Source organism: Undibacterium hunanense (assembly GCF_014284335.1).
GTDB lineage: Bacteria > Pseudomonadota > Gammaproteobacteria > Burkholderiales > Burkholderiaceae_D > Undibacterium > Undibacterium hunanense.
On record NZ_JACOGF010000002.1, the window covers coordinates 57,440 to 115,110 of the forward strand.

Sequence of the window (57,671 nt, forward strand, 5' to 3'; positions counted from 1 at the left end):
GCCGGCGAAATTTTGCGTAAGTCCTGGATAAATGAGGGAAGCATGACACGCATCATACTGCTGCAACTGGTGGCAGCGCTGGTCGCGGGCTTGCTGGCTGGAATTTTTGGCAATATTTCTTACGGCCTCTCCGCCCTGTTTGGGGGATTGTCCTGTGCGATTCCAAATGCCTTGTTCGCGTTGCGCCTGACCATGAGCGCCCGGAGGCCCGGAGGAGCAAATCCGATGAGTTTTTTTATCGGGGAATTTTTCAAAGTTATATCGACAGTCGCGCTGATGGCAGCGGTTGTCTTCTGGTACCCCGATGTCAACTGGCCGGCCTTTTTGATCGCCTTCATCGTTGTACTGAAAAGCTATTTCATTTTACTCTTTAGGCACTGATCATGAGCTCAGCTGAACAAGTCACTCCGTCAGAATATATTACCCATCACCTTGGGCATCTGACTAACCATGGCCACCATGCGCAAACCTCATTGTGGGATATGTCGTATCTGAATATTGATACGGTTATCTGGTCCGTCGTTTGCGGCTTGCTGGGTTCCATCATTATGTACATGGCAGCACGCAAGGCCACTTCCGGTGTGCCAGGTCGTTTCCAGTGCGCAGTTGAAATGCTCATCGAAATGGTGGACAACAATGCAAAAAGCATAGTCCACGGCAACACCAGCTTCATCGCTCCTATGGCCCTGTCCGTATTTGTCTGGGTATTGCTGATGAACTCCCTGGATTTCCTGCCAGTTGACCTGTTTTCCCAATGGTTGTTCCCTGTTCTGGGTCTGGACCATGAAATGCCACACCGCGTGGTTCCTACTGCTGACTTGAATGGTACTCTGGGTATCTCCATCGGTATCTTCGGCCTGATGATGTACTACAGCTTCAAGATCAAAGGCGTAGGCGGCTTCATCAAAGAATTGTTCAGCGCACCGTTTGGTCCAATGATGTTCCCGTTCAATTTTATGTTGAACGTCGTTGAATACGCAGCCAAGACTTTCTCACTCGGTATGCGGTTGTTCGGTAACATGTTCGCCGGTGAATTGTTGTTCCTGTTGATCGCAGCTTTGCTGGGTGCCTCTGGTTCTCTGTTCGGCGGTATTGGTCATCTGGTACTGGGCTCTGCCTGGTCCATCTTCCACATCCTGATCGTACCTCTGCAAGCGTTTATTTTCATGATGCTGACACTGGTTTACATGGGTCAGGCTCACGAAGCGCATTAATTAAGTTTTGAAGTTTCAGGTTTTTGGTTTTAGTTTTAGTTTTTTGATTTTGGTATTTTAATTTTAACTTTCTAGGAGTTTTCTCATGACTAACGTCGCTTTCGTTGCATTGGCTTGTGGTTTGATCATCGGTTTGGGCGCTTTGGGTGCTTGTATCGGTATCGCTATGATGGGTGGTAAATATCTGGAAGCGTCTGCTCGTCAACCAGAATTGATGGAAAAACTGCAAGGTAAAATGTTGTTGCTGGCTGGTCTGATCGATGCTGCGTTCATTATCGGTGTTGGTATCGCCATGTTCTTCGCAACTGCTAACCCATTCAAAGGCTAATAGCTTTCCTTTTTCTACCGCAGGCCCAGTGCCTGCGGAACGATTAATTTGATAAGGAAACTAAAGTGAATCTGAATCTATCCATGTGGTACCAGGCAGGGGTGTTTATCATCCTGGCCTTGTTTACTGCAAAATTCATCTGGCCACCAGTTATTGGTGCGATCGATGAGCGCATGAAGCGCATTGCAGACGGTTTGGCTGCAGCTGACAAGGGCAAGGCTGAACTGGTCTTGGTCCAAAAGCAAATGCAAGCTGAATTGGCAAAAGCTGGTGAAGAGAGCAAAACACATATCATCAACGCAGAAAAACGCGCTGCTCTGATTGTTGAAGAAGCTCGCAACACTGCTGCTGCTGAAGCTGCCCGCATTATTGCTACAGCAAAAGCTGATGCTGACAATCAAGTAACCAAGGCACGCGAAGAATTGCGCGACCAGGTTGCTGCGCTGGCAGTCAAAGGTGCAGAACAAATTCTGAAACGTGAAGTTAATGCATCTGCTCACGCTGATCTGTTGACCCAACTGAAAACCGAGCTGTAATCATGGCCGAAATCGCAACGATCGCTCGTCCTTACGCAGAAGCGCTGTTTCGTGTTGCCCAAACCGGTAACCTGTCCGCCTGGTCGGAACTGGTTACCGAGATGGCACAGGTAGGTGCGCATTCCGATGTACAAGCTCTTGCACACAACCCCAAAGTCTCGGCTGATCAAAAAGCTGAGATTTTCTTGTCTGCGATCAAATCTCCAGTGACTGCTGAAGCGAAAAACTTCATCAACACACTCGCTGATTATGACCGCCTGACTTTGCTGCCGGAAATCGCTTTCCAGTTTCACGCTCTGAAAAACGCCCTCGAAGGCGCTGCAGATGCTGAAGTAACTAGCGCATTTGAAATCTCGGCAGCTCAGTTGAGCGAGCTCTCAGCGCTGTTGGAAAAGAAATTTGGCCGCAAGTTGCACCCTACAGTCAAAGTGGATTCCTCTTTGATCGGTGGTGTACGCATCGTGGTTGGTGATCAGGTGCTCGACACGTCGGTACGCGCGAAGCTGCAGAAAATGCACGTCGCCCTGACCGCGTAAGAACGTAATAAATATTAGGAGTTAGTATGCAACTCAACCCATCTGAAATCAGCGAGCTGATCAAGAGCCGGATTCAAGGCCTTGGCGACACAGCTGAGATTCGCAATCAAGGTACGGTTATCTCCGTTACCGACGGTATCTGCCGCATTCACGGTCTGTCTGACGCGATGCAAGGCGAGATGCTGGAATTCCCAGGCAATACATTTGGTCTGGCACTGAACCTGGAACGTGATTCCGTTGGCGCCGTTATTTTGGGTGACTACGAGCACATCTCCGAAGGCGATACAGTTAAATGTACCGGCCGTATTCTGGAAGTGCCTATCGGTCCTGAACTGCGTGGTCGTGTAGTTAACGCGCTGGGTCAGCCTATCGACGGCAAAGGTCCTATCAATGCAAAACTGTCCGCGCCGATCGAAAAAATCGCGCCTGGCGTTATTGCACGTCAATCCGTTTCTGAACCTATGCAAACTGGCCTGAAGTCTATCGACTCCATGGTTCCGGTTGGTCGTGGTCAGCGCGAATTGATCATTGGCGATCGTCAAACTGGTAAAACAGCTGTTGCGATCGATGCCGTGATCAATCAAAAAGGTCAAAACGTTACATGTATCTATGTAGCGATTGGTCAAAAAGCATCTTCCGTTAAAAACGTTGTGCGCGCTCTCGAAGCCCACGGCGCCATGGAATACACCATCGTTGTTGCTGCTACTGCTGCTGAATCTGCAGCGATGCAATACGTATCCGCCTACTCCGGTTGCGCGATGGGTGAATATTTCCGTGACCGCGGTCAAGATGCACTGATCATTTATGATGATCTGTCCAAACAAGCTGTTGCTTACCGTCAGGTATCCCTGTTGCTGCGCCGCCCACCAGGCCGCGAAGCTTACCCAGGTGACGTATTCTATTTGCACAGCCGTTTGCTGGAACGTGCAGCTCGCGTGAATCCAGACTACGTTGAAGCTTTCACCAAAGGTGAAGTTAAAGGTAAAACAGGTTCCTTGACAGCATTGCCTATCATTGAAACCCAGGCTGGTGACGTTTCCGCTTTCGTTCCTACCAACGTAATTTCGATTACTGACGGTCAGATCTTCCTGGAAACATCCTTGTTCAATGCAGGTATCCGTCCAGCGATTAACGCTGGTATCTCGGTTTCCCGCGTTGGTGGTGCTGCGCAGACTAAAGTCATCAAAAACTTGTCCGGCGGTATCCGTAATGACTTGGCACAGTACCGTGAACTGGCAGCGTTTGCCCAGTTCGCTTCTGACCTCGATGAAGTAACACGCAAGCAGCTCGATCGTGGTGCCCGCGTTACTGAATTGTTGAAGCAAGCTCAATATGCTCCACTGTCTATCTCCCTGATGGCCGTTACATTGTTCTCCGTGAACAAAGGCTTCCTGGATGATGTACCGGTCAAGCAAGTGCTGGCATTCGAAGCAGGCGTGCACAATTTCATGAAAACGAGCCATGCAGCATTGCTGCAGAAGATCGAAGAAACCAAGCAACTGGACAAAGATGGCGAAGCTGCCATGGCTGCCGCAATTGCTGATTTCAAAAAATCCGGCGCCTATTAATTTACTGTAGCTAGAAGGAGTCAATACTCATGGCTGCAGGCAAAGAGATACGTGGCAAGATCAAAAGCGTAGAAAATACGAAGAAGATCACGAAGGCGATGGAAATGGTCGCTGCATCCAAAATGCGTAAAGCGCAAGACCGGATGCGTGCGGCTCGCCCGTACAGTGAAAAAATTCGTACGATTACGGCTAACTTGTCACAGGCCAACCCAGAGTACACGCATCCTTTTATGGTGCAACAAGATCTGTCCAAGAAAGTTGGCGTGATTGTTGTAACGACAGATAAAGGTTTGTGTGGCGGTCTCAACACTAACGTGTTGCGTCTGGTCACCAGCAAAATGCGTGAACTCGAGGGCAAGGGTTCAAAGATAGAAGCAGTCGCAATTGGTAATAAAGGTCTCGGCTTCCTGAATCGCGTAGGTGCGCAAGTGGTTTCCCATGTCACACAATTGGGCGACACTCCTCACCTCGACAAACTGATAGGTCCAGTCAAAGTTTTGCTGGATGCGTATCAGGAAGGCAAGCTGGACGCGGTTTACCTGAGTTATACCAAGTTCATCAACACCATGAAGCAAGAGCCGGTGATGGAGCAGTTGTTGCCCCTGACAGCGGACAAACTGGCGACAGATAAAAATGCCCATACCTGGGATTATCTGTATGAGCCAGATGCTGCAACGGTCATTGATGAATTGTTGATACGTTATGTAGAAGCACTGATTTTCCAGGCCGTAGCGGAAAACATGGCATCTGAACAATCGGCCCGTATGGTGGCGATGAAATCAGCAACTGATAACGCAGGTAACGTGATTGGCGAACTGAAACTGGTTTATAACAAAACCCGTCAAGCCGCCATTACCAAAGAGCTCTCCGAGATCGTCGCCGGCGCGGCAGCGGTCTAAACTGAATTTAAATATTAAGAAGGAACGAACATGGCTAATGGCAAAATCGTTCAGTGTATCGGCGCTGTTGTGGACGTTGAATTTCCACGCGACGCGATGCCTAAGATTTATGACGCCTTGAAAATGGAAGGCTCCGAGCTGACATTGGAAGTTCAGCAGCAATTGGGTGACGGCATTGTCCGTACCATTGCTCTGGGTACTTCTGATGGTCTGCGTCGCGGCATGACTATTTCCAACACTGGCAACCCTATCATGGTACCAACCGGCAAAGCAACGCTGGGTCGCATCATGGACGTACTGGGTAACCCTATCGATGAATGCGGTCCTGTCAGCCACGAGCAGACAGCATCCATCCACCGTAAAGCCCCTGCATACGACGAACTGTCCCCATCCCAGGAATTGCTGGAAACCGGTATCAAAGTTATTGATCTGGTTTGCCCATTCGCTAAAGGTGGTAAGGTCGGTCTGTTCGGTGGTGCGGGTGTGGGCAAGACCGTGAACATGATGGAACTGATCAACAACATCGCCAAGGCACACAGCGGTTTGTCCGTGTTTGCCGGTGTGGGTGAGCGTACTCGTGAGGGTAATGACTTCTACCACGAAATGGCTGACGCAAAAGTGGTTGATCTGGAAAATCCAGAAAACTCCAAAGTTGCGATGGTGTACGGTCAGATGAATGAACCACCAGGTAACCGTCTGCGCGTTGCTCTGACAGGTTTGACGATTGCTGAAGGTTTCCGTGACGAAGGCAAAGACGTTTTGTTCTTCGTGGATAACATCTACCGTTACACACTGGCCGGTACTGAAGTATCCGCTTTGCTGGGTCGTATGCCTTCCGCCGTGGGTTATCAACCTACACTGGCTGAAGAAATGGGCCGTCTGCAAGAGCGTATTACATCCACTAAAACTGGTTCGATCACATCGATCCAGGCCGTGTATGTTCCAGCGGATGACTTGACCGATCCATCTCCAGCAACCACGTTTGCTCACTTGGATTCCACCGTTGTTCTGTCCCGTGACATCGCTTCCCTGGGTATCTACCCTGCGGTTGACCCACTGGATTCGACATCCCGTCAGCTGGACCCACAAGTGGTTGGTGTAGAGCACTATGAAACAGCCCGCGCTGTTCAGGGTACTCTGCAACGCTACAAAGAATTGCGTGACATTATCGCGATTCTGGGTATGGATGAATTGGCTCCTGAAGACAAACTGCTGGTCGCACGTGCACGTAAGATGCAGCGTTTCCTGTCTCAGCCTTTCCACGTTGCTGAAGTGTTTACCGGTGCTCCAGGTAAATACGTTTCCTTGAAAGAAACGATCCGTGGTTTCAAAATGATCGCTTCCGGCGAACTCGATCACCTGCCAGAACAAGCGTTCTACATGGTAGGTACTATCGACGAAGCAATCGAAAAAGCGAAAAAACTGGCTGCTGCTTAATTAATTAAGCGCACTGGCGGTGCGGCTGAAAGGTCGCACCATAGCTTTTTTGAGCGAATAATAAGGGTCCAACATGGCACACACTATTCACGTTGACGTGGTTTCCGCAGAAGAGCTGATCTTCTCCGGTGAAGCCGAATTCGTCGCGTTGCCGGGTGAGGCTGGTGAATTGGGTATCTATCCGAAACATACACCACTGATTACCCGCATCAAGCCGGGCGCGGTGCGCATCAAGGTTCCAGGCAAGGCCGAAGACGAATTCGTATTCGTTGCCGGTGGCCTGCTTGAAGTGCAACCAGATGCAGTGACAGTTTTGGCTGATACTGCGATTCGCGGTCAAGATCTGGACGAAGCCAAAGCCAGCGAAGCCAAGAAACTGGCAGAACAAGCTTTGGTTAATCGTGATTCCAAAATTGACTATGCGCAAGCACAGGCAGAACTGGCATCAGCGATCGCCCAATTGGCAGCGATACAAAGATTGCGTCAAAAGCGTTAATTTCGCTGCGAAAATTTTTTCGCGTCGAAAGCAGTACAATGAAAGGCAGCCCAGGCTGCCTTTTTTGTTTTTTCATCATTTGAACCGAGCTGCCTATGCACATGGAACAAGACCTGATCACCGAAATGCTGGGCAAGAGCAAGATCATCGCCGTCGTTGGTCTGTCACCCAAGCCGGCACGAGCCAGTTATGGCGTGGCAGCGTACATGCAGGCCCAGGGTTACAGGATCATTCCTGTGAATCCGCGTGAGGCAGGTAAAACCATATTGGGTGAACTTTGTTATGCGGATCTGGTGGCTGCTGCGGCAGATCACCGTATTGACATCGTTAACTGTTTTCGCAATGCTGACGACATCCCGCCTGTTGTCGAAGAGGCGATACGCATCGCTGCACCATATTTATGGATGCAGCAGGGTATAGTGAATGTGCCTGCCGCAGAAAAGGCAGAAGCTGCCGGTATCCGCGTCGTGATGGACAAGTGCATCAAGATAGAACACCACGTGCGTTTTTAATGTAATGAACAGAATACCAATAAAGGGTACAGCATGAGCATTGCCGAACAATTCCGCATTACCAAAGCGTTTCAAATCAAGGAAGCCAATGCCAAAAAGAAATTGCTTGGTGCAGCGGCGGATGACAAGAATGGCGGCAAGGCGGCCGATAAGCAGGCGACGCTAAAGCTGGCAGAAGAAATTTCTGATCTGCAAAACCTGTTATATGCCGAGCATGACCGCAAGCTGCTGATCATATTGCAGGGCATGGATACTGCAGGCAAGGATGGCACGGTCAAGGGTGTGTTCGGACAAATCAATCCGCTGGGCGCACGCACGGTGGCCTTCAAGGCCCCCGGTACGGATGATAAAAACCATGATTACCTGTGGCGTGTGCACAGGGAAGTGCCGGGCAAGGGCGAAATCACCATCTTTAACCGTAGCCATTATGAAGATGTGCTGATTACCCGCGTGCATGACTGGATTGATGTGAATGAATGCAAGCGTCGTTATGCGCAGATATGTGATTTCGAGCGCATGCTGGCCGAAACCGGCACGGTGATACTCAAGTTTTTCCTGCATATTTCCAAGACAGAGCAAAAAGCAAGGCTGGAAGAACGTCTTGCTGATCCTGACAAACACTGGAAGTTTGATCCCCAGGACCTGGCAGAACGCAAATACTGGGATGCGTATCAACAGGCATATGAAAACGCCTTGCTGGCTACCGATGCCGACCATGCACCCTGGTATGCGATTCCGGCAGATTCCAAGACCCAGCGCAATCTGGTGATCGCCAGTATCGTGCAGGAAAAAATGCAGGGCATGAAACTCAAATACCCACCAGGCAATCCCGAATTCGCCAAGCTCAAGGTGGAATGAAGTTCGTTTATTTGCCGGAGCTGCTGGCAGTTGCGCTCTATCCCGTATTGGCCTGGCAGGGCCGGCGTACCCGTGCAATGACACCACGTTTGCCCGAAGCTGCCGGGCAGCCCTTTGGCCTGGTTGGTGATGCGGGCCAGACTGGTAAAGGCTTACGGCCATTGAAGCTGCTGGGCATAGGCGAATCACCGGTTGCCGGTGTAGGTGTTGTCAGTTATGAGCAAGCCATCACGGCACAACTTGCACAAGCATTGGCCGGCAAACTAGATACGGTAGTGGAATGGCATGCCCTTGGCCAGAACGGTGCCAGGCTGAACTGGGCCAGAAACGCCTTGCGTCAGTTTGTACATGCTGGCGGCGAGGTTGATGGCAGTGGTGACAGGACAGTTTGGGATGTGGTGCTGATTGCGTTCGGTGTCAACGACACCACCAGCTTTTGTCCAGCCACAAGCTATCAGCGTGAACTGACAGCATTAATCAATGAACTGCAAAATACACATATCCAGGCACATTGCATCATCCTGGCCGGGGTGCCGCCCATGCATGTTTTTCCTGCCTTGCCCCAAGCTTTGCGACTGGTATTAGGCATGAAAGCGCGTGTGCTGGATCAGGTTCAGGCTCAGATAGCAGCATCAGTCAGCCATGTGCTGCATGTTCCCTTTATCGGGAATTTTGAAGATGAGCACCTGATGGCCGAAGATGGCTACCATCCGTCGGCACTTGGCGTCAGTATTTGGGCTGAAGAAATAGCGAAAATATTTGTTGAAAATCGTCGGGAAAAATAGTACTGGTCTGCTACTTATGCACAATTTGGCTAACAAGCTATTTATCCACAAAAATCGATTATTTGATGAAACCTGCGTTTCAAACCAATAAAATCAATGACTTACGCAATATTCTTGTTAACCGGATTTAAAAATAATCAGTAAACCGGCATTCTGTCATTTCTATCCACAAAGTTATCCACAGTTTATCAAAGGAAAATTTTGCCGAAAATATCTCCTTTGTTGCAGATCAGATGCCTATCCTGCCTGCATAGGCGATAATGTCGCCTGAATAGAAATTGGCTGTGCCGAAAGATGGTTTGCGCGGCATGGTATTACTGAAAGCACTTATGTCCACGAATTTTGCCCCACTCAAGAACGATACCTTCCTCAAAGCCTTGTTGCGTCAGGAAACCGATTACACACCCTTGTGGCTGATGCGCCAGGCGGGCCGTTACTTGCCTGAGTATCGCGCTACCCGTAAAGGTGCGGGGTCTTTCATGAGTCTGGCCAAAAACCCCGGTTTTGCTACTGAAGTGACTTTGCAGCCAATAGATCGCTATGGTCTGGATGCGGCCATCCTGTTTTCGGATATTTTGACGGTTCCGGATGCCATGGGCCTGGGCCTGTATTTTGAAGAAGGCGAAGGCCCGAAGTTTGAGCGCCCGCTGAAAGAAGAAAAAGACATACTCGCACTGAAAGTGCCGGAAGCTGGCAGCCTGCAATATGTATTTGATGCGGTGACGCAAATCCGTACCGCGCTGGATGGCCGTGTGCCGCTGATCGGTTTTTCCGGCAGCCCATGGACCTTGGCCTGTTATATGGTCGAAGGCCAGGGCTCGCGTGAATTCCATACCGTCAAGAGCATGATGTACAAGCGTCCTGATCTGATGCACCACATCCTGCGCACCAATGCCGATGCGGTGGCTGCCTACCTGAATGCGCAAATTGATGCCGGTGCCCAGGCTGTGATGATCTTTGACAGCTGGGGCGGGGCGCTGGCAGATGGGGCGTATCAAGAGTTTTCGCTGTCTTATATGCGTGATATCGTCAGCCAGCTGCAAAAAGAAAAAGATGGCAAGCGCATTCCCGCCATCGTCTTTACCAAAGGCGGTGGCCTGTGGCTGGAACAGCTTGCCGATATCGGTGCCGATGCGCTGGGTCTGGACTGGACCATGAACCTGGGTCAGGCCCGTGCCAAGGTCGGCAACAAAGTTGCCTTGCAAGGCAATCTTGATCCGGCGGTGCTGTTTGCCGAGCCAGAGCAGATCCGCAAACAAGTCATTGCTACGCTGGACAGTTACGGCAAGCCGGCAGCAGGGCATGGCCATGTATTTAACCTGGGCCATGGTATTTCGCAATTTACGCCGGTAGAGTCGGTCAGCGTGCTGGTCGAAACGGTGCATGAATATAGCCGCAAGCAACGGCAGGCAAGCTGAAACCTGAGCGATGTATTTAAAGCCTGCATGTGCAGTCGACACTTGAAGCAGGCTTTAATCCATCAGTTATCCATCAGTTATTCAGGCGCTGGTAAAATATTAAGTCATTGATAAATAGCAACAAGGCCCTGCCGTGCTTGCCAGATCGTCATGTTGCTATGCAAAACATAGAATTGGCGCGGTTCTCCAGCCCAAAAGCTGTGGAAAACGAATGGATTAGCCGCAGTAATTTTTTGCATTTTCATGCACGTTTTCTGTCACTTATGCACAAAATCGGGGCGGTAAAAAATAATTTGAAAAATATTTTTTTGTCGCCGGGCATTTTTTCCAAGTGATTGATTTTAAAGGACTAAATTCTATGCTGTTAGATTGGGCATTTGGCTGAAACCCGCGTAAACGCTAGCGAATACGGTTGTCAATAGACCTTTCTCCACAAAGTTATCCACAGAATCTGTGGATATGTCAAAAAGCCTTATGAAATCAATAGTTAGCGCTAAACTTCAGGCCTTACATTAGATCGTGACACAAATTTATCTACGCGTTGCGCTCGATACGCCACTTGACACCAGCTTCGATTATCGATGGCCAGCACAAGAAGCGGGAGCCGATAAATCAGCCTTGCCCCAAGTTGGGCAACTGGTTGCCTTGCCCTTTGGCCGGCAGGAAGTGGTGGGCCTGATTCTTGAAGTGGTGACCGAAACCGATGTACCCCAGGCCAAGCTGCGCGATGTATTGGCCGTCCGGCATGAATTACCACCGCTGAACAAGGAATGGCTGGCGCTATGCCAGTTCGCCGCCGAATATTACCAGCGTCCGCTGGGTGAAGTGGCCTTGCCAGCCCTGCCGAAAAACCTCAAGGCGATCAAAACCGTTTCCTTGCAGCGTGCCATCAAGAAACTCGACAAGCTGCCGCAGCAGACCGATGTCAGCACTAATAATGAGCCGGTATTAAATGCGGAACAGCAGGCAGCGGTGGATGCCGTGGTCCAGTCCCAGGGCTTTGCCCCGCATCTGCTGTTTGGCGTCACCGGCAGCGGCAAGACCGAAGTCTATTTGCAGACAGCGGCCAGGATACTGGCGCAATCGGCAGATGCCCAGGTTTTGATACTGGTGCCGGAAATCAATCTGACACCCCAGCTTGAAGCCCATATCCGCGCCCGTTTCCCTGGCCTGATGCTGTCGACCTTGCACAGCGGCATGGCAGAAGGTGAGCGCTTGCTTCACTGGCTGGCCGCACATACTGGCCGTGCCCGCATTGTCCTGGGTACACGTCTGGCAATGCTGGCATCGCTGCCCAAGCTGAAATTGCTGATTGTCGATGAAGAGCATGACCCTTCCTACAAGCAGCAGGAGGGCTTGCGCTATTCCGCCCGCGACCTGGCAGTCTGGCGCGCCTGGCAATTGTCCATCCCGGTTTTGCTGGGCTCGGCCACACCCTCGCTGGAAAGCTGGCAGGGGGCGCAAAGCAACCGTTACCGCTTGCTGGAATTGCGTGAACGCGCAGTAAAACTGGCAGTATTGCCGGTGATTAAACTGATCAATCTTGAACGTGAAAAACCCAGCGAAGGCTTGACGCAAAGACTGATTGCCTCCATCAAGCTGCGTCTTGAAAAGGGTGAGCAATCACTACTGTTTTTGAACCGGCGCGGTTATGCCCCGGTGCTGGCCTGTGATGCCTGTGGCTGGATCAGCAATTGCACGCGCTGTACTGCCCATCTGGTATTGCACAAGGGCGACCATCGATTGCGCTGCCATCACTGCGGGCTGGAACAGCGCATACCGCGTTCTTGCCCGACTTGCGGCAATATTGACCTGCAACCCCTGGGCCGTGGCACGCAAAGACTGGAAGAAAGCCTGGCAGCCATTTTCCCCGAGGCAAGAGTGTTTCGTATCGATGCCGATTCCACTCGCCTGAAAGGCAGTGCCGCTGCCGCCTTTGAACGCGTGCATGCAGGCGAAGTGGATATCTTGATCGGCACCCAGATGGTGGCCAAGGGCCATGACTTCAAACATCTGACCCTGGTGGCCGCACTGAATCCGGATGCAGCCCTGTTTTCCCAGGATTACCGTGCCAGCGAACGCCTGTTTGCCCAGCTCATGCAGGTGGCGGGTCGGGCCGGGCGGGCGGCGCAAAAAGAGGGTGGCAACCTGTCCGAAGTACTGGTGCAGACACGTTATCCTGATCATCCGCTCTACCATGCCCTGATGGCACACAATTACCCCGACTTTGCCAAAGACTTGCTGGATGAACGCCAGCAGGCCCATATGCCACCCTTCATGTATCAGGCTTTATTACGGGCAGAAGCCAAAGAACTGGAAACCGCGATTGCCTTTTTGAAAGAGGCGGCAATCTGTACCGAACACCAGGGCATCATGATCAATGACCCCATTCCCATGACCATGACGCGGGTGGCGAATGTAGACAGGGCGCAATTGCTGGTGGAATCAGTATCCCGCCCCGCCCTGCAAGCCTTCGTCAAAGCCTGGATCGCCGATTTGCGCGCCATGAAAAGCCGGGTCAAATGGTCGGTGGAGATTGACCCTGTGGATATCTGAGCGGATATCCACAAGAACTGATGCAGACTTGCATCACACATACAGGTACACAGACATATCAGTGGCATCAGGTAAAATCGGCATTTTCCTGTATCAACGACATCCTGAAATCCATGCCCCTTAGCTCTTACCTGAATACTTCTCCGGATATTGCCGACACGGCTTATATCCACTCCAGCGCCCAGATTATTGGTGATGTGCACATAGGCAAGGACAGTTCCGTCTGGTGCAATGCCGTATTGCGCGGGGATGTCAATCACATACGCATAGGTCATAGCAGCAATGTCCAGGATCTGGCCATGTGCCATGTCTCACATAAAAATGCCGCCAAACCCGACGGCTCGCCGTTGATCATTGGCAATTACGTCACCATCGCCCATGCCGTGATCCTGCATGGCTGCCAGATCGGTGATGAATGCCTGATAGGCATGGGCAGCATCGTCATGGATGACGTTGTCATCTAGCCCCAGGTCATGCTGGGGGCGGGCAGCCTGGTGCCACCGGGCAAGGTACTGGAAAGTGGCTACTTATATTTGGGGCGGCCAGCAGTCGCAGTGCGCCCGCTGACGCCGGAAGAAATCAGCCATCTGCGTTATTCGGCAGAGCATTATGTGCGTATCAAAAATAACTACCAGCAATCAGAGCAGCACTGAAATCTGAACTCGTACTGGCAAGCAATGTCAGACTAAGGTAATACCAAGCAGAAAGCGAAGCGCTCAATCAACACTAAGGGAACAACAGCATGGAAGAGACGCAGGCGAATAAGGACGAATACCGTATCAGTACCGATACCAGCGAAGTGGATGTCGATGTCGTGCATCACTTCCTGTTCACACAGAGCGGCTGGGCCACCGGGATATCCCGCGAGCTGGTAGAAGAATCCCTGCGTCATTCCCTGTGCTTCAGTGTTTTCCAGCAAGACCGCATGGTCGCCTTTTGCCGCCTGGTGACTGACATGGCCACCTTTGGCTACCTGGTTGATGTCTTCGTCGTGACCGATATGCGCGGCAAGGGCCTCTCGCGTTTGCTGATGGAAGCCGTCATGGCACATCCGGCAGTCAAAAAATTCCGCCGCTTCACGCTGGCAACGTCAACAGCCCACGGCCTGTATGAAAAATTCGGTTTTACGCCTTTGAGCAAGCCGGAATCCTTCATGGAAGTCTATAAACCAAAAATTTACCTCGAATAGCATTGTCACACCTGCCCCTGTTTTGAAGGCAGGGGCAGGTAGCTTATTCAGCAGTATTCGGCACGTCGAAATAGATGATCATTTGCTGGTGATCGCCTTTTTTGATGTTGACGATTTTCTTGAATTGCAGATCGCTGTTCCTGGTTTTTTCGTGAAAGATGGCTTCTATCTCATACTGCGCTACAGGCAAGCCCAGGAATAACCACGGGCCATCCATGCTGGTCGTGAATACTGTCTGGCGACTTTTGCTATCGCGTACGGTAATTTTGGTATCCGACAGATACGCCCCCGTCTTTTTTGCCACGGTACTTATCCACAGACTGTATTGTCCAGTTTGTTGACGTAATTCTTCCCGTTCAGGCGTACCTATGCCGCCAGAGAGGCAGTTGATACCGCTGGCAGAACAATTCACCCCGGCCGCAGATGCCAGAGATGGCAGACCCAGCAAGCAGGCACTGCAAAACAGCAAACAGCTCAACAGGTAATTTTTGTTGCTTTGTGCATGTTTCATGTCAAATTCTCCATGTCAGATTGAACTCGTTCAAGTCTTCAATATAATCAGGCCGCTTGCAAAAGGCTTGCTTTGAATCAAAATTGCAACATGTAGCCTGTGCATAAGCCATGGCTCTTGTCGAAATGCCTGAAGTTGCGGCATATTGAAGGCGCATCAGACTTAGACCATCAACTCACATTTTGATTCCATGCGTATGCCTACCCAACTGGCCGGGCAATGTTTTGCCAGCGCTTTTTTGCAGTACCCGCTTTTTATCTTTGCAGCCCTGGTTTTTGCTGTTCCGGCCCAGGCGCTGGAATCGGCAATGAAGCTGAAGGAAATTTATGAAACCACGGTGGAACAGCAACTGGTCCTGCCTTCGGAAGAACTGCAAGCCTATATGGATCAGATGAGTGTTGCGCTGACCAAGGCTGGCACTATTGCCGACAATATCAATTTACCCTCGCAGTTTATCCTCCTGGTAGACCGCAATCCCAAAGTGCAGGCCGCCATGCTGTTCTGGACTGATGAAGAAGGCCAGTACCAGTTCATCGGTGCGTCGCCGGTATCGACAGGACGTGCCATCGGCTTTGAGCATTTTCAAACGCCGACGGGTGTTTTTGCCCACACACTCGCCAATCTCGATTATCGCGCCGAAGGCAGTAAAAACAGCAAGGGCATACGTGGTTATGGTGCCAAGGGGCGGCGGGTGTTTGATTTTGGCTGGCAAAAAGCCAAAAAAGGCTGGGGAGACCGCCAGATTGCCGATATGCGCCTGCAAATGCATGCGACTGATCCTGATTCGCTGGAAAAACGTCTGGGCAGCGTGCAATCCAAGGGCTGTGTCCGTATACCGGCAAGCCTGAACGTGTTGTTCGACCGTTACGGCTTGCTGGATGCTGACTATGATGCAGCACTGGCGACTGGGCGTAAATTCTGGGTGCTGGACAAAAACAGGCAAGACAATGCCTGGGCCGGACGCTATATGGTCGTCATTGACAGTGAGCGGCAAGAAAAACCGGAATGGGCAGGCATCTCCATTCGCAAACAGGTGAAAGTGCAGTAAAGCGGTTTTGACTGTTACATTGAGGCTCAGGCTGCTACACCAAAAATGTAATACCATGCGATGGAAGTACTATGTTTCATCTCTATTTACCCGGAGCCGTATATGTCCATTGATACCTGGTTGTTGTATGTACTTGCCGTGCTGGTGTTGACCATCACGCCTGGCCCGGCGGTGCTGATGTGTGTGACCAACAGCATCAATAGCAGCGCCCGCATGACGCTTTATCCGGCGTTGGGCAACATCACTTCGCTGATCGCCATCATGAGCTGCTCGGCAATCGGCATCGGCGCCGTACTGGCCAGTTCGGCCATGGTATTTACCGTCATTAAATATCTGGGGGTGTTGTATTTGCTGTACCTGGGTATTTCCAGCCTGCGTTCGAAAGCCAGCGATTTTGAGTTGCCGGCAGATACTGATATTAGTGGCGCCCGCAATAATCGCTTGCGCCTGTATGTCAAAGGCATGCTGGTTGGTGCCAGCAATCCCAAGGCGCTGTTGTTCTTTACTGCGTTTTTCCCGCAATTCATCAATCCGGCTGCTGCCAAATTGCCGCAATTTCTGGTGCTGGGCCTTACCTTTGTATTCTTTGAATTCAGCGTGCTGATGTTGTATGCCATATTTGCCGAACGCATGGGGCCGTGGTTGCGTTCCAGAGGCAAGGCCAGGATGTTCAACCAGTTATCAGGCGGCATCTTTGTTGCTGCCGCCATGTTGCTGGCAACAGTCAAACGTGCCAACGCAGAATAATTTGCTGATATTGCAACAGCATCAGAATCAACCAGAGGAACGGTGATGACAGAAACCCACTATAGCGAAAACGGTTTTTGGGACAAGCTCAGGCAGTTTGCCCTGACAGCTGGCAGTAATGTTGTCGAAAAAGCCTTGTGCCTGTATTACGCTGCCCAAAGGCCGGAAACCCCGGCCTGGGCCAAGGCCGTCATTTTCGGCGCACTGGGCTATTTTATTTTCCCACTGGATGCGATTCCAGATGTGGTACCCGTATTGGGTTATAGCGATGACATGGCCACGCTGGCCGCAGCGGTGGCTACCGTCAGCCTGTATATCACCGATGAAGTCAAACAGCTGGCGCAACAGAAAATGCAATCCTGGTTTGGCCACAAGCTGACATAGCTTCATTGTCGGGGCTTGATGGTCAATGGTAAAAATCATAATGTATTACCATCCGCCAGATGCATTATTTCGGTATGATCGGTGCCTTGTTTGATCAGACAGGCACCAACCATGTACACCTCGACTTTCACCTTCCAGAAAAAGCAGTACGACGCCGCGTTTTACGCGCTGGATGAACAAATTGCCAGTCTGGCAAAAGCCATCCCCGGTTATCTGGGCGAAGAAAGCTGGGAAAACGCCGATACCGGCCTGATCTCCAACGTCTATTACTGGGACAGCCTGGAATCCCTGCAGGCTTTGATGGCCAACCCAATACACCAGCAAGCCAAGGCCGCCCAGGCCAACTGGCTGGATGGTTACCAGGTCGTCGTCGCTCAGGTCCTGCGCAGCTACGGTGACGGCAAGCTGGCGCATCCCTGTGCTGAGCTGCATGGTGCCATTACTTAAAAATGGGAATAACAATGAAAACTCTCTGGCTGACAGGCATCATGACTGCACTGCTTGCATGTGTTGCACCGGCATCTGCCAGTACTGCAGATGAACAGGCGCTGATGGCGCGTGTACAGGGTTTTTATGGCTGGGTATTAAAGAATGGCACACAGGTGAGCAAGCTACAGCCTGCGATCAAGGATATCCCGGGCAGCAATAAATTCCAGCTCGATACCAAAAATATCAAGGTTTTCAGCGGCAAGTTCATGGCCTCGGGCTATTTTTCGCCGGAATTTCCGGCGGTAATTGAACGTTACTATGGCAAATACCAGCAACAGTTTGCTGCGTATACACCGGCAGAATTTGCGCAAATGGCCAAGGATGGCCGTGGGCCGCTGATGGATACGGAAGATATGGATATCTTCTTTTGCGCGCAGGAATATGAATACAAGAAATCCTTCATCAGTAAAATGAAGGCCAGGAATATCAAGCTGGATGGTGATAAGGCCAGCATGGTTGTGGTGTCGCCGTATCAATGGGAAACGGAATTCCGCTTTGCCAGGATCAATAGCAATAGCCAGTGGATGATTACCGGCTATTGTGTGTTCCAGTAAGACATCCGGCTAGTGGTTTTTGGCTTGCCACGGCGTGCTATATTACTTCAATTGATACCTTGGTCCCTTATCTCTTCTTCACCTGAGTCTGGCTTATGAGCGGTCCTACTACCGTCCTGATTAACGGCGATGTTTTCCTGATCCTGCTGTCGGCAGCGGCCATCCGTGCTGCCCGGGCGGTGATTGATGCGCGTCAACAGGCCAATGCCTTGCGCCAGTATCAGACTGAACAGCATGCAGCCTTGCTGGATCGCCTGCAGAATGCGCTTGTTGAAGGCAGGCAGGCGTTGCAGGAACAGGTAAGTATTGCAGAACAGGACTTTGCCCAGTTGCTGGTGCTGGCCGACAAGATAGGTTGTACGGCGCAAGTGTCCGCCGTCAGACCCACCGTGCCCGCCAGTAACGACGAACAGGACATCATCGGGTACTGTCGTTCACTGCAATTGCTGATCCATGAAATGCGCCCGGTCCTGTTGCAGGAATCGACCAGGCGTGCCGATGCTCTGTTTGATAACACCGATGCGGACTTGCAGGCTGCCAGTGCTGCAGTCCTGCCACAAGACCGTCTGGCACGTCTGCTGAAGCGTATCGCGCATCTGACCCAACTGCCAGAACATATTGCACAACTGGCGAAAGAACTGGAAAAATCCCTGCCCGGTGAACGCGCTGATCTGCTTGCCGCCGAATTGCGCCTGCAAATTCAAGCCCTGCTGGAAGCAGAGAAAAAACGCCAGGTCGAAGAAGCCCAGGCCCTGATACTCGAACAGACTTTACAAGATCTGGGTTACCAGGTCGAGGAAGTGACTCATACCCTGTTTGTGGATGGTGGTGTCGTGCATTTCCGTCGTGCGGACTGGGATAAATACATGGTGCGCATGCGCATGGATGCCAGGACCGGACAAGCCAATTTCAACGTGGTGCGTGCCGTGAAAGAAGGCGAGAACGAGCGCAGCGTGCTTGATCACCTCGCAGAAGACCGCTGGTGCAGCGAATTTCCGACCTTGCTGGCAGCGCTGGAAGCGCGCGGTATTCATATGCAGGTAACACGCAGGCTGGAAGCGGGTGAATTGCCCGTGCAACTGGTGCTGGAAGACAAGTTACCGCAATTTGTCGAAGAAGAACAAATGGAAAATCAAAGCCGGCTATTGTCGAAAAAATTACCATGAACCTACCCGAAACCCGTTGGCTGCTGGACCTGCAAAGACTGCTACCGATACGATCTCATTTTGTGATTTCTGGCAGCATACGCGACAATTTTCTGGTTACGCTGGATACCACCGTCATCGATGCAAGTGGTGGCAATGCAGGCAACACCGCCACTAGCGGCACCACCATCAGCACCACACTGGTACCCTTGAATCGTGCCCTGTGGGTATCCATGAAGCGCAACGACTACCGCTTCCTGTTGCTCTATGACCCGGTCGATGGTTTGCGTGTTTACCCTGACGAGCCTGCACAACGTGACCTGGCCACGCGTCTGTTTGATTTGAAACTGGCTGACGGTTGCCAGCAAATCAGTCTGGAAAGCCTGAGCAAGCTGATGAAGAAGCTGAGCGCAGAAAGAGAAGCCCGCTGCGCGCTGGTCATCGATTTTGCGTCTCGCATTCCACGCAAGGCAGAACAGTTGAGTGATGCCGAACACCGCTTCTTTGTCGCCGCCGAAAAAATCTCCCTGACGGCCAGCGCCGTCGTGCCGCGCGAAACGGGTGGCGTTCCACAATACAATCCAGTTTTGTGGCTGGTGAACCGGGCCCAGGATTTACCTTCCTGGTTTACGCTTGATAGTGAGCGTGTCGCCAGCCTGGTCATCAGCAAGCCAGACTTTGAAATGCGCCAGGCGGCAGCCTTGCAACTGGCACCATTGTTTCTTGGGTACGACAAGGCCGACGCTGCCGTCCGCACCCAGTTCGTCAAAAGCTTTACCGAAGGAACGGAAGGTATGTCCCTGTCAGCCTTGTCGGATATTACCGAATTGGCAGACCGGCAAAAACTCGCGATTGGCGATATAGAAGATGCAGTGCGCTGTTATAAAGTCGGTGCACTGGATAACCCTTGGCGTAAGGATTACCTGCGCAAAAAAATCCGTGATGCCCATCTTTTCATCGAAGACCGTGTCAAGGGCCAGCACCCTGCGGTGGTCAAGACGCTGGATATCCTGAAGCGTTCTGTCATGAGCCTGACAGGTGCGCAGGCACGTTCAGGTGGCAGCCGCCCGCGTGGTGTACTGTTCTTTGCCGGCCCGACGGGTGTGGGTAAAACCGAACTCGCCAAGACGCTTACGCAACTCGTGTTTGGTGATGAACGCGCCTATCTGCGTTTTGACATGAGTGAATTTGCCGAAGAACATACCAGCGCCAGATTGCTCGGCGCACCGCCAGGTTATGTCGGTTTTGATGCTGGTGGTGAGCTGACCAATGCGGTACGGCAAAAACCGTTTTCCGTGGTCTTGTTCGACGAAATTGAAAAAGCCCACCCACGCATACTCGATAAGTTTTTGCAGATACTCGAAGATGGTCGCCTGACCGATGGGCGTGGTGATACCGCCTATTTTTCTGAAACCATACTGATTTTCACCTCGAATCTGGGTATTTATGTAGAAGATACGCAGGGCCAGCGCAGCCAGAATGTGAAACCCGGCGACAGCTATGAAACCGTGGAATTCAAGGTGCGTGAAGCCATAGGCAATTACTTCAAGTTCAAACTGTCACGGCCAGAATTATTGAATCGTATCGGTGACAATATTGTTGTCTTCAATTTCATTTCTGCCGAAGTTGCCAGCAAAATTTTTGACGGCATGTTGCGCAATGTGGCGCGCCGCCTGCAAGAAGAATTGAACCTGCAACTGGCCATGCCTGCCAGTGTGCGTGATGAACTGTTGCTGCGCTGTACGCGGGATCTGAGCAATGGTGGACGCGGGGTTGGCAATCAGCTGGAATCGAACTTTATCAACCCCTTGTCGCGTGCCCTGTTTGAGCAAGAGCTGGAAGGCAAGCAGCGCGTCACCGTCACCGCCATCAGTGAAGCCGATAAAGTCATCAGCTTGACTCTGCAACTAGCATGAAGATTGCCATCAATAAAGCGCATTACCCGGTCACCGTACTGGGGCCGGGGCGACGCATAGGAATCTGGCTGCAAGGCTGTGGCATAGGCTGCAAGGGCTGTGTGTCGCAAGATACCTGGGCGACGGATTCCAGCAAGGAAATGACAGTTGCCGGCTTGCTGACCTGGTGTCGCGATGTCAGTGCTGGTCACGTTGATGGCATCACCATTTCTGGTGGCGAACCATTTGACCAGCCGCAGGCGCTCAGTGCCCTGCTGGATGGCTTGCAGCAATGGCGTGCCAGTACAGCGCAGGATTTTGACATCCTGTGCTATAGCGGTTATCCACTGGCAACGCTGCAAAAAAAACATGCGAACCTGCTGCAAAAACTCGATGCCCTGATCCCCGAACCCTTTATCGACAACAAACCCCTGACCCAGGCATGGCGCGGTTCGTCCAACCAGCCACTGGTGTTGTTGTCGGACCGGGGCCGGGCGCGTATGCAGGCGTATGTCGATGCACCTGTTGATGAACACGACAAGCGCATACAAACCATGATCGACGGCCAGCGCGTCTGGTATGTGGGCATACCTGCACGTGGCGACATGCAGGCGCTGGAACAGCGCTGCGCCGAGCGTGGCCTGAAACTGGATAGTGTCAGCTGGAGGCCCTGATTGAATCCGGTCTATATACGTCGCTGCCCCGCATGTGAAACTGAAAATGCGCCAGAAGTCATGCGCTGCGCCTGCGGTACTTTGTTGTCCGGCATCGATTTGATGGAGAAAAAATCTGCGCCTGTGGAAATCAGTGTTGTGCAGGCCATTCCAGAAACGACAAAATCAACACAAGTATCTGCCGATCTGATCTGTGGCTATGAAGATTGCGCGCAAAGCAATCCGCCAGGTAGTACGCTATGCCTGTATTGCAACCGGCCATTGATGGCCGCAGCAGGCCAACCGTATGCACAAAGCACTTCAAACCTGGCGAAGACGGTCGACGCCGGGCAAATCCAGAGTCTGGTTGCCCTGCCTGTGGCACTGCGTGATCGCTACCAGATAGTGCGCCCTTTGCCCACGCAGGGGGCAGAGGCAGAACTCTTGCTGGTACAAGAGCAAGCCAGTGCCTTGCTGCATGTGGCAAAAATTTATCGCCACGGCATCTACGCCAAATCGGAAGTCAGAGAAAGACTGAAAGCCATCCCGCCAGAACATTGTGTGATTGTGCTGGAAGCGGGCGTGTCTGAAGGCCATGCGTATGAGCTCATGGAATATTGCGAGCTAGGGTCATTGCGACAACTGGCGCAGCAAGGCAAGCCCACACCTGCCGTGCTGGAAAGCATAGTGCGTGAGCTGGCCACGGCAATTGCCAGTGTGCATGCGGCGGGCCTGATCCATCGTGATCTGAAGCCGGAAAATATCCTGATACGCACGCAAGAACCGCTGGACCTGATACTCACTGACTTTGGTATTTCATCCGTGCTGGATGCCACCCAAAGACTGACCGGCATGGCACGCACCCTGCCTTACGCCTCGCCAGAAAGCCTGTCTGGCATGATTGATGTCAAGGCTGATTACTGGGCGCTGGGCATGATCCTGCTGGAACTGGCGCTGGGCCAGCATCCCTTTGCCAGTTTATCGGAAGCCGTGATTCTGCATCACCTGACTACCCGCGAGATAGAACTGCACGCCGTCAGCGATCCGTATCTGCGCAAGTTGTTGCGTGGTCTGCTGTTGCGCGACCCCAAGGCCCGTTGGGATGAAGCACAGATCCTGCGCTGGCTGGCGCGTGACCGCAGCCTGCCCGATGCGGTGGAAACCATTGCCATGGGCGGCTTTCGCGAGCCTTATCACATAGGCCGCGATATCTGCCATTCCAAGGAACAACTGGCGGTCGGGCTGGCGCGTAACTGGGATGATGGTGTCCGGGACATCTCGAATGCACAATTGCTGGCCTGGTTCCGTGATGTGCAAAAAGACCAGAATGCCGTGCGCATCTTGCTGGCCTTGCGCGAAGACAAAAAGCTTTCGGTTGATGTGCAGTTGCTGCGCCTGATTTTGCATCTGGCCCCTGGCATACCGCCAGTCTGGCGCGGTGAAACCATAGAATTGCCGGGCATCCTGACTTATGCAAACAAGTCGCTGAAGGGGGATGAAGATGCCGGTAAATGGCTGCACCAGATTTATTCCTATGGTGTGCTGGAAGCCTATGCCGATGCCGGTAACAAGGAAGTCGCCAGCATCGTGCAGAAATGGCAGGCCTGTTGCAGGCAGATCCAGCATGCCTGGCAAGATGCCCACAAACTCATGAAAGAGCATGCCGGCAAGCATTTGCCGGGCGAATATTCCAACATAGATAAACTCTTGTATGGTCTGGAAACCAATGACAATGCGCCGATCTACAAGCTGCATGCGCGTGTACTGGCCCTGGCCTATGACGAGCGTTGGCCGGAGCGCCTGCGCAAGCGTCTGGTCGTCGCTTATGCCGGCATGCAGGCATATTGCCCATGGTTATCGGTGCTGGGCGAAATAGAACAGATGCCGGTGGCATCCCTGCTGGTGCTGGAAGCCATGTTGCCGGATGCACAGAAAGCCGTGGAGCGGCAACAAAAGGCCGAAGCCTGGCAGCGTACCGCCGACCAGGAAGAGGCGCAGGCCATACGGCAAGAGGTGCAGGCCAGCATCAGGGCGATACGTTCTGCCGCCACCGATAATCTGTGGGCCGATTCGGCAACTGCTGATTTGCGGGTGGCGATTGATCACTACAATGAATTGCTGGAAAGATTGCGTGCTTCTGCCAGTACAGACCTAGCGTGGCAGGAAGCAAAGAAAGCGGCTGCCAGGGTCGAACGCAACATTGCCAAATTGAGCCTGCTGGTAGATACTTTGACGGTAAGGCGGGTGGAAAATGAGGGCTGGACAGGTACGGAAATGCAAGTATTTATTGCTATCGCAGCGATAGGCGTTCCGCTATTTTTCCGTTTTGCGAATGTGTACTGGATGTTACTGGTATTTGCCGGAATTGCCGCCTGGCGGTTCTTGCCGAATTATCTGCTGACACAAAAGATCCGCACCCTGGGTGAACAACTTTAAATACGAGGGTAAGCACATGTCTGCCATTTTTCAAAAACTCAATTTGAAGACACAAAGCGATATCCTGGTATTGCAGGCACCGGAATCGTTTGAACCAGAAATTGCCGCGCTGACCGGTGTCAGGGTGCACAGGAATCTGTCGTCCATCAAGCAGTGTGAATTTTCACTGGCCTTTGTCAGCAAGCAAAAAGAGCTGGACCAGCTGTCGCTGAAGCTGAGCAAACTCGCCAGGGACGATGCTTTATTATGGTTTGCCTATCCCAAGAAAACATCCAGACGTTATGAATGTGAATTCAACCGCGATACCGGCTGGGATGTCTTGCGTGCTGCCGGTTTTGATTCAGTACGCATGGTCGCCATTGATGAAGACTGGTCTGCCTTGCGCTTTCGCCGTGTGGAGTATATCAAGGCCTGAAGCAGGGATATTTGCAAATCAGAATTGCAGTCGATAGGCTGATGGCGTCATCGCATATGCGGCCCTGAAGCTGCGACACAGGTTGACATGGCTGGCAAAGCCGCAGCTCAGGGCAATTTCCGAAAGCGGCAGTTTGCCTTCCCTGAGCAGGCGTGCTGCCAGTTCCACCCTGGCACGTCGCTGGTAATCGCCTATGGTCAGGCCGTAGTAGCGTTTGAATTCCCGCGCCAGATGCACCGGATGGTGTCTTACTTCCTGCGCCAGCTGTTCCAGCGTGATGCTTTGTTCATAGTGGGTGTTGATATAGTCGCGTGCGGTTTTCAGCCATGTGGGCACGGTGGACGGAGAGCCGCTTTCATGCTTGCGCGCAAATGCGGCAATCAGTTCAAGCGCCAGACCTTCCCTGGCCAGGCTGGTATACGGGTCGTCATTCTGCAATTCATGGATGAGCCTGGCACCGAGTTGCAAAAAATGCTGCGAGCGGTGGCAGGGAGCCTGATCCAGCCGTATTCCGTGTCCGGCCAGATAATCTAGCGCCATCGGGCTAGGTGCAAAAATCAGTTTGCGAGCCCCTTTGCTGCCTATCTGTTGTGCATGGGGCGTGGCATCCGGGCATACCAGAAAGTCACCCTGTCCATGCTCAGAAACACGGGAACGTATCGTTTCCTGATAGCTTCCGCCTATGACCAGACAAAACAGGGTTTCGTCATGCACGTGTTCTTGCAGACAGGCACCAGCCTGGTAATGGGATAGATGGATATTCAGCCCGGTGTGCATATCAGGTTCCGCAAAAAAGATCAGACGCTAAGCCAGGGAAAAACGCTAGTTGCAGGAAAGACAGACAGGTATTTTACCTATAAAGTTCCGTTACCCCATGAGGGGCTTTTGATGGGACGAGCACTATGTGGACGACTACTTTGATGAAGAACAATAAAACCTGCCAGCTTGTTCTGGCTATGGCCTTGATGGCGGCTAACTGTTCCCTTGCGCATGCTGCACCACTGGTGACAGCTTTTGATGCCCGCGCCTGGCAAGATGATTATGTGTTTTTGAAACAGCAATTGCAAAAGCAGTATGCAAATCTGGCATGGTTTGCCAGCCCGCAGGCTAAAGTCAATCTGCCTCAACTGGATGCATATACACGCAAGGCGCTGGCGCTGGCAGAAAACGATGAACAGGCGAAAGCAGTACTGCGTAATTTTATCGATGCTTTTCATGATGGACATTTGCGTCTGATCACGCGCTCCTCAAATACTATACCCACACCAGCTAACGCGACAGCAAGTGAACCGCCCGCCGTCGCAATTGAAAACATGGATGTGGAGAACGCCTGTGCAGCCATCGGTGTCGGCTCTACCAGTCGCGTGCCATTTTCATTGCCGCTGGAAAGCCTGCCAGGCTTTGCCCTGTTATCGGATGGTGCGACACAAGCGTTCCGGGCAGGCATCATCACCACGGAACAGGGCAGCAAACTGGGGGTAGTGCGCATTCCACGTTTTCGCGAGGCTGAATATCCGGGCTTGTGCGCGCAAGCCTGGAAGACACTGAGTGCTGGCAAGCAAAACATCACTGCAAAGCAACTCAGGAATGCAATGGCAGATGCCTGGTTTGAGGTGTTGGCGGCACATCTGGTCCGTATGAAAGCCGCCGGTGTGCAGGCGGTGCTGGTTGATGTGGGCGGGAATGGTGGCGGCAATGATTTTGGCGACTGGAGCGCCAGGTTGTTTACATCCCGTGCCGTATATTCTGCGTCCTTGTTGATGGCCGCAGGCCCGATTGCGCAGGCCTATCTGGAAGAAGAATTACAAGCTATGCGCAAGACATATGAGGACAGCAAATTTGCCCATACCGCACAGCGCAGCACGATGCAGGCTGCAATCGCCCTGTTTGAAAAAGCCCGGGAAGACATGCCTGCCAGTTCCTGCGACCTGTCCTGGGTATGGCAAGAACAAAGACCCTGGCAGGCAGACGGGTGCGCCAACCTGGCGAAAGTTGGCTTTGCCAGTGGCCCGTATGCCTATCTGCCAGCCTCAACTGATACAGAAACCAGCTATGTCAGCCGCATGTACTGGGCTGCCAATGTGGACAAGTACAGAGGCAGCTGGACCGGCCCGGTCTACGTACTGACCGACCGTGGTGTTGGTTCCGCTGCGGAAGCCTTTGTTGCCATTATGAAAGACAATGCGGTGATAAAAACCATAGGTACGGTCACTGGTGGGTCTGGTTGCGGCAATATGCAAGCCATCAGGCCTATTGTGTTGCCGCATTCCGGACTGAGTTTCCAGGCCCCGGACTGTGTACGCCTGCGCGCCGACGGCAGCGATGAAGTCATGGGTATCACACCGGATTTGCCAATCGACGCCATCACTGGCGAAAGTGAGCGCGCCCGTGCCGCCCGTGTCATCAAAACCGTGGAAAGGGACATGTCCGGCATTAATCCTGCACGTTAAACACAGGCACGCTGTGGCTGCTCCAGAATGGGGAAAGTGTATGGGGTACTTATTAAAACATTAAATAAAACGCTAAAAATACTGCTTTTGGATGAAGACCGGCAAACTGCCTATACTTGTAACTGAGTTATAGCTGGCTAGTGGCGGAATGATGGCGGTTGCTTCCGCCTGGCGCTCATATTTTGGGGTGCGGATAGTCAACATCATGTTGTACGTATGGATGTCAGCGCCACGGATGCTAACCTCACCGCATAAGAACCTACTCACGATCTTACTGTGCGAGCGCAATAGGAGTCCACGCGGGGCTCATGTGCTGCTCAAAATGCTCATGTACTACATGTACATTCCGCTTTTTGCGCTGCGCTTAGTTACCCTGACCCCGCTGACGCTCGCTCGCTACAGATCGTAAGCAGGTTCTAGGAATTTCATTCTGGAGCATTCATGTCTGACCCCATCCGTTTCTACTTCCAGGGCCAAATCCAGCAGGTCGGGGATGTGGCACCGACGCGCACACTGTTGCAGCATTTGCGCGAAGACCGTCATTGTACCGGTACCAAGGAAGGTTGTGCCGAAGGGGATTGCGGAGCCTGTACTGTTGTCATCGGTGAAATGAAACAGGGCAAGCTGGAATTACAGTCCGTCAATTCCTGCATACAGTTCTTGCCGACGCTGGATGGCAAGGCCGTGTTTACCGTCGAAGACCTGCAACAGAAAAATGGAGATTTGCATCCCGTGCAGCAAGCCCTGGTCGAATGCCATGGCTCGCAATGCGGCTTTTGCACACCCGGGTTTGCCATGTCACTGTGGAGCCTGTACCTGAAAAAAGAAGGCAACACAGTCCCGCCATGCCGTAAGGAAATCGACGAAACCCTGTCAGGTAACCTTTGTCGTTGCACAGGTTATCGCCCAATTATTGATGCGGCAAAACGCATGGGTGAATTGCCTGTAGCTGAATTTGATCGTGCTGCCATCATCAGCGGCCTGCAAGGCTTGCAGCGTGGCGAGATGTTCACATACAGCGCAGATGGCCAGACTTTTTATGCGCCGCGTACGCTGCAACAATTGGCGCAGGTACGCGCCGAGCAGCCACAGGCGACCATACTTGCCGGGTCCACGGATGTTGGCCTGTGGGTCACCAAGCAAATGCGCGACCTGGGCAATATCATCTATGTGCGCGAAGTCGATGAGCTACAGCACATCAGCGAAGTGAATGGCATGCTGGAGATCGGTGCTGCCGTGTCGCTGAATGATGCCTATGGCGCTGTCTGCCAGCATTATCCGGATGAACTGACCGAGATGTGGCAGCGCTTTGCCTCGCAACCGATACGCAATACCGGCACCCTGGGTGGCAGTGTCGCCAATGGGTCGCCGATTGGCGATTCTGCACCGTGGATGATTGCCCTCGGGTCAGAAATCGTCTTGCGCAGCGTGCATGGCCAGCGCGTACTCTTGCTGCAAGATTTTTATCTCGACTATATGAAAAAGGATATGCAGCCAGGCGAATTTGTCGAAGCCGTGCGTATCCCTCTGCCAAAAACCGGGCAGCAATTCCGCACTTATAAACTGGCGAAACGCCATGATCAGGACATCTCTGCCGTTTGCGCTGCCTTTGCCATCACGCTGGATGGTGACATCGTGCGTAATGCACATATCGCTTTTGGTGGCATGGCCGCGACATCCCGTCGTGCACCGCTGGCAGAAGCGGCATTGAACGGCCAGATCTGGAATGAAGCCACACTGAAGCAGGCCATGACCTTACTGGCACAGGATTACACACCGCTGACCGATATGCGCGCCAGTAATACCTATCGCATGCAGACTGCGCAAAATCTCTTGCGTCGCTTCTGGCTGGAAACCCGGACTACGGCGCCTTTGACGTTGCAGGCCGTGAACGTGTTTGCATCTGTTACAGCATAAGCTCAGGAGAAAACATGAATACCCAAACTGATGCTTTTCTGAAAGATAAAAACCAGACTGCTGCTGACGCAGACTGGGCCGAAGTCGGCAAATCACATCCGCATGAATCGGCAGTTTTACATGTGCTTGGCGAAGCACGGTATACCGATGACATTCCCGAGCTGCAAGGTACGCTGCATGCTGCTCTGGGCCTGTCATCCAAAGCGCATGCACATATTCTGGCCATGAATTTTGATGCAGTAAAAAGTGCACGTGGCGTGGTGGCGGTATACACCGCCAAAGATATACCCGGCACCAATGATTGCGGGCCCATCATCCATGATGACCCTATCTTGTCTGCGGGTCTGGTGGAATATGTAGGCCAACCCATCTTCATCGTCGTCGCCGATACCCATGACAACGCCCGCCGTGCTGTACGCAAGGCCGAGATTGTCTATGAAGAATTGCAAGCCATACTGACACCGCAAGAAGCCAGACAGGCCCAGTCTTTTGTCGTGCCGCCCATGCATTTGCAGCGAGGTGATGCGCAGGCCGCGTTCGAAAGATCGCCACACCGTGTCAAGGGTGAGTTGTATGTGGGCGGGCAAGAGCAGTTTTATCTCGAAGGCCAGATTTCTTACGCGATTCCCAAAGAAGACAGGGGCATGTTGGTCTTGTGTTCTACCCAGCATCCCAGTGAAATGCAGCACGTGGTTGCACATGCGCTGGGTGTACACAGCCATAACATCGTGGTTGAATGTCGTCGCATGGGTGGTGGTTTTGGTGGCAAGGAATCACAGTCTGCATTATGGGCAGCGGCAGCGGCTATTTCTGCCGCCCATCTGAAACGGCCAGTCAAACTGCGCGCTGACCGTGATGACGATATGATGGTCACCGGCAAGCGTCATTGTTTTTACTATGACTATGAAGTCGGTCACGATGATGAAGGCCGCATCATTGCCGCCAGGGTCGAGATGGTGTCACGTGCCGGTTTCTCTGCTGATCTGTCGGCACCGGTGGCCACTCGTGCCGTCTGCCATTTCGATAATACCTACTATCTGGGTGATGTGGATATCCGCGCCATGTGCGGCAAGACCAATACCCAGTCGAACACCGCTTTCCGTGGTTTTGGTGGCCCGCAGGGTGCGATAGCGATTGAATACATCATCGATGAAATCGCCCGCAACCTGAACAAGGATGCGCTCGATATCCGCAAAATCAATTTCTATGGCCGCAACGATGCCGAAGGCCGCAATGTCACCCAGTATGGGCAGACCATAGTCGATAACATCATTCATGAACTGACGGCTGAACTGGAAATCAGCAGCGATTATCAGCAGCGCCGTGCCGACATCAAAGCTTTCAATGCCCATAGCCCGGTATTGAAGAAAGGCCTGGCCTTTACACCGGTGAAGTTTGGTATTGCCTTCAACGTCACCCATCTGAACCAGGCTGGTGCACTGGTGCACATCTATACCGATGGCTCGGTGCTGGTGAACCATGGTGGCTGTGAAATGGGGCAGGGCGTGAATACCAAGGTATGTCAGGTGGTGGCGCATGAACTGGGGCTGAACCTGGACAAGGTGCGTGCTACCGCCACCGATACCAGCAAGGTCGCCAATACTTCGGCCACCGCAGCGTCTACCGGTGCCGATCTGAACGGCAAGGCGGCACAAAATGCCGCGCATACCCTGCGCCAGCGCCTGGCTGAATTTGCAGTGAAAACCTATGGCGGTGAACCGGCGGACGTGCGCTTTGCAGCGGGCCTGGTCAGCGTCAATGGTCTGGATATTCCGTTTGAAGCACTGGTACAAAAAGCCTACCTGGCGCGAGTGCAATTGTGGTCTGACGGTTTTTATGCGACACCCGGCCTGCACTGGGATCCAAAGACCATGAGCGGCAATCCTTTTTCTTATTTTGCCTATGGTGCTTCGGTATCCGAAGTCATCGTCGATACCCTGACCGGCGAATGGAAACTGTTGCGTGCCGATGCGCTGTACGATGCCGGTAATTCACTCAATCCCGCCATCGACATTGGCCAGGTCGAAGGCGCTTTCATCCAGGGCATGGGTTGGCTGACGACAGAAGAATTGTGGTGGAACAAGGGTGGCAAGCTGATGACGCATGCGCCTTCGACGTACAAGATACCGGCGATATCGGATTGTCCTGAAGATTTCCGCGTCAGCCTGTACAAGAACAGGAATGTGCAGGACAGCATACACAGGTCCAAGGCCGTGGGTGAACCACCGTTGTTGTTGCCATTCTCGGTGTTTTTTGCGATACGGGATGCGATTGCCAGCGTTGCCGGATATCGCCATAACCCGCCGCTGAATGCACCGGCAACCAGCGAAGCAATCCTGAATGCCATTAACGCTGTCGAAAGCATGGCTGCGGCCGTGCAGACAGCCTGAACCGTGAAACCGGAGTGAGCCTGCCATGTACCATTGGTTAAACGCTATTGCCAGCCAGCCTGCACCAAAGATTCTGGTGACAGTTGCCAGGGTATTGGGTTCTGGTCCGCGTGAACCGGGGGCCAGGATGCTGGTCACGGCGGACGAACTGTTTGACACCATAGGTGGTGGCCATCTGGAAATGAAGGCGACAGAAATTGCCCGCAGCATGCTGGCCATGCCTGAATCTGAGCTGGCCGCACAACGCCGCCTTGAACGGTTTCCGCTTGGCCCCAGTCTGGGTCAGTGTTGCGGTGGGGTTGTGCATCTGGCATTTGAACGCGTGCAGGCTGACAGCGCGGCGTACATGAACAAGCTGAACCAGCGCTGGCACCTGGGGCAGGATAGCTGGCGTTTACTGGCGCTGGACAGCGACCTGCCACCGATGCTATGTGATGCCGATGGCAAGCATCTGGCTGGCCCGGCCTGGCCTGCTGACCTGCCCTTGCAAATCGATTTACAGACACCCTGCCAGGTCTTGACCGATACTGCAGGGCAACGCTGGTTGCTGGATTCTTGCCTGGCTTACCGCGCCCACCTGATGTTGTTTGGTGCCGGCCATGTCGGTGCGGCCATTGTGCGTGCCCTGGCAGATCTGCCTTGCCGTATCACCTGGGTGGATGAAAGGGAAGATATGTTCCCGACCAGGCTGGCGGCGAATGTCACGGTCGAAGCGACCGATACGCCAGAAGCTTTGATCGCTGCTGCTGCTCCAGGCACATCCTTCCTGGTCATGACGCATAGTCATGGGCTGGATCAAAAACTGTCCGAACATATTTTGCGACGTCATGACGCGAGCTGGTTTGGTCTCATCGGCTCACAAACCAAGCGCGTGCAGTTTGAACGTCGCCTGCTGGAACGCGGCATACCGACCGCATGGCTGGATGACATGGTCTGCCCCATAGGCTTGCCCGGCATCCATGGCAAGCAACCAGCCGTGATTGCGGCATCGGTGGTGGCCCAGCTCTTGCAGGTATGGGAAGAGCATGAAATCCGCCAAAAAAATGAACTTGGCCGTGTACTTGCGCGCGCAGATGGGCAGGCTGGCCAGCATCTCTCTGTAGCAAATACAGAAAAACTGGTACCAGATACGTGCCACTTGCTGGCTAAGCGTTAAACTCTCGCTGTTAGCGCTTAGCACCCAATTACACAACTAACTGCGAATGTGATACCAGACCAGTTTGCCTTATTGCTTGATTACGTGATAAGCAGCAGTCTGGTTTGATTGCGCCTGCAAGACAAGATTTCAGAAAAGACCCCAGTATGAGTAGCATTTTATGAGCACCATTTCACCAGACAGCCTGCACCAGTCCGGCCTGCAAGCCTACCGCGCCAGTGTGCTGCATTTTCAGCAAGACCCGGCTTTTCATGAAAATGCCTGTGCCTGGCATGAAGACGGCCTGCTGATTGTCGCAGATGGCAAAATCCTTGCTGCTGGCGAGTATGCGCAACTGCGTACCAGCCTGCCAGCCGGGGCAGAAATTATTGATTACCGTGGCAAGCTCATCGTGCCGGGTTTTATTGATACCCATATCCACTATCCACAAACCGACATGATTGCCTCGCCGGCACCGGGTTTGCTACCCTGGCTGGAGACGTATACCTTCCCGACTGAACGCCAGTTCGGCGACATCAATCACAGCGCCGATGTGGCACGTTTCTTCCTTGACGAACTGCTGCGCAGCGGTACCACTACCGCCATGGTGTATTGCACCGTGCATCCGGAATCTGTCGAAGCCTTCTTCACCGAAAGTGAAGCCCGCAATCTGCGCATGGTGGCCGGCAAGGTGCTGATGGACAGGCATTGCCCCGAATTTTTACGCGATACAGCAGAAGGCGGCATACGCGACAGCGAGACCCTGCTCAAGAAATGGCATAAACGCGGCCGCCAGTTATATGCGATCACGCCGCGTTTTGCACCAACGTCCAGCGATGTGCAAATGCAACTGGCCGGTGAACTGGCACAAGCCTATCCCGACGCCTTCCTGCAGACCCATGTGGCAGAAAATGCCGACGAAGTGGCCTGGGTCAAAGCCTTGTACCCCAAGGCCCGCAGTTATCTGGATGTGTACGACCAATATGACATGCTGCGTCCACGCGCCATGTACGGACATTGCATCTGGCTGGATGATGCAGACCGCGCGCGCATGGCAGAAACGCAATCGGCAGTGGCAATGTGCCCGACCTCGAATCTCTTTCTCGGCAGTGGCCTGTTCAATTTCGAACGCGCCGATGCCCAGCAGGTCAGCCTGTCACTGGCAACCGATGTGGGCGGCGGCACCTCATTCTCCATGCTGCGCACCATGAATGAAGCCTATAAAATGGCACGCCTTGGTGGTACCTATCTGCCTGCCCTGCGCATGTTTTATCTGGCGACATTAGGCGGTGCCCGCAGCATGCAACTGGAAGGCACGATAGGCAATTTCGTCAAGGATGCCGAAGCCGATTTCATCGTCCTCGACCCGCAAGCCACACCCATGCTGGCACGTCGTACAAATCATACAGAAAGCCTGGAGGAATTGTTGTTTGCACTGGCCTTGCTGGGCGATGACCGCACTGTACTGGCAACCTATGCAGCGGGCAAATGCGTGCATCAACGCCAGGCGTGAAATTCTGTGGCAACTGACTTATGATGCTGGCTGCTGCATCAATTTGAATCGCCCGTATTTTCCTAAGGACACATCATGCCCACCATCAATGTACAAATGTTTGAAGGCCGCACGCTGGAACAAAAGCGTGCCTTTGTCAAAGCAGTGACCGAGGCCAGTTGCCAGACCTTGGGTTGTTCGGCAGAGGCGGTGGATATTGTTATACAGGAAGTGAAGCGGGAGGATTGGGCGTCAGGGGGAATTTTGTGGTCTGACAAGAACTGAGGGGTGGTTTCTTTTTCTTGAGCGAGGGCGCTTTGTTTTTGAGTAACGGCAATCATAAATTCGTCGCTCCAGCGAAGGCTGGAGCCTAGTGTCTGTCGTGGCATATCGTGTTGTGTGTAAAGCGATCGCCCTTCGTGGATGCAAGCCGGGTCTCGGCCCGGCGGCCGAATTCCTTTCTTTGCTTCGCCAAAGAAAGGAATCAAAGAAAGGCGACCGCAGACTCGCCCTTCGGGTGCTTACGCTACGCTTCAGCATAATTTGTGCATCCCAAAAAATGGGAAGATCCGCAACTCGCTTCGCTCAAACATCGGATCTTCTTTTTCCATTTTCTGTGAAGCACAAATTACATCGTCCCAAGCGGGTGAAGGTCAAAAGCAAAAGCAGAGTCAACAGCAACACCAACGGCAATGCAACCGAAACTTAAATTGTGATGAATACCGTTAATTAACTTGGGTTTTTGGGGTTGCCGTTGCTTTTGACGTTGAAGCTGTTTTTGATTTTGCTGTTGTTTTTGACCCTCGCAGTTCCGCTGTGGCGATGCCGTTTGTGCGGTACAGAAAATGGAAAAAGAAGGGCCGATGTTTGAGCGAAGCGAGTTGCGGACCTTCCCATTTTTTGTACTGCACAAACGGGGACCCCGAAGGGGCAGCGACGCCGCGGGCGCATTCTTTTGCTTACTTTTCTTTGCAAGAAAAGAAAAGTGAGTAGCCGCCGGGCTACCCCCGGCCAGCAATCTCAATTCAACGTATGTCGTTGATAAAAACCATATCTCAACGCATACTAAATTCAATAATAAAATGCATTACGCATACAACAAACGCCACTGGAGCGCCAGCCCGGTAGGCTCCAGCCTTCGCTGGAGCGACGACATGGTGATTGCCGCTAAGTGTCTACGGCAATTCAAACTTGCGGCATCACTATGCTCGCTAAAGACCCACTGGCACCCCGCCATGCCACTTGACGGCGGTAATAACACTGTCACACAGACTCGTTAAGCTCTCGGCAGTTTATTTCCACGAATAAATATTTCATTGAAAAAAAATTTCATTGAACAAGCCTCATGGAAATTGTCGCCGATTCTTACCATACCTGAAAAGTACCGATGAACATCAAACGTAGCCAAATTGCCAGCGCCGCAGCGTTTTGCGCCTGCAATGCATTGATCAATGCTCATGCACAGAATACCTCCGCGCAAGCTGCACAAATTGCCAGTGCCACTGATACGCCGCAAGCGGTGGTTGTGACTGGTACGCGGGTCAGTAACCGTACCCAGTTTGATACGCTGGCACCGGTCGACGTCTTCAGCCGTGAAGATATTGCTTCCGTCGAATCATCGGATCTGAATGATGTGCTGGCGCAACTGGTGCCATCCTACGTGGTGCAGCGTTTGCCTATGGCTGATGGCCAGGTATTCGTGCGTCCGGCGACCCTGCGTGGGCTGTCGCCGGACCAGACGCTGGTGCTGGTCAATGGTCGCCGTTTCCACCGCAGTGCGCTGCTTGGTTCACGCGGGGCACAGGCGGCTGATCTGGCGCAGATACCAACCAGTGCGATCAAACGTATTGAGGTATTGCGTGATGGTGCATCGGCACAGTATGGTTCAGATGCCATCGCTGGCGTCATCAATATCATCCTTGACGATACGCCGGGTACAGAAATAACAGCGCAGCATTCACAATATGGCGAAGGTGACGGCAAGTCCAATGAAGTGCGTTTCAAGCATGGCTTTGCATTCGGAGATAACCGCGTGCTGGTGTTTGCCGAAGCCATGCAGTCTGACCCAACCTCGCGTACTCGCCAGCGTGTTGATGCGATTGCATTGCAGGCAGCGCATCCCGAATTGAAGGTGCCAAATCCTGTGCAGCGCTGGGGCCAGCCTGACCTCAAGAGTCAGCGTATAGGTTATAACTCCAGCTTCAATCTGGGTGGTGAAACCGTGTTGTACAGCTATGCTCTGCTGGCACATAGCGATAGCACGTCTGACTTCAACTGGCGTAATCCGGATACCAGCACCACGGTGTACAAAACCAGTACGGTGTTTCCAGGCTGGGATGTACGCAGCATTTATCCAGCCGGCTTTAGTCCGCAGTACAGCAATGAGCAAAATGATGTGCACTGGCTCGCTGGCCTGCGTGGCCGTTTCAGTGATGAGCTGGCGTGGGATGTCAGTGCATCTTATGGCCGCAATGCCATCGACTACAGCATGAGCAATTCCATCAATGCCTCCATGGGACCACTCAGCCCCACGGCGTTTTACCTGGGTCGCCTGACGCAGGAAGAAAAACTGCTCAATGCCAATTTCAATTATGAATGGCGCATGGCAGCACTGGCGCAGCCTGTCAACCTTGCCTTTGGTGCCGAGTTCCGTAATGAAACCTACAAAGTACGCGCCGGTGACGTCGCCTCGTACACCGTAGGTCCGGGTGCTGCGATTGGTCTGGATGCCAACTCCAACGGCGCACCAGGCTTTAGTGATCGTCAGGCTGGCAAATGGGGGCAGGACAGTTATGCGGCTTACCTTGATGTCGAAGCACCCGTGAGCAAAAGCTTTACCCTTGGTGCAGCATTGCGTTATGAAAATTTTTCTGAATTTGGCAATACCACCAATGGCAAACTGTCGGCACGTTATGCAGTGACACCCGACTTCGCCATTCGTGGTTCTTACTCGACTGGTTTCCGTGCTCCTACGCCCGGGCAACTCAACACCAACAGCACTACGCAGGGTCTCGATACCAAGACCTTGCTGGTGTTCACCAGTGGCCGTTTATCAAATACTGATCCGCTGGCCATCGCCCTTGGTGCCAAGCCGCTCAAGCCGGAAGAATCGAAAAACCTGTCACTGGGTGTAACGTGGAAGACGGCACTGGGCCTGTCCGGTTCAGTCGATTTCTATGACATCAAACTGAGTGACCGCTTCAGTACGTCGGCATCGTTTGCAGTACCGGCAGGTGTTGCCAACCCATTGCGTTATACATCCATCAATTACTTCACCAATGATTTCGATACCACCACGCGCGGTATTGATGTGGTTGGCAATTACCTGACCTTGCTCGGCAGAGACAAACTGAACTTCACGCTGGCATACAATTACAACCGTACCACAGTTGATGGTGGCAGATCGAGTGTTGCCACCAACAGCAGCCAGCGCACCATATTCGAAGAACGTCTGCCGCGCCAGAAGGCAACGCTGAGTGCCGCTTATGACACCACTTCATGGGCTGCATTGGCGCGGGTACGCTATTATGGTGCCTGGACTGACAGTACAGGTAATGCCACTGGTGACATCTTCCAGCGTTTTGGTGCGATGCATTTCTTTGACCTGGCGGGCAGCTACAAGATCACGCCCAAACAGTCGCTGCGTTTTGGTATTGACAATGTATTCAACAAGTATCCGGATGAAGCCGTGTTTCAGGCCAGCCGTGGCCTGATTTACTCGCGCAACGCACCTTACGATACAGACGGTCGCAATCTTTACATCGACTATACGGTGAAGTTTTGAAACAGCCTGATCCAAAACGCCGCGCCTGGTTGCGCGCCGCAGCTTTGATGCCACTGGTACCGGCCAGCGTGCAGGCAGCAATGCCATCGCGCCCGGCGCTGTTGCCAACGGCACTGGCAACCGATGCTGCCTATTGGAATGCCGTTGCATCCATGTACGACGTCACCGACGAAGTGGTGATGCTTGACAATGGTTATTGGGGATCGATGGCGCGGCCTGTGCTGGAAACCTACCAGCGCCATACCGCCAGCGTCAATCGCAGCAACGCCTATTATGGCCGGGCACAGTTTCCTGCCGACTTTGAAGCCGCACGCGCCAGAACTGCCGCAGCGCTGGGTGTAGGCACTGATGAAATCGTCTTCACACGCGGCGCCACCGAAGCCTTGCTGGCACTGATAGGTGGTTACAATCGCTTGCGTCCTGGTGATGTGGTGTTATGTGCCGATGTCGATTACGACAACATGATCAAGGGCATGCAATGGCTGAAGGAAAGACGTGGCGTCGAAGTAGTGTCGATTTCCATGCCGGAGCCGGCCACGTATCAGTCGCTGATTGATTGCTATGCCCAGGCGATGGTGCGCTACCCAAAACTGCGCATGATGCTGCTGACGCATGTCAATCATCGCAACGGCATGGTGCTGCCGGTGGCCGAGATCAGCCGCATGGCACGCGAGCGAGGCATTGATACTATTGTCGATACAGCGCATGGTTTCGGCCAGCTGGACATGCGCATCCCTGATCTTCAGGCCGATTTTGTTGGAATAAATCTGCATAAATGGATAGGTGCACCGGTAGGCGTAGGCGCGGTGTATATCAGGCGTGGCCGGGTACGCGATATTGATCCTTACATGGGCGAGACCAATGGCGATGATATCAATACCCGTGTGCATACCGGCACCATCAATTTTGCGGCTTACCTGAGTTTGCCAGCAGCATTTTCCCTGCATGATGAGATCGGTGTCGTCAACAAGCAGGCCAGGCTGCACCATTTGCGTAACCGCTGGGTGGATGCGGTGCGCGGGGTAGCCGGTATTGATGTGCTGGCTTCGTCTGATCCACGCCTGACCAGTGCGATTGCATCGTTTCGCCTGCGTGGGCGTCACTCTGTTGCTGATAATGTCGCCCTGGCGAAGCGATTACTTCAAGAGCATCAGGTGTTCACGGTCATGCGCAATGGGCTGGCGTCTGGTGCCTGTGTGCGTGTGACGCCATCCATCTTTACCTCTGAGGCGCAGATGGATCGTCTGGTGGCTGCATTGAAAGTTGTTGCTGCCTGATTGGTTTTGCTTCGTGTGTTGGACAAAGCCTGGAGAGAACTCGGCCGCAGGGCCGGGTTCCATTACCACCTATCACCCACCACCCATTACCTTAGCCCAGCAAATCCACCAGACTGCGCGCCACCACCTTGGTCGCCTTGCGCAAATCTTCCAGGTTTAATCTTTCATCGGCGCGCTTGGCATGAGACTCCAGCACCGTGCGTGGCCCCGCACCATAGATCACGCCAGGAATTCCCACTTCTGAAAACAGGCGCACGTCGGTATATAAAGGTGTACCCAATGCCGGAATGGCTTCACCAAATACGGTTTCACCATGCTTTTGTATGGCATCTACCAGCGGTGTATTGCCGGGCAGGGGGCGCATGGAATTGGCCAGCAGCAGGCGTTTGATATCGACGCTGATGCCCGGCAGATCGTTGGCGGTATCGGTGATGAGCTGGCGCAGGGTGGCTTCGACTTCTGCCGGGTTTTCTTCCGGAATCATACGGCGGTCCAGCTTGAAAGTGACGCGACCGGGGATGACATTGGTATTGGTACCGCCTTCTATCGTGCCCACATTCAGGTAAGGGTGGGTAATGCCTTCCACTTTCGATGTCACCTGTTTATATAGCGTGTTTTGCGCATACAGGGCATTCAATATCTTGACGGCAGCCTGTAGTGCGTCGACACCAGAATCCGGGATTGCCGCATGTGCCATCTTGCCGTGTACAGTGACTTCCATCTGCAGACAACCATTATGGGCAGTGATGACCTGATAAGAAAAACCGGCGGCAATCATCAGATCAGGCTTGATCAGCTTGTGTTTCAACATCCAGCCGGGGCCGACTTCACCACCGAATTCTTCATCATAGGTAAATAACAGTTCCAGCGTACCTGCAGTGGGTTTGGCAACAGCTTCCAGCGCACGCAGGGCAAAGGTGTAGGTAGAAAAGTCAGATTTACTGACAGCAGTGGCACGGCCATAGATGTTGCCATTTTCTATTTCACCGCCATACGGGGCCTTGGTCCAGCCTTCGCCGGGTGGCACTACATCACCATGGGCATTCAGCAGGATGGTCTTGCCGGGGCCATACACACGGCGTACCAGCAGGTTGGTGATGCTTTGCAGACCAGCGGCTTGCACTTCACTGTCGGGGACGACATGTTTTTCAGCGGCTATACCCATGTCCTGCAACAGATCGGCAGTGCGGTCTGCATGTGGCGCATTGTTGCCGGGTGGGGTATCGGTGGGCACGCGTACCAGTTCTTGCAGGAATTTAACCTGTTCATCAAAGTGGCTGTCGATCCAGGCGTCGAGTTGTTGGTAGTGATTCATTGAGCTTGCTTTCTATTGTGCTGACGTATTGCCGGGCTTATTGCCGGGCTTATTTGGCACCAGCCTGAAACCAGGCACCGATGACGGCGCGTTCGTCTTCAGTCATTTGCGTCAAATTCCCTATGGGCATGGCTTTTAACTGTACTGCCTGCATATTCACCTTGACGGCGTTCTGATGTATCAGCTCAGCAGTGTCGAGCCGGATACCCGCTGGTGCAGTGGCAAAACCGGGCTGGGTAGGTGCTGCCGCGTGGCAGGTGGCACAGCGCTGACTGATGATTGATTGTACTTTGGCAAACTGGCTTGCTGCGGCATCCGGGCCCGTCGCTACGGCTTGCGCTGCCGGTGGTTTGGGGGTGATGGCAATCGCTACTGCCAGCAACAAGACCACGCCAACGGCAGGGTAAGCCCAGTTGGTAATGCCCTTGTGGCGCAGGTTGAAAAAATGACGTATGGACACACCCGCAGCCATAATGACAGCCAGCACCAGCCAGTTATAGGCATGGTTATAGGTCATCGCATAGTGGTTGCTGATCATGATGAACAGCACCGGCAATGTGAAGTAATTATTATGAACGCTGCGTTGCTTGCCCTTCTGGCCGTGTATGGGGTCTGGCGATTTGCCTTGCTTCATGGCTTCGACCAGCTTGCGCTGGCCGGGGATGATCAGCATGAGCACATTGCCAACCATCATCGTGCCCATCATGGCACCGACATGGATGTAGGCAGCACGCCCGCTGAGCAATTTGGACAATACAAAGGCCACGGCAACAATAAATACAAACATGACGATGCCGAGCAGGCCATCGCGCTTGCCCAGGGGGGAACGGCACAACAGGTCATACACGGTCCAGCCCACCAGCAGGGTGCCCAGGCCTATGCCTATGGCTTGCCAATTGGACAGGTCGGCGACAGACTTGTCTATCATCATCGCCGATGCATTGAAGTAATACACGATAAACAACATCGCGAAGCCTGATAGCCAGGTGGAATAGGCTTCCCATTTGAACCAGTGCAGTTCTTCCGGCAATTCCTTGGGGGCGACCAGGTATTTTTGCGGGTTATAGAAACCGCCACCGTGCACGGCCCACAGTTCGCCGGAGACCCCTTTGTTGGCCAGATCAGATCCCGGCTTGGGTGGGCGGATGGTGTTGTCCAGCCAGACGAAGTAGAAGGAGGCGCCGATCCAGGCGATGCCGGTGATCAGGTGCAGCCAGCGCACGATCAGGTTCAGCCACTCTGTGCCATACGCAAGTAAAAAAGCTTCCATGTGTTCTCTCATGTTTGAAGCTCGTCTGCCTCCGCGGGCTCTTCAGACGAGAGGGATAAAAAATCCCAAAGTGGTCGCGAACCATGACAGCTCCGCTGCGACCAGGACAATGACTTCCAGAAACGTCATTTTTGTTTACGAATTTAACACCGAAAAACCACAGTTGCTCTTTAGTTGTTCTTTATTTACAGCAGATTTCACTATGGCCGCCTGCCGACTTTTGATCGGCAAGGGCAATAGGAAAAAACTTGAGGATGTTTGTCAACAATAAACTTTTTCCCAGCAAACTATATAGACAACACAGTATAGTAAAAATACGGATTTCCATATAGGCAAGTGCCTGCGAGGCTAATGCTTCATCACATCATCAATTAACTACCCCGGTAGGTCGAATACGCCCACGGTGATACTACCAATGGCACATGGTAATTCTGGCTCGCATCTGCCACGCCAAATGCCAGGGTCACGCGGTCTATGAACTTGGGGCTGGGCAGCTCTACACCCTGTTTATCGAAGTAATCACCAGCGGCAAAGACCAGTTCGTACTGACCGGGTTTCAGGCTGTCGCCCTCCAGCAGGGGCGCATTGCAGCGGCCATCATGGTTGGTGACCTCGGTTTTCAGCAAGGTCTTATGGCCTGCTTCAACCGCGTACAAGGCCACCTGCACACCTGCACCGGGTTTGCCTATGCTGATATCGAGCACATGTGTACTGAGCTTTCCCATCGTGAACTCCTATATTGATGTCTTGAAATACGCTATCAGCTAAATCTTATACTTCCGGCAGTCTATCAATATACTATCGAAGATATATAGATCATGAAGATGGCATGAAGTCAGAAATGCGTTGCTGTGTCTGAATTGTGCGGAGTTGCGTTCATGCTACATGATCATGCCTGGATAATATCCGTGCCCATTTTCAACATTTAGCCAAGGCTGAGCGATGACGACTACCACCCTGGACCATCTGAACCACTGCGCGGCGGCGGAATTTGTGCAAATTTTGCATGGTATCTATGAACATTCTCCCTGGATACCGGAAAGAGCCGCCGCACACAGATCTTTCACCAGCATCGCCACGCTGAAGCTGGCTTTGCAAACCGTGGTCACCGCAGCGACGCAAGATGAACAACTGGGCCTGATACGCGCCCATCCGGAACTGGCGGGCAAAGCAGCCATAGCGGGTGAATTGACCAAAGAATCTACCGGTGAACAGGCCAAGGCCGGTTTAAACAACTGTAGCCCGGAAGAATTCGCCACCCTGCATCAGTTGAATGCTGATTACAACAGCAAGTTTGGCTTCCCCTTCATCCTGGCCGTCAAAGGGCCGGATGGCAAGGGTTTTACCCGGCAGGCCATCATCGCCACCTTCCAGCGCCGGTTTAAAAACCAGCGCGAAGATGAAATGGCAGAATGCCTGCGCCAGATAGGCCGCATCGCCGAATTGCGCCTGAATGATTTGCTGGGTCATACACTGCAATTCGGCCCTGCCATCATGGAATGGTCAGAAACCCTGGCAAGCTGGAGCGATGACACCGATGGCCTGACCTGCGCCTATATGACGCCCACGCACCAGAAAACCGCAGGGCAACTGGCGGCCTGGATGCGCGAAGCCGGCATGCAGGTGCATATCGATGCCGTAGGTAATGTCGTGGGGCGTTATTTGTCTGACGTGCCGGATGCCAAGACCCTGATGACCGGGTCCCACTATGACACCGTATGCAATGGCGGTAAATATGACGGGCGTGAAGGCATATTGCTGCCCATCGCCATTATCAGACACTTGCATGAAAGAGCGGAGAAACTGCCTTTCCATGTAGAGGTCATTGGTTTTTCCGAAGAAGAGGGTGTGCGCTATAAAAGTACCTTCCTCGGCAGTAATGCCATCATCGGCCAGTTTGACCTGGCCTTGCTGGACAAAACAGATGCTGCCGGTATCAGCATGCGCGATGCCCTGATAGCTGCCGGACATGATGTGGGTCAGATCCCCGCGATAGCGCGCGATCGGGCAGACATACTGGGCTTTGTTGAAGTGCATATAGAACAGGGGCCGGTCTTGCTGGGACGTGACTTGCCTGTGGGCATAGTCACCTCGATTGCCGGTAGCTGCCGTTATCAGGTACAACTGCAGGGCGTAGCCAGCCATGCCGGTACCACACCCATGCATATGCGCAAGGATGCCGCTGCCGCTGCGGCAGAAATCATCCTGTACGTGGAACAGCGTTGTGCAAACGGAACATCCCTGGTGGGCACTGTGGGGCAATTGCAGGTACCGCATGGTTCGGTGAATGTGATACCCGGTGCCTGCAATCTGTCGCTGGATATACGTGCTGCCGATGATGCCCTGCGTGACGCTGCTGTCAATGACATCCTGGCGCATATCGCAGCCGTCTGTCAGCGCCGCAATATAGAAGTCAATGTGGTCAGGGCCGTGGCTGCCCCGGCTGCCCCCTGCGCACCCTGGCTGATGCAGCAACTGGCTGCCGCCACGCAAAGAGCGGGTTTGCCAGCATTTGAACTGCCATCAGGGGCAGGGCATGATGCCATGGCCATCGCCAGGATGACGGATGTGGCCATGCTGTTTACCCGCTGTGGCAATGGTGGCATCAGCCACAATCCGCTGGAAACCATGACTGCCGATGACGCCGACGTATCGGCGCAGATCTTGCTGGATTTCTTGCGGAACTTTACATCCAAAGAATAGATTTACCCTAAGCTGCAATTGCTTTGCGGATCTCGGTTTTTTCCGTGTCGGTAAAGTCCAGTACGGTCAGTTGTTCATCCAGCAGTATGAAGTAATTGGTTTCCGGTACGCCGACCGCCACTGCTACAGCGCTCTGGTCAGACAGAAATAGTGGGCGCTCATTTTTACGCAAGAAGTTGCTGTGTTCTTTCTTGATGCCACCGGTATAGGTTTCAAAAGTAACGTTGCGCTCGTTTTCAATTTTGGTGACGCCCACCAGTATGGGTTTCAGTATCAGTTTGTGTTTGACAATGCTGCGCAGTTTATAGTCTTGCCAGGCAACCAAAAAACTGCTGGTCGAAAGTGCTCCGAATATCAGGCCAAAGCCCAGTATCATGAGAAAGCGATTGGTAATATGGTCAGTCGCCATCGATGTGGTAATCATCGACGGGTCTTTTCTGTATCTGAGTACTTCGGTTTTCATCGAAGGGCTGAAACTGACAAACCAGAAACTGTGTTCGATTTCCTTGATGGTACTGTCTCCCGGTGTGGCCAGGTATCTGATCTTGACATCACAATCAACAAAAATGAATTTTCGTGTTTTGCATGAACCGTGTATTTCCGATTGCGTATCTATTACCGGGTCTTTGGATACCTTGTAGTCATAGATCAGATCCGGCACCATGAAATACGCGATCACTGCGGTTAAGGCAACAAACAACAGGCCCAGGCATATATTGGTCATCAAGTTCGGCTTGCCAGTGGCGAGTACGGACATGCGGCGTTTAGGAAAGGCAGTGGCGATGCTGGCGAGGTGATCAGTCGCAGTTGTGGACATGTTGTGGGTTCCCTGATGTATTTTGAAAAATTCCGCCTGTACCGACGGTAAGCTTAAAGTATCACGAAATACTTGTTTTTAAAAAAACACTATTTCAAATTTTTACAAATAGCCGAGGTATTTTCCTTGATTACGAGTTAAAAGCGCGACAAACAGAATCCTTCGGGAAGTAAAAGCATCACTTCAATGCGAGAGTACTGTAGTGTTGCCCCGGTTTCTAATACTGAAATGCTTGTTCAGTACTTCATGTCTTGTCCCGAAGGCGAAATCATCTTTCCAGCACCTCCATGAAAAAACAGACTTCTTTAGATCCAGATAACATCGCAGCATTGCAAAAACAATTTTTTCATTCCCTGACGCTGGGAACGGGCAGAACGATGTTGCTCATGAAGGCATATCCCGCTGTTGATTTTTCAAAAGAACTTATTGCGGCGGCGACTAAAAATCTGGCAAATGACCCTCAATGCGAAGGCAGTAGGGCAGATTATTTATTTCGCCTGATTAAACGATCCAAACAAAAAGATTTGATTGCAAATGTTGTTCTTCAAAAGCTGAAAGCCAGGAAGCGGGGAGTGAATGATCTATCTCAGCTTTGTGATCTCGCCGTCTTGTTGTACAAAGATGGAATTGTTCGCGCGAAAGAAGTGCTTATACAGAGATTCGAAAAATCCTTCCATGCTGATTTTGATGCTTGCGGAGAATTTCAAGTACTGCAACTCGAAGGTTTACAGGGTTTGTTCAGAATGGCTGAACATATTGGAAAACTTCCTCCTGACGAGCGGGAAAATTGGGAAAATCGCTGGCTGGTCGAGAATTTTCAAGAAGAAAATAAATCTCTGAACGTATTTTCAGAGTTGAGCGAGGCTGCCAAGAATAATCCTTTTATTCAAAATTACCTTGAGCTTATCGGTGATTCCAAACCATTAACGTCTTCGCCCCGAATAAAGATGTCACCATATACTGTGAATGAGGTGGAGGAAATTATTCATAACCAGAGACCACGTGCTTTTTTCAATCATGCCCGGATTCAAAAGATGACCGTTGCAGAAATTGAACAGGTTGCCAGGAATTTTCTGGAAACAAGGGACGATGCAAAGAAATTCAAGTATCTGCGATTTTTCTACGCTACCGAATTCCCATTTTCTTATGCGCCTCTGTTAAAAATAGCGCGCGGAAAGATCGATTTTCAGACGCGCGCTGTGCAGAATGCGGTACTGGCATTGAGTAATCTTAACGGCGCCGATATCCGCGCACTGGCACTGAAGAAATTCACTACAGTAAGGATACCCTGGGTTTATCTGCAACTGCTGGTCAGCAACTATCAACCTGGTGACGTTGATATGTTGCTTGAAATCATGGGCCGCTCAAAAAATGCTGATGAATTGCACCTCTTTGCATCCGAGCTAATTGCTATTTATGAAGCCAATCCAGGGACCGATTGTAAGGCCCCGCTGGAGCTGATGTACCATAATATGAACTGTGCCTTGCATAGGCGGGAGCTGGTTGAATTATTGTTTGAAAATGGCGTGCTGTCTGATGAAATATTGCCTGAGCTTGCTTATGACTCTGAAGATAGAATCAGAAAATTCTACAGATACGTTCAGCGCGACCGCGCCAGACTAAAGGCGACAATCATGTCTGACAACTTGAGATCTTCACCAAAATGAAAAACCGATTAGCCCGCTGTTTCGTGCGCCTGACTTTGCCAATCTTGCTGGGCTGTTTCATGCCGCTGGCGAGTCATGCTGCTGATAATGTGGATGGGCCAGCTAAGCCGGCACAGGCCGAATTCAAACCCAGCCCAGCAGTGTTGGCCCGTGTGGAACAAAGCCAGCGGCTGGTGGAGACCTGGTACCCGTTGATCAATAGTCTGTTGTTTGATGAAGGCCATGCTTTACCTTTTACGGACGTTGAAATTGTGCTGATGCCGGGATTTGGGCCGGAACTGGCAAATGTTGTTGCCTATGCCAGCGACAATAGCATTTACATTTCTGCTGAGCAGGTGGCGGTCATGCCTGACAATTTTCAGGCCATGATGGTGCATGAGATTACGCATATCAACCAGCAATACCCGCCTTCGAAGCAACAGGTGGGCTGGCTGGTGGAAGGTATCGCTGACTATGTACGCCACAAGTATTTTGAAAAAGATATCGGCGCCACTTTGCAGATCAATGCGCAAGACCAGTTGTCAGGCTATCAGCCTGATGCGCCGTATTTTTTTATGCTGGAAAAGCAGGGCATCAGTTTGAAGGAGCAGGGTTATCTGAAGGCTTACACCGTTGCGTCCAGTTTCCTGTACTGGCTGGAAGTCAGCAAGGACAAGGACATCGTCAAAAAGCTGAACGTGGCGCTCAGCAAGGGTGAATATACGCCGGAGCTGTTTATTGTGTATGGCGGTGGCACGCTGGATATCTTGTGGCAGGAATTTGTCGGGGCATCCAGGGCGGCAACGCTGGTGACAGCAGCGACCGCCAAGCCCTGAATACTGTCGAAGGCAGGCAAAGCTTCTACCTTACATCTGCTGGAACAGATGCATATGGTTACGGCTGACTTCCAGTTTCTCGGTGTGACCTTTTAGCACGATGAGCTGGCGGCCTCGAAAATCCCGCGTTACTTCGGCAATGGCAGAAATACGTACCAGGGTGGAACGGTGTATGCGCCAGAATTCTTTGGGGTCGAGTTCGTCTTCCAGTTCCTTCAATGATTTGCGTATCAGGAATTCTGCCTGTTCGGTTTGTACCAGGGTGTATTTTTCGTCGGAACGGAAAAACAGAATTTCTTTGGCGCTGACCATACGCAGGCTACTGCCCACGCTGGCCTGTATCCAGCGCAGGTATTCGCGGTTTTGGCCCTGATGCTGCATCAGTTGGGTCAGCAATTGTTCTACCTGCGCTGCCTGGTTGTGCACGATGGTGGGTGCTTGTTTATCTTGTCGGCGCTGTTCCAACTGTTGTTGTAGACGCTCACAGGTACCAGCCAGGCGTTCGGCCTCTACCGGTTTTAATAAATAATCCATGGCGCCGCGTTCGAAAGCCTGTATCGCATATTCATCGTAGGCGGTGACGAAGACGATCAGCGCCTGTTTGGCCAGGATGCTGGCAGCTTCTATGCCGTTTTTACCTGGCATGCGTATGTCCAGGAAGATGATGTCGGGCCGGTCAATTTCGGCCTGTTCGATGGCGGCAATACCATTCGCTGCTTCGGCAATGATGGACAGTTGTGGCCATGCCTGTTGCAGACGTGAGCGCAATTGCTCGCGCATCGGGGTTTCATCATCAACGATCATTGCGGTTGCTACCGCGCTTGCTATTGCTGACATGCTTTGGCCTTATGTTGAAAATGCTTCCTTAGTGCTTTATTTTAGTGCTGTACTTTATTGCTTTATTTTAGTGTTGCACTTAATTACGTCATCCGGCTTTTAAGTCCAGAGGTATCTGTATGGCTACCATGCTGCCGCCGCTTTGCGGTGCTTCAATGATGAGCTGGGCCTTGCCCGCATACAGCACTTTCAGGCGTTCACGGATATTGCTCAGACCCAGGCCATCGTCTGCATGCAGATTGAAACCCATGCCATTATCAATGACTTCGACCCGCAATTGCTCATCCATTTTTTGGGCAGTGACGCAGATGTGTCCGCCTGTGGTCTTGGGTTCCAGTCCATGCTTGATGGAATTTTCCACCAGGGTTTGTATCATCATGGAAGGGAAGGGCAAGAACTCCAGTTCGGCAGGTAATTCTATCTGATACGTCAGGCGTTCCTGCATGCGTGCCTGCATGATGTTGAGGTAAGCGCGACACATTTCCATCTGCTGCCCCAGCTTGCCATTGCCCTTGTCGCGCATTTGCGGCAGGGCAGAGCGCAGGTATTTGATCAGGTGCTGGTGCACCTTGCTGGCCTCCGCCGGATTGGTTTCTATCAGTTGCCCTATCAGGGCCAGTGTATTGAACAGGAAATGCGGTTCTATCTGGGCTTGCAGCGCAGCCATTTCGGCTTCCAGCAATCTTCTTTCCAGTGCTTCTACATCGGCGCGTGTGGCGGCTGCAGTGGCTGCAATTTCAGCCCGTCGTTTACCGCCAGCCAGGATCTTGACGATGATGGAAACAATAATCAGCAAGAACACCGGTCCGCCCAGGCCTATCATGCCAAATGCGATCAGGGCCAGTGGTGCGATGATCAGCAGGTAAGCCCATGACTTGACTGCCAGCCAGTCAAAGAATTTCCACCACAGCACTTTCACCGTTTCGGTGACATCCGTGATTAAATCCAGCACCTTATTGTTGTCGTGGTGGTTCATGATCATTTCTCGATATCTTGTTCACTGCCAGCCTGTTTGCCTGGTCGGTCATTAAACCTGGGAAGAAGTCTGTTTGTCTTTATTGGCAAACAGTTTCACCAGAATGGCACCAAAGACTGCGGTATTCGCCAGCGATGACAGATGGATCAGGCCGCCGGTGAGAATGGTCAGCAAGGATACCAGCAACAGCTTTTTCCAGGATGCCTGCATGATCCAGTCGAATGCATGTTGACCAACGTAGGCCAGTGTTTCACCCAGATCTTTGATAAAGTTGAGTGTAGAGTTGTTGTTTGCGTTGTTCATGGTGTTTTCCTCTGTGTTGGTGTGTTGGACGGTAATCAGGTCGTTGCCTGGTGTGTGGGCGTTCATTTTTCTCTCCCTTGTGTTTGCTGCGATGTAGTAACTATAGCGACACCCGTTTGCAGGTGACAGCAGCTTGCGACCAAGTGCGTAATGACGAGGTTTAATGGTAATGGGGGAAGATAAGTGGGGCGGGGTATTCACCCCGCTATGGAAAGCAGACGCAAGGATGCCGGCTTTTTTAGTTAGAATGACGGTTTCTGCTTAAAAGAATAATAAGATGGTTATCAAGGAACTCATTAAATTTGCCATGGTCGGCCTGTGTGGCACGGCAACCCAGTACATCACGCTATGGCTGGGGGTTGAGTATTTGCATATTTCCCCTACAATTTGTTCGGCGACGGGCTATCTGTTGGGGTCGCTCTTAAATTATGCATTGAATTATTTCTTCACCTTTGAAAGCGATGGCGAGCATCTGTCATTAGCCCCCAAATATTTTGCCGTGCTGGGTGTGGGCTTTCTGTTTAATGTCGTGGCGATGTGGTTCCTGACTTCACATCTGCAAGTCAATTACTGGATTTCACAGATATTCATCACCGGCATTGTTTTCCTGTGGAATTTTATGGGTAGCAAAATATGGGTTTTCAAGTAATTTTTGCTACGTTCTTGCTACGTGTTAGCCCGTTTATCTCTAAATTGCTTCGTTGATAAGAGAAACTTTGACCGGAGGTACTCATGCATAAAAGTCGATTGGCAGGTCTGGTGATAGATTGCCAGGTGGATGATATCAATCCGGCCGCCACGTTCTGGGCCGGTGCACTGGGATATACGGCGATAGCGTCTGATGAAGAATGGGCATCCAAGTATGTCCACCTGGATGTGCCAGAGGCAGAGGCAAGATTGCTGGTGCAAAAGGTTAGCCACCCCAGCCGCGTACATCTGGATATAGAAACAGACAATATCCAGGCCGAAGTGCGGCGCCTGGAAAAGCTGGGCGCCAAAATCGTGCAGGTCATGGAGCGCTGGACGGTGATGGAAGCACCTACCGGGCACCGCTTTTGTGTCGTCAATCCCCAGCGTTCAGATTTTCATGAAGCCGGGGATGTGAATGTCTGGAAGTGAGCCGTTAGTCTGGAACGCATCTCATCCCTGTTGATGAAATGCGTTCTAGAAGGGAAATCCTGCATTTTCATACGCTTGCCACGCCACGCCTTCTGGCGGTGCGCGATAACCAGGTACGGTGGCTACCGATAATTTCCAGCCGTTCTGGCCGGTAAAGAAATCCAGCGGCGTGGTACGCAAGGCAAAAATTGCTTCCATCAGTTTTTGATTCGGAAAAGGGCCATCGGTTTGCTGTTCGACACCGGCACCGATTTCCGTGCAGGCCCACCACCAATAGATTTTATTCTGTTTGTCATCGCTGACCGTTTTGAACATCAGGGAATAGCGTGGCACATTGCGCATATACGGGTTGAGCGGCGGCTGGTAAGTCTGCACGCCCTGGCACAGTATAATTTTCCATTTGACTGGCATCAGGGACTGATAAAAATTCAGTGCAATTGATGGCCCCAGGTTTTTGATTTCTGTGTAATTGGTGTCTGGCGACCAGTACCAGACCCCACTGGTTATTGCTTCACCGCAGCCGCTGAGCTTGCCCCAGTCGGTCAGTATGGCTTTTTGATAGGTACCGCGTGCCTTTTCACTTTCAAGGTTGATCTCGTTCAGGATGCCTGCCAGTTCCGAGCAGGCAATAATCAGAGGGACCGTACCATCCGCCAGCTTGTGTTTTTTTGCCATCTCGTCGTTGGCAAACTTGTAGCAGGCCATGGCAATGCCCACCGCTTCCGATCCTATGTAGGTTTTCGCTTTGTCGATCAGCGCCCCTTCCAGCTTGTTCGCCAACTGATCCAGTATCACGTTGATGACACCGGATGGTTGCTCGGAGGTTTTTTCTGGCAGGCCCATCAGTTTGACGACCTGATTATAGGTATTGGTATAGATCAGGCCGACGGACTGGTTCAGCAAACCAACATTGATAGACAGAGTGTTGATGGACTGGACATATGCCAGCTCAGTCTTGAGCTGGTCCCTGACCAATTCCCAGTCTGTAACAGTAAATTTTTCGGGGCGGACTATGTCCGTCAATGTGCTAAACCAGGTCGAAATGGGGGAATTGATATTGGTATATTGAGAACGCACTCCCTTTGTATCTACCACGCCCAGATCTTTTGACATGGCGTTATAGATTTGTTTTTGTTCAGGGGTCATGCTGGGCCAGGCCTGATCAGGCTGATCCATGATACCCATTGCCGCCCGCACGAATCCCCCGAGCTCGAAAGAGAAAAAATAACAGGAGCGGACAGTAGCTGCCGCGAATCCCACGGCTCCTTTCGGTATGTTGAAGCTTTTTACAATGGCGTCTTCGCGCATCAGATGCAGTTCGCCACCTTTTTGCATGTCGGCCGTGGTCCACCAATATTCCTTGCCCTCACACGCGCCTATCCAGGTCACACCCTGATGCTGCAAGGTATTGTGTTTCACCCATGTGCCATTTTGCAGGCGCAGCAACTGATCCTGACCATTCTGGCGGTTCAGTGCCAGAATGAAATCCGCAGCGCCGACCGATACCTGTAGCAACCTGGTGCCCGCGGGTGCAGCCAGCTTTTGCCAGCCCTCTGCGCCCTTGTAGAGCCAGGCATTGCCACTGTTTCCCAGTACGCACATGCAGCCATCCGATCCGGCACTGATGGCGCTGGGTACGTCATTGTCTGGTAAGGCGGCAAGAAATTTGACAAAGCCATCTGCTTCAGGAAAGTCCTGCTGATATTCCGTCACCACGGCAGCATTGTTTTTGGACTGGATAAAAAAAGCCCGCTCAAAATTCACCGGTGCCAAATGGTGGGGGAAACCAAAAGGCGTGGGTCGGTAGAGTTTGTTATCACAAACCTTGTTCAGCCTGCCCAGGCTATGGCTGAATTGTCCGACTGAATTCATGGTCAGTGTCCAGATACTACCGTCAGCCGCTACCGCCAGCGCCTGATTTTCCATGGTTTCCGGATAAGCCAGGGCCGGGCTGATACCGGTACGAAATCCTAACGCCGGTCTGGCCGCATGCGTGCGCGAGGAATTGGAACGGAAAAGAGTAGGCATTGGCGCGGCGACAACAGCATTCATGGACATCCTTAGGGGGAGGGATCAAATTAGGGGGCGCGATGACACGGATATTGCAAAAAGAAGTTTCCAGGATTGTATGCCAGGATGGCAAGACCAGGCTTGCCAGGAAGTGATTTATTTGTAACGAAGATGGATCGCCATGCCTGCTGGCGATCCCATTTGCAAATATGGTCTGGGGGAGCAGGCTTTGTGTTTTATAGTATCAATATCGCCCTGAAATCATTGACATTGGTGCGCGTAGGGCCGCTGACGACCAGGTCATCCAGGGCGCTGAAAAAGCCGTAGCCATCGTTGTTGTCCAGCAGGTTGCGGGCGCGCAGCTGTTTTGCTGCTGCACGGGTGATGGAGTCAGGTGCGTACAGGGCACCGGCATTGTCTTCGGAACCATCGATGCCATCGGTATCGCAGGCTATCGCATGGATAGCCGGATGGCTGTCCAGCGCGACTGCCAGGCTCAGCAAGAATTCTGCGTTACGGCCACCACGGCCCTTGCCACGCACGGTGACGGTGGTTTCACCACCGGAAATCAGCACGCAAGGTTTTTGAAATGGCTGACCATGTTTGGCGATCTGCTTTGCGATGGCGGCATGCACCAGCGCCACATCGCGTGCTTCGCCTTCTATGCCATCCGACAAAATATAGGGGGTAATGCCGGCTGCACGTGCCGTGGCAGCAGCAGCCTCAAGTGCTTCCTGAGCGGTGGCGATGATGTGATGGCTATGGCCGTTAAAGCGCGGGTCGTCGGGCTTGGGGGTTTCACCTTTGCCGCTTTCCAGATGCTGCAAAATTTCTGTCGGGATGGCGATGTCGTATTTGCGCAAGATCGCCAGGGCTTCTGCACAGCTTGTTGCATCAGGCAGGGTGGGGCCGCTGGCGATGATGCCGGGTTCGTCACCGGGTACATCGGATATCAGCAGGGTCACTACCCGTGCCGGGGCGCAGGCCAGTGCCAGACGGCCACCCTTGATGGCCGACAAATGCTTGCGCACGCAATTCATTTCAGAAATCGCGGCTCCGCTTTTCAGCAAGGCCTTGTTGATGGCCTGTTTTTGTTCCAGGCTGATACCGTCCGCAGGCAAGGCCAGCAAGGCAGAGCCGCCGCCAGAGATCAGGCACAGCACCAGGTCATCTTTGCTTAAGCCCTGCACCATGTTCAGTATGCGGGCGGCGGCCTGTTTGCCTGCTTCGTCGGGTACTGGGTGGGCGGCTTCTACAACCTCTATCTTGCGGCAGTCTGCACCGTGACCATAGCGTGTCACCACCAGGCCGGACAGTTCACCTTGCCAATGATCTTCTACCACTCTGGCCATCGCTGCTGCACCTTTGCCGGCACCGATGACCAGCGTGCGCCCCTGCGCAGGCGGTGCGGGCAAAAACGCAGGCAGACATTTTTCTGCGCTGACGGCAGCAACGGCGCTGCTGTACAGGTCAAGCAGGAACTGGCGAGGGGCGAGGGTGCTCATAGTATGGCTTTCATTACATTGCAGGTGTTTGATATCAAATGGCATAGCGGCCTTGTCGTAGCCTCTACCGCCTGCTATTCAAACTAAATTTCAAACAAAATAAAGGTTGCCTGACAGGATGCCGCCAAATTGCCTGTCATGGAGTGAAAATTTTTCGTGTATGGCCAGGACATATGACAGGCATCAACGGGTAGACATTTTTGTATCCGGGGGTAGTCACCCGTTTTGTGGTTAAATCTTTCATTCAATTAAACTGAGCGGTGCGTTATGACAGTAGAAAATAACAGACAGCATATATTCGCCAGCCTGCACGAAGCAAAGGTGGCGCTGGATAATTTGCTGGCCAATGAAGAGGCACTTGCCTCGATAGAACAGGCGGCCCGGCTATTGATAGGGGTATTTGAAAATCAGGGACGTGTGTATAGCTGCGGCAATGGCGGTTCCATGTGTGACGCCATGCATTTTGCTGAAGAGCTGACTGGGCGTTATCGCAAGGACAGGCCAGCGCTGGCCGCCATGGCCATCAGCGATGCTGGGCATCTGAGTTGTGTCAGTAATGATATGGGTTATGAACAGGTATTTTCCCGTTTCATAGAAGCTCATGGTCGCGCCGGAGACTGTCTGCTGGCCCTGAGCACCAGCGGCACCAGCAAGAATGTGATTCGTGCGGCAGAAGTGGCGCAGGCGCGTGGCATGCACGTCATCATACTCAGTGGCCGACGCAGTGAAGTGCTGGAAAAATTAAGTAGCACCTACATTTGCACACCCGGCGGACAATTTGCCGACCGCGTGCAGGAGTTGCATATCAAGGTCTTGCATATCCTGATCGAGATGGTGGAACGTCATTTTTTCCCGCAAAATTATGCCTGAGCAGCGGGTAAAGCAGGCGACAATCCGGATACGCCGCGCCGTTCAGCAAGACAACGCCCAGATACGCAAAATCGTTGCTGCATCGCTGGCCGATTTTGGCATCAGTGTTGAATTTTCTGGACTGGATGCCGCCATCGGGGCTGCCGGTTTGCCAGACAGCAGCAATGCCATAGAACTGGTGGCCGAACTCGATGATGAAGTGGTCGGCTGTCTGGCGCTGGAAGCCTTGTCTGACGGGCAAGCCAAGTTGTTCGGTTTTCATGTCAGCCAGGCTTGCCGTGGCCTGGGCGTTGGCCGGGCTTTGCTGACACAAGCGTTGACAGCCGCCAGACAGGCTGGTTTCCGCGTCTTGCACCTGGATACCTGGGATAGCATGGACAGCGCCATTCGTTTGTATGAATCCATGGGCTGGTGCGCGGCAGAAAATCCGCCACCAGAATCCGGGACGAATCGTTCTTATGTGCTGCAACTGGCTTGAAAATTGACGTGATTAGAAGCTAGAAGCGCTGTTCCAGCAAGCCATCTGCCAGAAAATCAAATACGGTGCGGATGCGTTTGCTGGATTTCAATTCACGGTGAGTAGTCAGCCATACCGGCAAGGCTGGCAGAGGCTGGTCCACCAGCACCTGTTCCAGTCCTTCATGGCGTTCTGCCAGCCAGCGCATGGCTATGCCTATGCCCAGTCCCTGCAAGATGGCTTGCCAGTTGACCAGGTGATTATCACACCTGAAGTCAAAGAAATGGCGGTCTATCTGTATGCCTGCATCGCGAAAACCAGCGATGTACTGGTCGGACTGATCCATGCCCAGCCAGCGAAACTGTTTCATCAGCGGCAAGGCAGCAAGCTGATTTTTGTCTGGTAAACTGGCCAGGTAGTCGCGATGCCCATACATGCCTATCGGCCAGTCAGTCAGGTGACGCGCGATCAGGGCGCTCTGCACTGGCCTGACCATGCGGATGGCGATATCGGCTTCGCGTTCCAGCAGGTTGCTGACCTGATTGCTGGCGACCACTTCAATCTGGATTTCCGGGTGCTGCCGGGCAAGCTCACACAATAAAGGCGGCAGCACAAACGCCGATACCATTTCACTGGCTGTAATCCTGACCGTCCCTTGCAGACTGTTGTCTTGCGAGGCGGCTGCCATGCCGAGGGCGCGGGCAGCGGTCATCATGTGGCGTGCGGGTTCTACCAGTCTGTCGCCTGCTGCGGTCAGCTTCAGGCCACGTGCCACGCGTTCAAACAGGGGTGTCCCCAGCGCTTTTTCCAGTTCAGCGATCTGGCGCGACAAGGTTGGCTGGCTGAGTCCCAGCACTTCAGCCGCCCGCGTGAGTGAACCCTGTTCCACCACCGCAATAAAGCCACGGATCAGGTTCCAGTCGGTTTGGCCAGGGTCAAATTGCAGATCAGGCATAGGCATTCCAGACATCTGGGAATTGAAGATGGTATTCAAATATGCATAAAACCTATGCATCCATGTCGATTGTAAATACTTCTTTGCTGTTTGAGAATACATACCACACCAGTTCATCAAATTTACCAGGGAAACGAATATGAATCTGAATACGCCATCCACATTGCCAGAGCGACCATCCGTATTGGTTCTGGGTGCACGTGGCCGTTTTGGTCATGCTGCGGTACAGGCTTTTGCCGCTGCTGGCTGGAGGGTGATTGCGCAGGCACGTTCACCCATGGCGGACCTGGCTGCAAAGGATGTTGAATACCTGCAATGTGACGCTTTGGATACGGCACGCATCCTGGCTGCGGTGCCCAGGGTGGATGTGGTGATCCACGCCATCAATCCTGACTACACGCGCTGGGAGACGCTGTTGCCACCCGTGACGGATGCTGTCATCCGTATCGCTATGGCGAGTGGGGCCTTGCTGATGGTGCCAGGTAATGTGTACAACTTTGGCAAAGAATTACCAGCGGTGCTCAGTGAAAATACACCTTTTGCCGCCAATACCCCCAAGGCGGCACAAAGAATCGCCATGGAACAGAGCCTGGCCGACGCCAGCCGCAAGGGTTTGCGCTGTGTTGTTGTGCGCGCAGGAGATTTTATCGGTGGCAGCGGTACCTGGCTGGACATGGCAATCACCAAATCGCTGGATAAAGGTGTGGTGACCCACATGGGTCCCGACGATCTGCCGCATGCCTGGGCTTACCTGCCGGACCTGGCAAACGTATTTGTACGTCTGGCCGGGCAGCGTGACGCACTGCCTGCATTCGATATCATCCATTACCCCGGCATTACCGCCACTGGCAGGGACGTGCACGCGGCGCTGGAACAACTGAGTGGCCGCAAGCTCAGAGCCAAAGCCATGCCCTGGTGGCTGATGAATTGCATCGCCCTGTTTTCACCCATGTTGAAGGCAGCCATCAAAATGCGCTACCTGTGGCAGCGGCCACATC

54 protein-coding genes and 1 pseudogene (1 of these 55 cut by a window edge) are annotated in these 57,671 nt (G+C 52.6%); 42 read left to right on the forward strand and 13 right to left on the reverse strand.

What is annotated here, in order from left to right; translation table 11 throughout:
- Nucleotides 1-42: 42 nt before the first annotated feature.
- From H8L32_RS03450 to hemE, 13 genes are all read left to right on the forward strand, one after another.
- Nucleotides 43-381: an ATP synthase subunit I gene (locus tag H8L32_RS03450; RefSeq protein WP_186945792.1), complete on the forward strand. Its 339-nt coding sequence runs from the start codon at nt 43-45 to the stop codon at nt 379-381.
- A gap of 2 nt (nt 382-383) precedes the next feature.
- Complete coding sequence (gene atpB, locus H8L32_RS03455; RefSeq protein ID WP_186945793.1) at nt 384-1,214, forward strand: F0F1 ATP synthase subunit A; 831 nt, start codon at nt 384-386, stop codon at nt 1,212-1,214.
- A gap of 85 nt (nt 1,215-1,299) precedes the next feature.
- Complete coding sequence (gene atpE, locus H8L32_RS03460) at nt 1,300-1,542, forward strand: F0F1 ATP synthase subunit C (protein WP_110254369.1); 243 nt, start codon at nt 1,300-1,302, stop codon at nt 1,540-1,542.
- A gap of 65 nt (nt 1,543-1,607) precedes the next feature.
- Nucleotides 1,608-2,078, forward strand: coding sequence for a F0F1 ATP synthase subunit B (locus tag H8L32_RS03465; protein WP_186945794.1), 471 nt, complete (start codon nt 1,608-1,610; stop codon nt 2,076-2,078).
- A gap of 2 nt (nt 2,079-2,080) precedes the next feature.
- Nucleotides 2,081-2,614 carry a F0F1 ATP synthase subunit delta gene (locus H8L32_RS03470; protein WP_186945795.1) on the forward strand — a complete coding sequence of 178 codons (534 nt, stop codon included), beginning with the start codon at nt 2,081-2,083 and terminating at the stop codon, nt 2,612-2,614.
- Between the two features lie 26 nt (nt 2,615-2,640).
- Nucleotides 2,641-4,182, forward strand: a complete 1,542-nt coding sequence (gene atpA / locus H8L32_RS03475) for a F0F1 ATP synthase subunit alpha (RefSeq protein ID WP_162044016.1) — start codon at nt 2,641-2,643, stop codon at nt 4,180-4,182.
- Between the two features lie 29 nt (nt 4,183-4,211).
- Nucleotides 4,212-5,081 carry a F0F1 ATP synthase subunit gamma gene (gene atpG, locus H8L32_RS03480; RefSeq protein WP_186945796.1) on the forward strand — a complete coding sequence of 290 codons (870 nt, stop codon included), beginning with the start codon at nt 4,212-4,214 and terminating at the stop codon, nt 5,079-5,081.
- A 30-nt stretch (nt 5,082-5,111) separates the two neighbouring features.
- Nucleotides 5,112-6,518 (forward strand): F0F1 ATP synthase subunit beta, encoded by a 1,407-nt coding sequence (atpD, locus tag H8L32_RS03485; protein WP_186945797.1) that lies wholly within the window; start codon nt 5,112-5,114, stop codon nt 6,516-6,518.
- 73 nt (nt 6,519-6,591) lie between these two features.
- Nucleotides 6,592-7,014: a F0F1 ATP synthase subunit epsilon gene (locus H8L32_RS03490; RefSeq protein ID WP_186945798.1), complete on the forward strand. Its 423-nt coding sequence runs from the start codon at nt 6,592-6,594 to the stop codon at nt 7,012-7,014.
- A gap of 95 nt (nt 7,015-7,109) precedes the next feature.
- On the forward strand, nt 7,110-7,526 hold the full coding sequence (locus H8L32_RS03495) for a CoA-binding protein (RefSeq protein ID WP_186945799.1): 417 nt from the start codon (nt 7,110-7,112) through the stop codon (nt 7,524-7,526).
- A gap of 33 nt (nt 7,527-7,559) precedes the next feature.
- On the forward strand, nt 7,560-8,384 hold the full coding sequence (locus H8L32_RS03500; RefSeq protein ID WP_186945800.1) for a PPK2 family polyphosphate kinase: 825 nt from the start codon (nt 7,560-7,562) through the stop codon (nt 8,382-8,384).
- Entirely contained in the window at nt 8,381-9,169 is a 789-nt protein-coding gene (locus tag H8L32_RS03505) for an SGNH/GDSL hydrolase family protein (protein WP_186945801.1), read from the forward strand. The genes H8L32_RS03500 and H8L32_RS03505 overlap by 4 nt, the downstream gene beginning before the upstream one ends.
- A gap of 329 nt (nt 9,170-9,498) precedes the next feature.
- Nucleotides 9,499-10,587 carry a uroporphyrinogen decarboxylase gene (hemE, locus tag H8L32_RS03510; protein ID WP_186945802.1) on the forward strand — a complete coding sequence of 363 codons (1,089 nt, stop codon included), beginning with the start codon at nt 9,499-9,501 and terminating at the stop codon, nt 10,585-10,587.
- Between the two features lie 104 nt (nt 10,588-10,691).
- On the opposite strand, the gene H8L32_RS03515 is transcribed toward hemE, so the two are convergent.
- Nucleotides 10,692-10,832 (reverse strand): hypothetical protein, encoded by a 141-nt coding sequence (locus H8L32_RS03515; RefSeq protein ID WP_186945803.1) that lies wholly within the window; start codon nt 10,830-10,832, stop codon nt 10,692-10,694.
- A 274-nt stretch (nt 10,833-11,106) separates the two neighbouring features.
- On the opposite strand from H8L32_RS03515, the gene H8L32_RS03520 reads away from it, so the two are divergent.
- From H8L32_RS03520 to H8L32_RS03530, 3 genes and pseudogenes are all read left to right on the forward strand, one after another.
- Nucleotides 11,107-13,143, forward strand: coding sequence for a primosomal protein N' (locus tag H8L32_RS03520; protein WP_186945804.1), 2,037 nt, complete (start codon nt 11,107-11,109; stop codon nt 13,141-13,143).
- Between the two features lie 113 nt (nt 13,144-13,256).
- A pseudogene (locus H8L32_RS03525) lies at nt 13,257-13,796 on the forward strand (gamma carbonic anhydrase family protein).
- 89 nt (nt 13,797-13,885) lie between these two features.
- A complete protein-coding gene (locus tag H8L32_RS03530) occupies nt 13,886-14,332 on the forward strand; it encodes a GNAT family N-acetyltransferase (protein ID WP_186945805.1) in 447 nt (148 codons plus the stop codon).
- 43 nt (nt 14,333-14,375) lie between these two features.
- Here H8L32_RS03530 and H8L32_RS03535 read toward each other — a convergent pair whose 3' ends face one another.
- The gene (locus H8L32_RS03535; protein ID WP_186945806.1) at nt 14,376-14,843 is read right to left on the reverse strand and encodes a hypothetical protein; all 468 of its coding nucleotides are present in this window, start codon (nt 14,841-14,843) and stop codon (nt 14,376-14,378) included.
- 190 nt (nt 14,844-15,033) lie between these two features.
- Here H8L32_RS03535 and H8L32_RS03540 point away from each other — a divergent pair, with 190 nt between their 5' ends.
- The 10 genes from H8L32_RS03540 (at nt 15,034) to H8L32_RS03585 (ending at nt 24,609) form a co-directional block, all read left to right on the forward strand.
- Nucleotides 15,034-15,891: a L,D-transpeptidase gene (locus H8L32_RS03540; protein WP_230412044.1), complete on the forward strand. Its 858-nt coding sequence runs from the start codon at nt 15,034-15,036 to the stop codon at nt 15,889-15,891.
- A 102-nt stretch (nt 15,892-15,993) separates the two neighbouring features.
- Complete coding sequence (locus H8L32_RS03545) at nt 15,994-16,638, forward strand: LysE family translocator (protein ID WP_186945807.1); 645 nt, start codon at nt 15,994-15,996, stop codon at nt 16,636-16,638.
- Between the two features lie 45 nt (nt 16,639-16,683).
- Nucleotides 16,684-17,022, forward strand: coding sequence for a YkvA family protein (locus H8L32_RS03550; RefSeq protein ID WP_186945808.1), 339 nt, complete (start codon nt 16,684-16,686; stop codon nt 17,020-17,022).
- A 111-nt stretch (nt 17,023-17,133) separates the two neighbouring features.
- Nucleotides 17,134-17,469 carry an antibiotic biosynthesis monooxygenase family protein gene (locus H8L32_RS03555; protein WP_186945809.1) on the forward strand — a complete coding sequence of 112 codons (336 nt, stop codon included), beginning with the start codon at nt 17,134-17,136 and terminating at the stop codon, nt 17,467-17,469.
- A 14-nt stretch (nt 17,470-17,483) separates the two neighbouring features.
- Entirely contained in the window at nt 17,484-18,065 is a 582-nt protein-coding gene (locus H8L32_RS03560; protein ID WP_186945810.1) for a hypothetical protein, read from the forward strand.
- 95 nt (nt 18,066-18,160) lie between these two features.
- Nucleotides 18,161-19,231, forward strand: a complete 1,071-nt coding sequence (locus H8L32_RS03565; RefSeq protein WP_186945811.1) for a hypothetical protein — start codon at nt 18,161-18,163, stop codon at nt 19,229-19,231.
- Complete coding sequence (locus tag H8L32_RS03570; protein WP_222619188.1) at nt 19,228-21,126, forward strand: AAA family ATPase; 1,899 nt, start codon at nt 19,228-19,230, stop codon at nt 21,124-21,126. Before H8L32_RS03565 ends, H8L32_RS03570 begins: the two co-directional genes overlap by 4 nt.
- Nucleotides 21,123-21,779 (forward strand): 4Fe-4S single cluster domain-containing protein, encoded by a 657-nt coding sequence (locus H8L32_RS03575; RefSeq protein WP_186945812.1) that lies wholly within the window; start codon nt 21,123-21,125, stop codon nt 21,777-21,779. Before H8L32_RS03570 ends, H8L32_RS03575 begins: the two co-directional genes overlap by 4 nt.
- Complete coding sequence (locus tag H8L32_RS03580) at nt 21,780-24,194, forward strand: protein kinase domain-containing protein (RefSeq protein WP_186945813.1); 2,415 nt, start codon at nt 21,780-21,782, stop codon at nt 24,192-24,194.
- A 16-nt stretch (nt 24,195-24,210) separates the two neighbouring features.
- A complete protein-coding gene (locus H8L32_RS03585; RefSeq protein WP_186945814.1) occupies nt 24,211-24,609 on the forward strand; it encodes a hypothetical protein in 399 nt (132 codons plus the stop codon).
- Nucleotides 24,610-24,627: 18 nt separating this feature from the next.
- Here the strand turns inward: H8L32_RS03585 and H8L32_RS03590 are convergent, their stop codons facing one another.
- A complete protein-coding gene (locus tag H8L32_RS03590) occupies nt 24,628-25,386 on the reverse strand; it encodes a helix-turn-helix transcriptional regulator (RefSeq protein ID WP_186945815.1) in 759 nt (252 codons plus the stop codon).
- 125 nt (nt 25,387-25,511) lie between these two features.
- On the opposite strand from H8L32_RS03590, the gene H8L32_RS03595 reads away from it, so the two are divergent.
- From H8L32_RS03595 to H8L32_RS03630, 8 genes are all read left to right on the forward strand, one after another.
- Nucleotides 25,512-27,059 (forward strand): S41 family peptidase, encoded by a 1,548-nt coding sequence (locus H8L32_RS03595; protein WP_186945816.1) that lies wholly within the window; start codon nt 25,512-25,514, stop codon nt 27,057-27,059.
- A 441-nt stretch (nt 27,060-27,500) separates the two neighbouring features.
- Nucleotides 27,501-28,976 (forward strand): xanthine dehydrogenase small subunit, encoded by a 1,476-nt coding sequence (gene xdhA / locus H8L32_RS03600; protein WP_186945817.1) that lies wholly within the window; start codon nt 27,501-27,503, stop codon nt 28,974-28,976.
- A 14-nt stretch (nt 28,977-28,990) separates the two neighbouring features.
- Complete coding sequence (gene xdhB, locus H8L32_RS03605; protein ID WP_186945818.1) at nt 28,991-31,366, forward strand: xanthine dehydrogenase molybdopterin binding subunit; 2,376 nt, start codon at nt 28,991-28,993, stop codon at nt 31,364-31,366.
- Nucleotides 31,367-31,391: 25 nt separating this feature from the next.
- Complete coding sequence (gene xdhC, locus H8L32_RS03610; RefSeq protein WP_186945819.1) at nt 31,392-32,522, forward strand: xanthine dehydrogenase accessory protein XdhC; 1,131 nt, start codon at nt 31,392-31,394, stop codon at nt 32,520-32,522.
- A 160-nt stretch (nt 32,523-32,682) separates the two neighbouring features.
- Nucleotides 32,683-34,014, forward strand: coding sequence for a guanine deaminase (gene guaD / locus H8L32_RS03615; RefSeq protein WP_186945820.1), 1,332 nt, complete (start codon nt 32,683-32,685; stop codon nt 34,012-34,014).
- Between the two features lie 75 nt (nt 34,015-34,089).
- Nucleotides 34,090-34,278: a 4-oxalocrotonate tautomerase gene (locus H8L32_RS03620; protein ID WP_186945821.1), complete on the forward strand. Its 189-nt coding sequence runs from the start codon at nt 34,090-34,092 to the stop codon at nt 34,276-34,278.
- Between the two features lie 1,102 nt (nt 34,279-35,380).
- Complete coding sequence (locus H8L32_RS03625; protein ID WP_186945822.1) at nt 35,381-37,777, forward strand: TonB-dependent receptor plug domain-containing protein; 2,397 nt, start codon at nt 35,381-35,383, stop codon at nt 37,775-37,777.
- Nucleotides 37,774-39,054, forward strand: coding sequence for an aminotransferase class V-fold PLP-dependent enzyme (locus tag H8L32_RS03630; RefSeq protein ID WP_230412045.1), 1,281 nt, complete (start codon nt 37,774-37,776; stop codon nt 39,052-39,054). The genes H8L32_RS03625 and H8L32_RS03630 overlap by 4 nt, the downstream gene beginning before the upstream one ends.
- A 91-nt stretch (nt 39,055-39,145) precedes the next feature.
- Here H8L32_RS03630 and H8L32_RS03635 read toward each other — a convergent pair whose 3' ends face one another.
- From H8L32_RS03635 to uraH, 3 genes are all read right to left on the reverse strand, one after another.
- Nucleotides 39,146-40,369 carry a M20 family metallopeptidase gene (locus H8L32_RS03635; RefSeq protein WP_186945823.1) on the reverse strand — a complete coding sequence of 408 codons (1,224 nt, stop codon included), beginning with the start codon at nt 40,367-40,369 and terminating at the stop codon, nt 39,146-39,148.
- 49 nt (nt 40,370-40,418) lie between these two features.
- Nucleotides 40,419-41,639, reverse strand: coding sequence for a urate hydroxylase PuuD (locus H8L32_RS03640; protein ID WP_186945824.1), 1,221 nt, complete (start codon nt 41,637-41,639; stop codon nt 40,419-40,421).
- Between the two features lie 371 nt (nt 41,640-42,010).
- The gene (gene uraH / locus H8L32_RS03645) at nt 42,011-42,364 is read right to left on the reverse strand and encodes a hydroxyisourate hydrolase (protein WP_186945825.1); all 354 of its coding nucleotides are present in this window, start codon (nt 42,362-42,364) and stop codon (nt 42,011-42,013) included.
- Nucleotides 42,365-42,581: 217 nt separating this feature from the next.
- Here uraH and H8L32_RS03650 point away from each other — a divergent pair, with 217 nt between their 5' ends.
- On the forward strand, nt 42,582-44,342 hold the full coding sequence (locus H8L32_RS03650; protein ID WP_186945826.1) for an allantoate amidohydrolase: 1,761 nt from the start codon (nt 42,582-42,584) through the stop codon (nt 44,340-44,342).
- A gap of 7 nt (nt 44,343-44,349) precedes the next feature.
- Here H8L32_RS03650 and H8L32_RS03655 read toward each other — a convergent pair whose 3' ends face one another.
- Complete coding sequence (locus tag H8L32_RS03655; RefSeq protein ID WP_186945827.1) at nt 44,350-45,159, reverse strand: hypothetical protein; 810 nt, start codon at nt 45,157-45,159, stop codon at nt 44,350-44,352.
- Between the two features lie 287 nt (nt 45,160-45,446).
- Between H8L32_RS03655 and H8L32_RS03660 the strand changes: the two genes are divergently transcribed.
- Both H8L32_RS03660 and H8L32_RS03665 read left to right on the forward strand, forming a co-directional pair.
- Nucleotides 45,447-46,826: a Rossmann-fold NAD(P)-binding domain-containing protein gene (locus tag H8L32_RS03660; RefSeq protein ID WP_186945828.1), complete on the forward strand. Its 1,380-nt coding sequence runs from the start codon at nt 45,447-45,449 to the stop codon at nt 46,824-46,826.
- Nucleotides 46,823-47,641, forward strand: a complete 819-nt coding sequence (locus H8L32_RS03665; protein WP_186945829.1) for a basic secretory protein-like protein — start codon at nt 46,823-46,825, stop codon at nt 47,639-47,641. The genes H8L32_RS03660 and H8L32_RS03665 overlap by 4 nt, the downstream gene beginning before the upstream one ends.
- A gap of 30 nt (nt 47,642-47,671) precedes the next feature.
- Here the strand turns inward: H8L32_RS03665 and H8L32_RS03670 are convergent, their stop codons facing one another.
- From H8L32_RS03670 to H8L32_RS03680, 3 genes are all read right to left on the reverse strand, one after another.
- A complete protein-coding gene (locus H8L32_RS03670) occupies nt 47,672-48,478 on the reverse strand; it encodes a LytR/AlgR family response regulator transcription factor (RefSeq protein WP_186945830.1) in 807 nt (268 codons plus the stop codon).
- An 88-nt stretch (nt 48,479-48,566) separates the two neighbouring features.
- On the reverse strand, nt 48,567-49,454 hold the full coding sequence (locus H8L32_RS03675) for a sensor histidine kinase (RefSeq protein ID WP_186945831.1): 888 nt from the start codon (nt 49,452-49,454) through the stop codon (nt 48,567-48,569).
- A 51-nt stretch (nt 49,455-49,505) separates the two neighbouring features.
- The gene (locus H8L32_RS03680; RefSeq protein WP_186945832.1) at nt 49,506-49,823 is read right to left on the reverse strand and encodes a hypothetical protein; all 318 of its coding nucleotides are present in this window, start codon (nt 49,821-49,823) and stop codon (nt 49,506-49,508) included.
- Between the two features lie 211 nt (nt 49,824-50,034).
- Here H8L32_RS03680 and H8L32_RS03685 point away from each other — a divergent pair, with 211 nt between their 5' ends.
- Together H8L32_RS03685 and H8L32_RS03690 are read left to right on the forward strand one after the other, a co-directional pair.
- Nucleotides 50,035-50,406, forward strand: coding sequence for a GtrA family protein (locus tag H8L32_RS03685; RefSeq protein WP_186945833.1), 372 nt, complete (start codon nt 50,035-50,037; stop codon nt 50,404-50,406).
- 83 nt (nt 50,407-50,489) lie between these two features.
- On the forward strand, nt 50,490-50,876 hold the full coding sequence (locus H8L32_RS03690) for a VOC family protein (RefSeq protein ID WP_186945834.1): 387 nt from the start codon (nt 50,490-50,492) through the stop codon (nt 50,874-50,876).
- Nucleotides 50,877-50,921: 45 nt separating this feature from the next.
- Here H8L32_RS03690 and H8L32_RS03695 read toward each other — a convergent pair whose 3' ends face one another.
- Entirely contained in the window at nt 50,922-52,928 is a 2,007-nt protein-coding gene (locus H8L32_RS03695) for a hypothetical protein (protein ID WP_186945835.1), read from the reverse strand.
- A 194-nt stretch (nt 52,929-53,122) separates the two neighbouring features.
- Nucleotides 53,123-54,391, reverse strand: coding sequence for a glycerate kinase type-2 family protein (locus H8L32_RS03700; RefSeq protein ID WP_186945836.1), 1,269 nt, complete (start codon nt 54,389-54,391; stop codon nt 53,123-53,125).
- 267 nt (nt 54,392-54,658) lie between these two features.
- On the opposite strand from H8L32_RS03700, the gene H8L32_RS03705 reads away from it, so the two are divergent.
- Together H8L32_RS03705 and H8L32_RS03710 are read left to right on the forward strand one after the other, a co-directional pair.
- Nucleotides 54,659-55,261, forward strand: a complete 603-nt coding sequence (locus H8L32_RS03705; RefSeq protein ID WP_186945837.1) for an SIS domain-containing protein — start codon at nt 54,659-54,661, stop codon at nt 55,259-55,261.
- Nucleotides 55,254-55,739 carry a GNAT family N-acetyltransferase gene (locus tag H8L32_RS03710; protein ID WP_186945838.1) on the forward strand — a complete coding sequence of 162 codons (486 nt, stop codon included), beginning with the start codon at nt 55,254-55,256 and terminating at the stop codon, nt 55,737-55,739. Before H8L32_RS03705 ends, H8L32_RS03710 begins: the two co-directional genes overlap by 8 nt.
- A 19-nt stretch (nt 55,740-55,758) precedes the next feature.
- Here the strand turns inward: H8L32_RS03710 and H8L32_RS03715 are convergent, their stop codons facing one another.
- The gene (locus tag H8L32_RS03715; RefSeq protein WP_186945839.1) at nt 55,759-56,673 is read right to left on the reverse strand and encodes a LysR family transcriptional regulator; all 915 of its coding nucleotides are present in this window, start codon (nt 56,671-56,673) and stop codon (nt 55,759-55,761) included.
- Nucleotides 56,674-56,812: 139 nt separating this feature from the next.
- Here H8L32_RS03715 and H8L32_RS03720 point away from each other — a divergent pair, with 139 nt between their 5' ends.
- Nucleotides 56,813-57,671, forward strand: partial view of an NAD-dependent epimerase/dehydratase family protein gene (locus H8L32_RS03720; protein ID WP_186945840.1) — the 5' portion only. 119 nt of this gene lie beyond the right edge of the window; the window shows 859 of its 978 coding nt (coding positions 1-859); its start codon is at nt 56,813-56,815; its stop codon lies beyond the right edge, outside the window.

Excerpts from the sequence above, each read along its gene's own strand:
- H8L32_RS03675 (WP_186945831.1), bottom strand. The coding sequence starts at position 49,454 with ATGAACCACCACGACAACAATAAGGTGCTGGATTTAATCACGGATGTC.
- xdhB (WP_186945818.1), top strand. The coding sequence starts at position 28,991 with ATGAATACCCAAACTGATGCTTTTCTGAAAGATAAAAACCAGACTGCT.
- H8L32_RS03490 (WP_186945798.1), top strand. The coding sequence starts at position 6,592 with ATGGCACACACTATTCACGTTGACGTGGTTTCCGCAGAAGAGCTGATC.
- H8L32_RS03680 (WP_186945832.1), bottom strand. The coding sequence starts at position 49,823 with ATGAACGCCCACACACCAGGCAACGACCTGATTACCGTCCAACACACC.
- H8L32_RS03650 (WP_186945826.1), top strand. The coding sequence starts at position 42,582 with ATGACGACTACCACCCTGGACCATCTGAACCACTGCGCGGCGGCGGAA.
- H8L32_RS03515 (WP_186945803.1), bottom strand. The coding sequence starts at position 10,832 with ATGAAAATGCAAAAAATTACTGCGGCTAATCCATTCGTTTTCCACAGC.
- H8L32_RS03635 (WP_186945823.1), bottom strand. The coding sequence starts at position 40,369 with ATGAATCACTACCAACAACTCGACGCCTGGATCGACAGCCACTTTGAT.
- atpE (WP_110254369.1), top strand. The coding sequence starts at position 1,300 with ATGACTAACGTCGCTTTCGTTGCATTGGCTTGTGGTTTGATCATCGGT.
- H8L32_RS03685 (WP_186945833.1), top strand. The coding sequence starts at position 50,035 with ATGGTTATCAAGGAACTCATTAAATTTGCCATGGTCGGCCTGTGTGGC.
- H8L32_RS03565 (WP_186945811.1), top strand. The coding sequence starts at position 18,161 with ATGAGCGGTCCTACTACCGTCCTGATTAACGGCGATGTTTTCCTGATC.
- H8L32_RS03705 (WP_186945837.1), top strand. The coding sequence starts at position 54,659 with ATGACAGTAGAAAATAACAGACAGCATATATTCGCCAGCCTGCACGAA.
- H8L32_RS03710 (WP_186945838.1), top strand. The coding sequence starts at position 55,254 with ATGCCTGAGCAGCGGGTAAAGCAGGCGACAATCCGGATACGCCGCGCC.
- H8L32_RS03470 (WP_186945795.1), top strand. The coding sequence starts at position 2,081 with ATGGCCGAAATCGCAACGATCGCTCGTCCTTACGCAGAAGCGCTGTTT.
- H8L32_RS03690 (WP_186945834.1), top strand. The coding sequence starts at position 50,490 with ATGCATAAAAGTCGATTGGCAGGTCTGGTGATAGATTGCCAGGTGGAT.
- xdhC (WP_186945819.1), top strand. The coding sequence starts at position 31,392 with ATGTACCATTGGTTAAACGCTATTGCCAGCCAGCCTGCACCAAAGATT.
- H8L32_RS03655 (WP_186945827.1), bottom strand. The coding sequence starts at position 45,159 with ATGTCCACAACTGCGACTGATCACCTCGCCAGCATCGCCACTGCCTTT.
- H8L32_RS03495 (WP_186945799.1), top strand. The coding sequence starts at position 7,110 with ATGCACATGGAACAAGACCTGATCACCGAAATGCTGGGCAAGAGCAAG.
- H8L32_RS03700 (WP_186945836.1), bottom strand. The coding sequence starts at position 54,391 with ATGAGCACCCTCGCCCCTCGCCAGTTCCTGCTTGACCTGTACAGCAGC.
- atpB (WP_186945793.1), top strand. The coding sequence starts at position 384 with ATGAGCTCAGCTGAACAAGTCACTCCGTCAGAATATATTACCCATCAC.
- xdhA (WP_186945817.1), top strand. The coding sequence starts at position 27,501 with ATGTCTGACCCCATCCGTTTCTACTTCCAGGGCCAAATCCAGCAGGTC.
- atpD (WP_186945797.1), top strand. The coding sequence starts at position 5,112 with ATGGCTAATGGCAAAATCGTTCAGTGTATCGGCGCTGTTGTGGACGTT.
- H8L32_RS03590 (WP_186945815.1), bottom strand. The coding sequence starts at position 25,386 with ATGCACACCGGGCTGAATATCCATCTATCCCATTACCAGGCTGGTGCC.
- H8L32_RS03695 (WP_186945835.1), bottom strand. The coding sequence starts at position 52,928 with ATGAATGCTGTTGTCGCCGCGCCAATGCCTACTCTTTTCCGTTCCAAT.
- H8L32_RS03670 (WP_186945830.1), bottom strand. The coding sequence starts at position 48,478 with ATGTCAGCAATAGCAAGCGCGGTAGCAACCGCAATGATCGTTGATGAT.
- H8L32_RS03660 (WP_186945828.1), top strand. The coding sequence starts at position 45,447 with ATGAAAAAACAGACTTCTTTAGATCCAGATAACATCGCAGCATTGCAA.
- H8L32_RS03620 (WP_186945821.1), top strand. The coding sequence starts at position 34,090 with ATGCCCACCATCAATGTACAAATGTTTGAAGGCCGCACGCTGGAACAA.
- H8L32_RS03570 (WP_222619188.1), top strand. The coding sequence starts at position 19,228 with ATGAACCTACCCGAAACCCGTTGGCTGCTGGACCTGCAAAGACTGCTA.
- H8L32_RS03540 (WP_230412044.1), top strand. The coding sequence starts at position 15,034 with ATGCGTATGCCTACCCAACTGGCCGGGCAATGTTTTGCCAGCGCTTTT.
- H8L32_RS03665 (WP_186945829.1), top strand. The coding sequence starts at position 46,823 with ATGAAAAACCGATTAGCCCGCTGTTTCGTGCGCCTGACTTTGCCAATC.
- H8L32_RS03535 (WP_186945806.1), bottom strand. The coding sequence starts at position 14,843 with ATGAAACATGCACAAAGCAACAAAAATTACCTGTTGAGCTGTTTGCTG.
- H8L32_RS03545 (WP_186945807.1), top strand. The coding sequence starts at position 15,994 with ATGTCCATTGATACCTGGTTGTTGTATGTACTTGCCGTGCTGGTGTTG.
- H8L32_RS03505 (WP_186945801.1), top strand. The coding sequence starts at position 8,381 with ATGAAGTTCGTTTATTTGCCGGAGCTGCTGGCAGTTGCGCTCTATCCC.
- guaD (WP_186945820.1), top strand. The coding sequence starts at position 32,683 with ATGAGCACCATTTCACCAGACAGCCTGCACCAGTCCGGCCTGCAAGCC.
- H8L32_RS03530 (WP_186945805.1), top strand. The coding sequence starts at position 13,886 with ATGGAAGAGACGCAGGCGAATAAGGACGAATACCGTATCAGTACCGAT.
- H8L32_RS03450 (WP_186945792.1), top strand. The coding sequence starts at position 43 with ATGACACGCATCATACTGCTGCAACTGGTGGCAGCGCTGGTCGCGGGC.
- H8L32_RS03500 (WP_186945800.1), top strand. The coding sequence starts at position 7,560 with ATGAGCATTGCCGAACAATTCCGCATTACCAAAGCGTTTCAAATCAAG.
- atpA (WP_162044016.1), top strand. The coding sequence starts at position 2,641 with ATGCAACTCAACCCATCTGAAATCAGCGAGCTGATCAAGAGCCGGATT.
- H8L32_RS03585 (WP_186945814.1), top strand. The coding sequence starts at position 24,211 with ATGTCTGCCATTTTTCAAAAACTCAATTTGAAGACACAAAGCGATATC.
- H8L32_RS03625 (WP_186945822.1), top strand. The coding sequence starts at position 35,381 with ATGAACATCAAACGTAGCCAAATTGCCAGCGCCGCAGCGTTTTGCGCC.
- H8L32_RS03575 (WP_186945812.1), top strand. The coding sequence starts at position 21,123 with ATGAAGATTGCCATCAATAAAGCGCATTACCCGGTCACCGTACTGGGG.
- uraH (WP_186945825.1), bottom strand. The coding sequence starts at position 42,364 with ATGGGAAAGCTCAGTACACATGTGCTCGATATCAGCATAGGCAAACCC.
- atpG (WP_186945796.1), top strand. The coding sequence starts at position 4,212 with ATGGCTGCAGGCAAAGAGATACGTGGCAAGATCAAAAGCGTAGAAAAT.
- H8L32_RS03640 (WP_186945824.1), bottom strand. The coding sequence starts at position 41,639 with ATGGAAGCTTTTTTACTTGCGTATGGCACAGAGTGGCTGAACCTGATC.
- H8L32_RS03550 (WP_186945808.1), top strand. The coding sequence starts at position 16,684 with ATGACAGAAACCCACTATAGCGAAAACGGTTTTTGGGACAAGCTCAGG.
- H8L32_RS03555 (WP_186945809.1), top strand. The coding sequence starts at position 17,134 with ATGTACACCTCGACTTTCACCTTCCAGAAAAAGCAGTACGACGCCGCG.
- H8L32_RS03595 (WP_186945816.1), top strand. The coding sequence starts at position 25,512 with ATGTGGACGACTACTTTGATGAAGAACAATAAAACCTGCCAGCTTGTT.
- hemE (WP_186945802.1), top strand. The coding sequence starts at position 9,499 with ATGTCCACGAATTTTGCCCCACTCAAGAACGATACCTTCCTCAAAGCC.
- H8L32_RS03715 (WP_186945839.1), bottom strand. The coding sequence starts at position 56,673 with ATGCCTGATCTGCAATTTGACCCTGGCCAAACCGACTGGAACCTGATC.
- H8L32_RS03560 (WP_186945810.1), top strand. The coding sequence starts at position 17,484 with ATGAAAACTCTCTGGCTGACAGGCATCATGACTGCACTGCTTGCATGT.